Source organism: Actinomycetes bacterium (genome assembly GCA_036000965.1).
GTDB lineage: Bacteria > Actinomycetota > CALGFH01 > CALGFH01 > CALGFH01 > DASYUT01.
The window spans coordinates 1-42,560 of sequence record DASYUT010000196.1; the positions used below are offsets into that span (position 1 = coordinate 1).

39 protein-coding genes and 1 pseudogene are annotated in these 42,560 nt (G+C 73.8%); 10 read left to right on the forward strand and 30 right to left on the reverse strand.

Translation table 11 applies throughout. The annotated features are described in order from the left end of the window. The 3 genes from VG276_18165 to VG276_18175 all read right to left on the reverse strand — a co-directional run. Positions 1 to 186: hypothetical protein (locus VG276_18165; GenBank protein ID HEV8651258.1), on the reverse strand; the 186-nt coding region annotated here is incomplete at its 3' end. Between the two features lie 44 nt (positions 187 to 230). After that, the gene (gene hemL, locus VG276_18170; protein HEV8651259.1) at positions 231 to 1,547 is read right to left on the reverse strand and encodes a glutamate-1-semialdehyde 2,1-aminomutase; all 1,317 of its coding nucleotides are present in this window, start codon (positions 1,545 to 1,547) and stop codon (positions 231 to 233) included. After that, entirely contained in the window at positions 1,544 to 1,753 is a 210-nt protein-coding gene (locus VG276_18175; GenBank protein HEV8651260.1) for a hypothetical protein, read from the reverse strand. Before VG276_18175 ends, hemL begins: the two co-directional genes overlap by 4 nt. Positions 1,754 to 1,982: 229 nt before the next feature. On the opposite strand from VG276_18175, the gene VG276_18180 reads away from it, so the two are divergent. Further along, complete coding sequence (locus VG276_18180) at positions 1,983 to 3,587, forward strand: phospholipase D family protein (GenBank protein ID HEV8651261.1); 1,605 nt, start codon at positions 1,983 to 1,985, stop codon at positions 3,585 to 3,587. Positions 3,588 to 3,763: 176 nt separating this feature from the next. Here the strand turns inward: VG276_18180 and VG276_18185 are convergent, their stop codons facing one another. The 4 genes from VG276_18185 to hemB form a co-directional block, all read right to left on the reverse strand. Further along, positions 3,764 to 4,786: an alpha/beta hydrolase-fold protein gene (locus tag VG276_18185; protein HEV8651262.1), complete on the reverse strand. Its 1,023-nt coding sequence runs from the start codon at positions 4,784 to 4,786 to the stop codon at positions 3,764 to 3,766. A 515-nt stretch (positions 4,787 to 5,301) separates the two neighbouring features. Then, positions 5,302 to 6,624: a DUF4153 domain-containing protein gene (locus tag VG276_18190; protein ID HEV8651263.1), complete on the reverse strand. Its 1,323-nt coding sequence runs from the start codon at positions 6,622 to 6,624 to the stop codon at positions 5,302 to 5,304. Between the two features lie 204 nt (positions 6,625 to 6,828). Then, entirely contained in the window at positions 6,829 to 7,947 is a 1,119-nt protein-coding gene (locus tag VG276_18195; protein HEV8651264.1) for an acetamidase/formamidase family protein, read from the reverse strand. Positions 7,948 to 7,975: 28 nt separating this feature from the next. Next, positions 7,976 to 8,959, reverse strand: coding sequence for a porphobilinogen synthase (gene hemB, locus VG276_18200; protein ID HEV8651265.1), 984 nt, complete (start codon positions 8,957 to 8,959; stop codon positions 7,976 to 7,978). 129 nt (positions 8,960 to 9,088) lie between these two features. Between hemB and VG276_18205 the strand changes: the two are divergent. Further along, positions 9,089 to 9,256 (forward strand): annotated as a pseudogene (locus VG276_18205) (SigE family RNA polymerase sigma factor). Between the two features lie 101 nt (positions 9,257 to 9,357). On the opposite strand, the gene cobA reads toward VG276_18205, so the two are convergent. From cobA to VG276_18240, 7 genes are all read right to left on the reverse strand, one after another. Beyond that, positions 9,358 to 10,860: a uroporphyrinogen-III C-methyltransferase gene (cobA, locus tag VG276_18210; GenBank protein HEV8651266.1), complete on the reverse strand. Its 1,503-nt coding sequence runs from the start codon at positions 10,858 to 10,860 to the stop codon at positions 9,358 to 9,360. Between the two features lie 233 nt (positions 10,861 to 11,093). Beyond that, positions 11,094 to 12,134: a hydroxymethylbilane synthase gene (gene hemC / locus VG276_18215; protein ID HEV8651267.1), complete on the reverse strand. Its 1,041-nt coding sequence runs from the start codon at positions 12,132 to 12,134 to the stop codon at positions 11,094 to 11,096. Continuing rightward, positions 12,127 to 13,413, reverse strand: coding sequence for a glutamyl-tRNA reductase (locus tag VG276_18220; protein ID HEV8651268.1), 1,287 nt, complete (start codon positions 13,411 to 13,413; stop codon positions 12,127 to 12,129). The genes hemC and VG276_18220 overlap by 8 nt, the downstream gene beginning before the upstream one ends. Then, complete coding sequence (locus VG276_18225) at positions 13,389 to 14,015, reverse strand: bifunctional precorrin-2 dehydrogenase/sirohydrochlorin ferrochelatase (GenBank protein HEV8651269.1); 627 nt, start codon at positions 14,013 to 14,015, stop codon at positions 13,389 to 13,391. Before VG276_18225 ends, VG276_18220 begins: the two co-directional genes overlap by 25 nt. Before the next feature lie 10 nt (positions 14,016 to 14,025). Next, positions 14,026 to 14,730 (reverse strand): redox-sensing transcriptional repressor Rex, encoded by a 705-nt coding sequence (locus VG276_18230; GenBank protein HEV8651270.1) that lies wholly within the window; start codon positions 14,728 to 14,730, stop codon positions 14,026 to 14,028. An 88-nt stretch (positions 14,731 to 14,818) separates the two neighbouring features. Further along, positions 14,819 to 15,067 (reverse strand): glutaredoxin family protein, encoded by a 249-nt coding sequence (locus tag VG276_18235; GenBank protein ID HEV8651271.1) that lies wholly within the window; start codon positions 15,065 to 15,067, stop codon positions 14,819 to 14,821. Then, positions 15,064 to 15,774: a hypothetical protein gene (locus VG276_18240; protein ID HEV8651272.1), complete on the reverse strand. Its 711-nt coding sequence runs from the start codon at positions 15,772 to 15,774 to the stop codon at positions 15,064 to 15,066. The genes VG276_18235 and VG276_18240 overlap by 4 nt, the downstream gene beginning before the upstream one ends. 165 nt (positions 15,775 to 15,939) lie before the next feature. Here VG276_18240 and VG276_18245 point away from each other — a divergent pair, with 165 nt between their 5' ends. Then, complete coding sequence (locus VG276_18245) at positions 15,940 to 16,758, forward strand: sugar phosphate isomerase/epimerase family protein (GenBank protein ID HEV8651273.1); 819 nt, start codon at positions 15,940 to 15,942, stop codon at positions 16,756 to 16,758. A 271-nt stretch (positions 16,759 to 17,029) separates the two neighbouring features. Next, positions 17,030 to 18,427 (forward strand): hypothetical protein, encoded by a 1,398-nt coding sequence (locus VG276_18250; protein HEV8651274.1) that lies wholly within the window; start codon positions 17,030 to 17,032, stop codon positions 18,425 to 18,427. 128 nt (positions 18,428 to 18,555) lie between these two features. On the opposite strand, the gene VG276_18255 is transcribed toward VG276_18250, so the two are convergent. The 7 genes from VG276_18255 to VG276_18285 form a co-directional block, all read right to left on the reverse strand. Beyond that, complete coding sequence (locus VG276_18255) at positions 18,556 to 19,704, reverse strand: lysophospholipid acyltransferase family protein (GenBank protein HEV8651275.1); 1,149 nt, start codon at positions 19,702 to 19,704, stop codon at positions 18,556 to 18,558. Beyond that, entirely contained in the window at positions 19,701 to 20,747 is a 1,047-nt protein-coding gene (locus VG276_18260; GenBank protein HEV8651276.1) for an NAD-dependent epimerase/dehydratase family protein, read from the reverse strand. The genes VG276_18255 and VG276_18260 overlap by 4 nt, the downstream gene beginning before the upstream one ends. Beyond that, positions 20,747 to 21,562 carry an SAM-dependent chlorinase/fluorinase gene (locus tag VG276_18265; protein HEV8651277.1) on the reverse strand — a complete coding sequence of 272 codons (816 nt, stop codon included), beginning with the start codon at positions 21,560 to 21,562 and terminating at the stop codon, positions 20,747 to 20,749. The genes VG276_18260 and VG276_18265 overlap by 1 nt, the downstream gene beginning before the upstream one ends. A 112-nt stretch (positions 21,563 to 21,674) precedes the next feature. Further along, the gene (locus VG276_18270) at positions 21,675 to 22,568 is read right to left on the reverse strand and encodes a Clp1/GlmU family protein (GenBank protein HEV8651278.1); all 894 of its coding nucleotides are present in this window, start codon (positions 22,566 to 22,568) and stop codon (positions 21,675 to 21,677) included. A 94-nt stretch (positions 22,569 to 22,662) separates the two neighbouring features. Beyond that, complete coding sequence (locus tag VG276_18275) at positions 22,663 to 23,436, reverse strand: phosphatase (GenBank protein ID HEV8651279.1); 774 nt, start codon at positions 23,434 to 23,436, stop codon at positions 22,663 to 22,665. Positions 23,437 to 23,512: 76 nt separating this feature from the next. Next, positions 23,513 to 24,667 (reverse strand): acetoin utilization protein AcuC, encoded by a 1,155-nt coding sequence (locus VG276_18280; GenBank protein HEV8651280.1) that lies wholly within the window; start codon positions 24,665 to 24,667, stop codon positions 23,513 to 23,515. A gap of 280 nt (positions 24,668 to 24,947) precedes the next feature. Then, the gene (locus VG276_18285; protein ID HEV8651281.1) at positions 24,948 to 25,433 is read right to left on the reverse strand and encodes a PRC-barrel domain-containing protein; all 486 of its coding nucleotides are present in this window, start codon (positions 25,431 to 25,433) and stop codon (positions 24,948 to 24,950) included. 357 nt (positions 25,434 to 25,790) lie between these two features. On the opposite strand from VG276_18285, the gene VG276_18290 reads away from it, so the two are divergent. The 4 genes from VG276_18290 to VG276_18305 all read left to right on the forward strand — a co-directional run bounded on the left by VG276_18290 (position 25,791) and on the right by VG276_18305 (position 29,584). Next, entirely contained in the window at positions 25,791 to 26,942 is a 1,152-nt protein-coding gene (locus VG276_18290) for an ABC transporter ATP-binding protein (protein ID HEV8651282.1), read from the forward strand. Next, on the forward strand, positions 26,939 to 27,829 hold the full coding sequence (locus VG276_18295; protein ID HEV8651283.1) for an ABC transporter permease subunit: 891 nt from the start codon (positions 26,939 to 26,941) through the stop codon (positions 27,827 to 27,829). Before VG276_18290 ends, VG276_18295 begins: the two co-directional genes overlap by 4 nt. Further along, entirely contained in the window at positions 27,826 to 28,758 is a 933-nt protein-coding gene (locus tag VG276_18300) for an ABC transporter ATP-binding protein (GenBank protein HEV8651284.1), read from the forward strand. Before VG276_18295 ends, VG276_18300 begins: the two co-directional genes overlap by 4 nt. Positions 28,759 to 28,855: 97 nt before the next feature. Then, the gene (locus VG276_18305; protein HEV8651285.1) at positions 28,856 to 29,584 is read left to right on the forward strand and encodes an ABC transporter permease; all 729 of its coding nucleotides are present in this window, start codon (positions 28,856 to 28,858) and stop codon (positions 29,582 to 29,584) included. Here the strand turns inward: VG276_18305 and VG276_18310 are convergent. After that, on the reverse strand, positions 29,465 to 30,904 hold the full coding sequence (locus VG276_18310) for an MFS transporter (GenBank protein ID HEV8651286.1): 1,440 nt from the start codon (positions 30,902 to 30,904) through the stop codon (positions 29,465 to 29,467). The genes VG276_18305 and VG276_18310 overlap by 120 nt on opposite strands. Before the next feature lie 156 nt (positions 30,905 to 31,060). Between VG276_18310 and VG276_18315 the strand changes: the two genes are divergently transcribed. Beyond that, complete coding sequence (locus VG276_18315; GenBank protein ID HEV8651287.1) at positions 31,061 to 31,933, forward strand: PAC2 family protein; 873 nt, start codon at positions 31,061 to 31,063, stop codon at positions 31,931 to 31,933. 92 nt (positions 31,934 to 32,025) lie between these two features. Here VG276_18315 and VG276_18320 read toward each other — a convergent pair whose 3' ends face one another. The 8 genes from VG276_18320 to VG276_18355 all read right to left on the reverse strand — a co-directional run bounded on the left by VG276_18320 (position 32,026) and on the right by VG276_18355 (position 41,557). Further along, on the reverse strand, positions 32,026 to 32,421 hold the full coding sequence (locus tag VG276_18320; GenBank protein ID HEV8651288.1) for a response regulator: 396 nt from the start codon (positions 32,419 to 32,421) through the stop codon (positions 32,026 to 32,028). Positions 32,422 to 32,872: 451 nt separating this feature from the next. Next, on the reverse strand, positions 32,873 to 34,237 hold the full coding sequence (locus VG276_18325; protein HEV8651289.1) for a hypothetical protein: 1,365 nt from the start codon (positions 34,235 to 34,237) through the stop codon (positions 32,873 to 32,875). A 310-nt stretch (positions 34,238 to 34,547) separates the two neighbouring features. Then, positions 34,548 to 35,978, reverse strand: a complete 1,431-nt coding sequence (locus tag VG276_18330) for a HAMP domain-containing sensor histidine kinase (GenBank protein ID HEV8651290.1) — start codon at positions 35,976 to 35,978, stop codon at positions 34,548 to 34,550. An 8-nt stretch (positions 35,979 to 35,986) separates the two neighbouring features. Next, the gene (locus VG276_18335) at positions 35,987 to 36,667 is read right to left on the reverse strand and encodes a response regulator transcription factor (GenBank protein HEV8651291.1); all 681 of its coding nucleotides are present in this window, start codon (positions 36,665 to 36,667) and stop codon (positions 35,987 to 35,989) included. Between the two features lie 263 nt (positions 36,668 to 36,930). Continuing rightward, complete coding sequence (locus tag VG276_18340; protein ID HEV8651292.1) at positions 36,931 to 38,115, reverse strand: ABC transporter permease; 1,185 nt, start codon at positions 38,113 to 38,115, stop codon at positions 36,931 to 36,933. Further along, on the reverse strand, positions 38,112 to 38,909 hold the full coding sequence (locus VG276_18345) for an ABC transporter ATP-binding protein (GenBank protein HEV8651293.1): 798 nt from the start codon (positions 38,907 to 38,909) through the stop codon (positions 38,112 to 38,114). Before VG276_18345 ends, VG276_18340 begins: the two co-directional genes overlap by 4 nt. Beyond that, positions 38,909 to 40,306: an efflux RND transporter periplasmic adaptor subunit gene (locus VG276_18350; GenBank protein ID HEV8651294.1), complete on the reverse strand. Its 1,398-nt coding sequence runs from the start codon at positions 40,304 to 40,306 to the stop codon at positions 38,909 to 38,911. Before VG276_18350 ends, VG276_18345 begins: the two co-directional genes overlap by 1 nt. Before the next feature lie 339 nt (positions 40,307 to 40,645). Beyond that, a complete protein-coding gene (locus VG276_18355; protein ID HEV8651295.1) occupies positions 40,646 to 41,557 on the reverse strand; it encodes a proline dehydrogenase family protein in 912 nt (303 codons plus the stop codon). A gap of 269 nt (positions 41,558 to 41,826) precedes the next feature. Between VG276_18355 and VG276_18360 the strand changes: the two genes are divergently transcribed. Next, on the forward strand, positions 41,827 to 42,560 hold a 734-nt coding region (locus VG276_18360; protein ID HEV8651296.1), incomplete at its 3' end, for a L,D-transpeptidase family protein.

The window sequence follows — 42,560 nt, forward strand, 5'->3', positions numbered from 1 at the left end:
CCACCACCAACCCCAACCCGGCCCAGCCACCCCACCACCAGCAGCAGCCCCAACCCGGCCCAGCCCCAGGCCGGGCGCGGCCCCGGCAAGACCGAGCAGGAACCAAGGCCGCCAAGCACCACCGACCACCGCGTGCGGGACGACGATGGCCAGCTCGCCTGGCTCCGCCTCCGGGTCACGGAGCACCCACGGACCACCTCAGGGGTGAGGTCAGACCGTGTCCGGTCCGGTCAGGCCGGGGCCCGGGCCGCGACCATGGCCGCCTCCCGGGCGGCGGACAGCACGTGGTCGACGTCGGCCTGGGTATGGGCGATGGACACGAACCATGCCTCGTAGGCGCTCGGCGGGAGGTACACACCTCGGTCGAGCATGGCATGGAAGAAGCGGGCGTATGCGCCGGTGTCCTGGTTCCGGGCGGCTGCGTAGTCGAGCACCTCGTCCTTGGTCATGAACACGCTGAACAGGTTCCCGGCCCGCTGGACGCGGCCTGGGAGCCCGGCGTCGTCGAAGGCTGCCTGCACGCCGTCCGCGAGCATGTCCGCCACCTCGTCGAGGCGCTTGTATGCCCTGGCGTCCAGCAGCGACAGCGTCGCCAGGCCGGCCGCGGTGGCCAGCGGGTTTCCAGACAGGGTGCCGGCCTGGTACACCGGCCCCTCGGGCGCGACCTGGCCCATGAGCGTGGCCGGGCCGCCGTAGGCGGCCGCCGGCAGCCCGCCGCCGACGACCTTCCCGAAGGTGAGGAGGTCCGGTTCCAGCCCGTACATGCCGGTGGCGCCGGCGGGGTGGATCCGGAACCCGGTCATGACCTCGTCGACCACGAGCAGCGCGCCCGCCCGCCGGGTCTCGTGGCGCAGGGCGGCCAGGAAGCCGGCCGTGGGCGGGACGACTCCCATGTTCGCCGCCACCGGCTCGACCATGACCGCGGCGATCTCCGCGCCCGCGGTCGCGAAGGCCGCAGCGAGCGCGTTCTCGTCGTTGTAGGGCAGGACCATCGTGTCCGCGGTCTGGGCGCTCGTCACCCCCGGGGAGTCGGGCAGGCCCAGGGTGGCGACGCCAGAGCCTGCCGCGGCCAGCAGGCCGTCGGCATGGCCGTGGTAGCAGCCGGCGAACTTCACGATCCTTGCCCGGCCGGTGGCGGCCCGGGCCAGCCGGGCGGCACTCATCGTCGCCTCCGTGCCCGAGTTGACCATGCGCAGCTTCTCGACCGCGGGGACCCGGCGCGCGACCTCCTCGGCCAGCTCGACCTCGGCCTCGGTGGGCGCGCCGAACGACGTGCCCCGGGCGGCCGCGGCCTGGACCGCCTCCACCACGCGGGGGTGGGCGTGCCCGGCGATCAGCGGGCCCCACGAGAGGACCAGGTCGACGTACCGGTTGCCGTCCACGTCCCACAGCCAGGCACCCTGCCCGCGGGCGAAGAAGCGCGGCGTGCCGCCGACCGCCCCGAACCCGCGCACCGGCGAGTTGACCCCACCGGGAATCCGCGCCCGTGCCCGCTCGAACAGCGCCGTGCTGCGCGGCACGCCGCGCTGGCGGCTCCCGCCGGTCATCGCCGAGCCTCGTGGAGCTCGGCGAGGCGGCCGGTGTCCTCGGCGGTCAGGTCGGGCAGGTCGGAGGCTGTCGCGTACTCCACCAGTCGCTCCTCGTCATCGATGTCGGCAAGGACCGTGGCCACGGCCGGGTGGCCCAGCACGAACCGGCAGGCGGCTTGGCCGCTGGTCTGACCCCGGTCCTGGGTGAGGAAGCGGTACCGCAAGCTCCACGCTCCTTGGCTGGACGTCCCTGGCCGCACGTCCCTGGCCGCACGTCCCTGGCTGGACGTCCCTGGGCCGGAGGGCGCCCCTGGCCGGACCTCCCCCGGCCGGAACCTCCACGCCGGCCAGTCTACGACCGGCCCGGCCGGTGCGCCGGCCGTCCCCTGGCTTGGGGGCAGGCCGCGATGTGCGCCAGACTCTGGGGATGCAACGAGCGAAGGAGGTCGGGCGCTGAAGCTGGACGACTGGTTCCTACGTGCCGACGAACGCGGCAACCGGGCCACCGAGATCGACCGCCGGCGTGGCGACGGGCGGGCCTGGACCGAGGGCAACCGCGCCGAGGCGCTGGTGCACGGGGCCACCTACCTCCGGTGCCTGCTGGCCGAGTTGCGCTCGCTTCGGCCTGGCGATCTCGTCTTCCTGACCGACTGGTGCGGGGACGCCGACGAGCGCCTGGACGGCCCGGGCACCGAGGTCGGGACCGTGCTCGCCGGCCTGGCCGAGCGGGGCGTGCAGGTGCGTGGCCTGCTGTGGCGCTCCCACCCGCGCTGGACCCACTTCACCGAGGAGTCGAACCTGCACCTCGGGGAGGTCGTGAACCAGGCAGGGGGCGAGATCCTGCTCGACGCGCGGGTCAGGGGCCCGGGCAGCCAGCACCAGAAGCTGGTGGTGGTCCGCCACCCCGGCCGCGAGGACGAGGACGTCGCCTTCCTGGGCGGGATCGACCTGTGCCACGGCCGGCGGGACGACGAACGCCACCTCGGCGACCCCCAGCCGGTCGACATGGACCCGCGCTACGGCCCCCGGCCGCCCTGGCACGACGCGCAGCTCGAGGTCCGCGGCCCGGCAGTGGGCGACCTGGACCTCACCTTCCGGGAGCGCTGGGGGGACCCCACCCCGCTCGACCACCGCAACCCCTGGCGAGCCCTGCTGACCAGGCGGATCGGCGAGCCCAGGCACCCCGACCCCCTGCCGCCGATGCCGCCCGACCCGGGGCCGGCCGGCCCGCACGCGGTCCAGGTGCTGCGTACCTACCCGGCCAAGCGGCCTGCCCTGCCGTTCGCGCCGAGGGGAGAGCGGAGCATCGCCCGCGCCTACGCCAAGGCGTTCTGGCGGGCCAGGAGCCTGATCTACCTCGAGGACCAGTACCTGTGGTCGGTGCAGGTGGCCCGCCTGATCGCCGACGCGCTGCGCCGCTCGTCAGAGCTCCGGTTCGTGGCCGTGGTCCCACGCTACCCCGACCGGGACGGTCGGCTCTCCGGGCCCCCGAACCGGATCGGCCAGCAGACCGCGATGGACGTGGTCCGGTCCGCCGGAGGCGACCGGGTAGCCGTCTACGACCTCGAGAACGAGAACGGCACCCCCATCTACGTGCACGCCAAGGTGTGCGTGATCGACGACGTGTGGGCGGCCGTCGGCTCGGACAACCTCAACCGGCGCTCGTGGACCCATGACGCCGAGCTGGCCGCTGCCGTGCTCGACGGCACCCTGCACCCCGGGGACCCGACCGACCCCGCTGGGCTGGGCGACGGCGCCCGGGTGTTCGCCCGGGAGCTGCGCCTGCGCCTGTGGCGCGAGCATCTCGGCCGGGCGCCAGGTGATGATGCCGACCTGCTGGACCCGGAGCGCGGGTTCCGTGCCTGGCAGGACGCTGCCGAGGCGCTCACCGTCTGGAAGCGGGACGGCCGGCGGGGCCCCCGTCCGCCTGGTCGAGCCACTGTGCACGACCCGGGCCGGGTCAAGCCCTGGGCCGCCTGGTGGGCACGCCCCGTCTACGCCACCATCGTCGACCCGGACGGCCGCCCCCGCCACCTCCTCCGCAGCGGCCGCTTCTGATCGCGGCCCAAGGACCTGATGGGGCGAAGCGACTTGCCCGCTCTCCGAGGCTCTGCAGGAGGCTCTGCAGGTTGTGCCGTACGCCTGCGGCGACGATCGACGGCTTCCCCGTACGGGTGCCCTGTTGATGGGGTCTGTTGGCCTACCAGCTCAGGTGTCGGGCATGGTCCGCTGGCCTACCGGCCCAGGTGTCGGGCGAGGAAGGCGATCGCCGTCGGGTAGCGGTACTCGATGGCCATGTGGGTGGCGTCGAACAGCTCGAAGACATGCTCCACGCCCAGGGCGTCCAGCTCGGCGGCGAACGCGGCCGCGCCGAGGTCGAGGTAGTACTCGTCCCGCTTGCCGGCGTCGATCCAGATGCCGCGCATCGAGCGCAGCGCGTCCCTGTGCTTGGGGGCCATCCGGACCGGGTCGAGATCGAGCCACCGCTGCCAGACCTCGTCGCGCAGCCGCCCCGTGGCGGTGTCGAAGGGCAGGGTCACCGTGCCGTCCGGCTCGGCCGAGTAGCAGGCCGCCATGCACCAGGCGTTGAGCAGCTCCTCGTCGTGTTCGACGCTGAACGCCGGCCGGGAGCGGAAGTCGGCCCAGAAGAGCTCGTAGGAGCCGTCGTACCGGTCGCGGAGGGTCCTGGCCACGACCCGGAAGTCGGGCAGGTAGCAGCTTTCGAACAGGGCGTCGCCGGCGTGGCTGGCCAGGGCGCCGAACACGTCGGGACGGAGCATCGGCACGACCATGGCGCCATAGCCGCCGCTCGACTTGCCGGCCAGGCCGCGGTGGTCCCGGCTCGCGAGCGTCAGGTAGCGCTCGTCGACGAACCCCACCACCTCGTCGCAGAGGTAGTCGAGGTAGCGGCCGGTGCCAGGCGAGTTCAGGTACTGGCTGCCGCCCAGCGAGGTCCAGGCGTCCACCAGCACGACGATGCAGGATGGCGTGCCACCGCCCGCGAACAGCTCGTCGACCCGCTCGGGAACGTTGGGCCGGAACGGCGAGCGGTTCCACCACATGTCGACCTGGCCGGTGAGCCCTTGGATGACGTAGACGGTCGGGTAGCGGCGGTCCGGGTCGTCGCCGTACCCGGGCGGCAGGTAGACCCAGACAGGCCGCTCGTACGGGTCGCCGAGCGGGTTGCCCCGAAGGACCCGGCTCGAGATCGTGTGCTGCTCGAACCGCCCTCGAGCGTCCACGTTCCATGGGCGCATGCTCGACCCTTCCTTCCGTGGTTGCTTGGTCCTGCCTCATCTGGACTTGGTCCTGCCTCATTTCATCACGCCGGTGACGAGTGTGATCCCGCTCGCCCGCTCGAGCACTTCCGCTTCTGGCCGAGGCCCAGGCGCGTGGCTACGAACGGGCCCAGCTGTGGACCCATGCCGACAACGCACGCGCCCACCGGCTCTACGAGGGCCGGGGCTTCCGGCGCTCGGGCCGCGAGAAGGACGACGGCCTCGGCGAGCGGATCGTCCACTACCAGCGGCCCCTGCCGTCCTGAGCGCGCCAGGCCCGGGCCGGTTACGGGCAGAAGGCGGCGAGGCGCTGCCTGGCCCGCGCGTGGCCGAGGTTCCAGGCTGGCCAGCCGGTCCAGCGCGGGGCGGGGCGCTCCTGGCAGAGTCGCGCGGTCACGGCGGCGCGCGCGGCCGGGTCCAGGGACGGCACCCGGTCGACCAGCGTGGGGACCGCGTCGTCGGACAGGCCGGCGAGATAGGCTTGGTCGAGGCGCTCAGCTGTGTCGAAGCGTCCAGCCGGGTCGAGCGAGCCTGCCTCCGCCGCAGGGGCACGGGCGAGGTTGTGGCCGTACCACCACGGCCTCCGGATTGACCACGTTGAGGGCGAGCAGCAGGGCCAGCCCGACTGCGGCGGCGGCGCCCAGGAACCAGGCCCGGCGGCTGCCGAGGCCGGCCAGGGAGCAGCCCAGCAGCAGGAACACCACGCCGACCCAGTAGCTGAACAGCTCGCTGTACAGGCGCAGCATCGTCAGGCCGAAGGTGCGCTCGTAGAGGTCGAGGCGGCGGATGGCGACGACCACGACGACCAGGGTGAGCGCGACCGCGACCTCGGCCAGGACGGCGAACGCCCGCCGCCGCCCAGGGTGCTCGAGGTCGGTGAGCGCGCGGAGCGCGAGCAGGACGCCCAGGGTGATGACGGCCACGGCCAGGAGCTGGAAGAAACCAGACCGGGCGTACTCGGCGTAGGTCAGCCCGGCGGTGGCAAGGACGTGGCGCCCGCCCTTGGAGAGCGCCACCACCTGGGCGGCCGCGAACACGGCGAACAGTACGGCCAGGCCGGCAAGCACGATCATCGCCTCGATGCTGCCGAGCATCCGGCGGCCCGGCCCGAGGGGGCCGACCGGCACGACCGAGGTGACCCGGAGCAGGGAGGCAGCCCCCCAGGCCCCGACGGCGAGCGCGGCGGCGTGGCCGGCCAGGCTGGCCAGGTCCACGTCGACCCGGAAGAAGCTCGCGAAGACCGCGTCGGCCGAGGCGAGCAGGAAGCCGAGCAGGAGCAGCAGCGGGACCGCGAGCAGCACGCCGCCGACCACGCGCAGCACCGCCTCGGCGCGCCCGGCCTCGCCGAGGTGCCGGCGGGCGGCCCGCCTGGCCGGCGCGGCCGCGAACGCCAGCGCGGCCATCGCGTGGAGCACGGCGTGCACCGCCCGCATGACCACCCGCGGGACGGTCAAGTCGAGCACGTCCCCGCCCCGGGCCAGCGACGCCCCGAGCGCGAGCAGGCCCAGGGCGGCCAGCAGGTCCAGCGGCAGTAGCCAGGCACTGGTGCGTATGGCCAGGAAGGCGCCGAACACGGGCGCGACCGCCGCAACCAGCCTGGCCTGCCAGGTCGCGAGCCGGCCGCAGGCCAGGAGGGCCACCGCGGCCACGAGCACCAGCAGCGCCCCGGCAAGCCCCAGCGCCCCTGACCGCAGCGCGAGGTCGGTGGCCACGGCGGTCGCGGCCACCCCGGCGACGACCCAGCCGTCGGCCGGGTCGAGCACGGTCGGGACGGTCCCGGGGACGGCCAGCGTCTCCTCGCCCGCCGCCTGGCTCATGGCTTCCCTCCTGGTAGGACGACGACCATCCGGCAGCCGTGCGGCTCGCGCCGCTCGGGGCGGATCTGGCCGTCGTGCAAGTCGAGGATAGGCGGCTCAGGTTGAGAAACCGCATCCAGGATGCGGAGATTCAGCGGAGACCATTCCGGCCCACCGATCGGCCCGGCCATGGCACCGGCGCTCTTGGGGGGCCGTTGGGGGGACCTAGCTCTTGAAGATGTCCAGGGGGAGGAACGCCGAGACCACGAAGTTCGGCACGTCGACCAGCTCGCTGACCTTGAGGTCGACGGCGACGCTGCAGATCGCGTAGGCCTGCTGCGGCGTCCAGCCGCCGTGGTGGCCGAGGTGGTCGATCATGTTCAGCAGGGCGTTCCTGGCCGCCAGGGTCAGGTCCTCGGGCCGGTTCTCCCCGTCCTTGGTGACCGACAGCCCGGTGGTGGCGAAGAACCGGCGGGGCGCCGCGAACTCGGGCGCGACGTGGTAGTCGTCCCTGGCGAACTGGAGATCCCGGATGTTCCTGGCCGCGGCCATGCCCTGGTGGACCGTGAAGCGGACGTGCAGGGTGGAGCGCATCTCGATGGCGGTGCCGCAGGTCTCGCAGTCGCCTTGCGCGAAGTGGGCGTCGCCGGCCGAGAACAGGCCGCCGGGCTCGTACACCGGGATGTACAGGTGGGCGCCCTTGCCAAGCTGCTTGATGTCGACGTTCCCGGCGGTCTCGCGGGGTGGGATGGTGCGCAGCGCCTCGCGGGCGATCGCCTCGTCGGCGGGCACGGCGTCGGTGGGGTCGGGTGGCAGCACGAACCCGCCCTGGTCCAGGGCGGCCTGCTCCCTGGCCGCGCAGGCCGCCATCAGCTCGCGGCTCGGCGCCAGCCCGATGGTGCCCATGAACGAATGACCGGGGATGCGGACGCCGGGCAGGTCCCCGGACTCCGCCCACCCGCCAGCGATCGACCAGCGCACCATGAACGGGTCGGGGAACACGTCCCGAAGGAACCCGAAGCCGGGCACCTGCACGGTGTAGCCGTAGCTGTCCGGCTCGACGTCGAGGATCTCGACCTCGAGGACGTCGCCCGGTTCGGCGCCGTGCACGAACACCGGCCCGGTGAGCGGGTGGACGACGTTGAGGTTGGGCGCGGCGACCGTCTCGAGGGTGGCGTCGGGGCCCATCTGCCCGTCGAAGGCGTCCCGCGTGTCGAGGACGACCTCGTCGCCCGGGTCGCAGTGGACGATCGGGGCGACGCCCGGGTGCCAGCGGTTGTGCCCGGTGCCCGGCTCCTCGCCCAATGCCTTGGAGTAGTCGACGCGGACCTCGTGCGTGGCCAAGGTGACCTCCTGGGTCGCTGGGCGCGTGCTACAGCAGCGGGGCGGCCTCGCGGGCGAAGTAGGTCACGATCAGGTCGGCGCCCGCGCGCCGGATGCCGGTCAGCACCTCGAGCATGGTGCGCTCGCCGTCGAGCCAGCCCCGTTCGGCGGCTGCCTTCACCATCGCGTACTCCCCGGACACGTGGTAGGCGGCCGTAGGCAGCCCGAACGCCTGCTTGACCCGCCAGACGACGTCCAGGTAGGCCAGGGCGGGCTTGACCATGAGGAGGTCGGCGCCCTCGGCGATGTCGAGCCCGACCTCCCGGATGGCCTCGTCGCCGTTGCCGGGGTCCATCTGGTAGGCGGTGCGGTCGCCGAACTTGGGCGCGCCCTCGGCCGCCTCCCGGAACGGGCCGTACAGGGCCGACGCGTACTTGGCGGCGTAGGCGAGGATGGCGGTATCGGTGAAGCCGGCCTCGTCGAGGGCGGCGCGGACGACGCCGACCTGCCCGTCCATCATGCCGCTGGGCGCGACCACGTCCGCGCCGGCCCGGGCCTGCGCCACGGCGATCCGCCCGTACCGTTCGAGGGTGGCGTCGTTGTCGACCGGACCATCCTCCTCCAGCAGCCCGCAGTGGCCGTGGCTGGTGTACTCGCACAGACACAGGTCGGCGATCAGGGCCACCTCGTCGCCGAGGTCGGCCTGGAGCGCCTGGAGCGCCCGTTGCACGATCCCGTCGGGCGCCCAGGCCTGCGAGCCCTCGGCGTCCTTGGACGCCGGAACGCCGAACAGCAGCAGCGCCGGGATGCCGAGCGCGGCCAGCTCGGCGGCCTCCTTGCGCAGGCTCTCCAGGGTGTGCTGCCAGTGGCCGGGCATCGACGAGATCGCGACCGGCTCGCCGATGCCCTCCTTGACGAACAGGGGCGCCACCAGGTCCCGGCGCGTGACGCTCGTCTCCCGGACGAGGTCGCGCAGCACCCGGGTGCGGCGCAGACGGCGAGGACGGCTGGTCGGGAAGGGCGGTGGCTGCATCCTCACTCCTCGGTGCCCGGCGGGTGGATCTGGGGCGCCCGAACCGTACACCGCACCGTCCCCAGACGCGACCACCGTCGGCGGCAGGATCGGGTGCAACCTGGCGTAGGCAGCTCGCGTGTAGGCGTCATGAGGGGCGACAACCGGGAGTTCGCCGACTTCTTCGGCGACGAGTACTGGCCGCTGCGGCGGCTCGGCTTCCTGCTGACCGGAAGCTGGCACGAGGCCGACGAACTGGCCCAGGAGGCCACCGCGCGGACCTTCGCGGCCTGGCCGCGGCTGCGGCGGCGCGACCAGGCCGCCGCCTACGCGCGCAGGATTCTGGTCAACCGGCACCGGTCGCTGCTGCGGCGCGCGCTGGTCGAGGCCCGCCACGCCGTGACCCACCGCGAGGAGCGCTACGGCTGGGGCCGCGGGGCGGCCACGGCCTGCTCGATGGCGGCGACCAGGCCGGGGATGGTGTGCTCGCGGGCCTCGGCGGCGACCTGCATGCGGGCCGCCCGGGCCGCCCCGGCGGTGACCGGCCCGATGACCGCGACCCGCACGCCGTCCGGAGGCGGACCCCCGTAGGCGCGGACGAACCCGGTCACGGTCGAGGCCGCGGTGAACGCGACCCAGTCCACCTCGCCGCCGTCCAGCCGCTTGCGGGCGGCGGGGTCCATCTCCTCGAGGGGGACGGTGCGGTAGGCGACGACGTCGTCGGGGTCGCCGCCCTTGGCCGCGACGGCCCGGGAGAGCTCGGGGTTGGCGAGGTCCGCCCGCGGCAGCAGCACCCGGCCGGGCAGGTCCGGGAACGCCTCGCCGAGCGCCGCGGTGGTGGCCACGTCCGGCACGAGGTCGGCGGCGATCCCCCACGCGCGTAGCTGGGCCTCGGTGGCCGGCCCCACCGCGGCCACCCGGGCCCGCCCGAGCGCTCGGGCGTCCAGGCCAGCTGCCTCGACACGGTCGCGCAGTGCGGCCACGCCGTTGGCGCTGGTCAGCACGACCCAGTCGTAGGCGCCGGCGGCGAGCAGCCCGACCGCCCGGTCCAGCTCGGCGGTGGTCTCTGGCGGCCGCACCTCGATGGTCGGCGCCTCGAGCGGCTCGGCGCCGCGCTCGCGGAGCAGCGCGGAGAAGGAGCTGGCCTGCTCGCGGGTCCGGGGCACGAGCACGGTCTGGCCGAACAGCGGCCGGTTCTCGTACCAGGCCAGGCGGTCGCCCATGGCCACGACCTCGCCGATCACGATCACGGCGGGAGCGCGGACGCCGGCCCGGACGGCCTCCTCGGCGATGGTGGCGAGCGTGGCCCGCACGACCCGCTGGGCCGGGGTCGTGCCCTGCTCCACCACGGCGGCCGGTGTGTCCGGGTGGCGTCCGGCCTCGGTCAGCCGGTCCGCGATGGCGGCCAGGCGCCCCATCCCCATGAGCACGCAGACCGTGCCGACCCGGGCCAGGGCCGCCCAGCGGGTGCTGGCGGGCTCTCCGTTCGGGTCCTCATGCCCGGTGACCACGGCGAACGTGCTCGACAGGTCGCGGTGGGTTACTGGGATGCCGGCGTAGGCGGGGACTGCCACGGCCGAGGAGACCCCGGGGACGACCTCGAAGGGCACTCCGGCCTCGGCGCACGCCTCGGCTTCCTCGCCCCCGCGCCCCAGCACGAACGGGTCGCCGCCCTTGAGCCGGACCACCCGCCCGCCCGCCCTGGCCCGGTCGACGAGCAAGGCGTTGATCTGAGCCTGCGCCAGAGGGTGGCGGTCGGGCAGCTTGCCGGCGTCGACTCGCTCGCACCCGCTGGGCGCCGCCTCGACCAGCCCGGGCGGGATCAGGCGGTCGTAGACGAGCACGTCGGCCTGGCCGACCAGCTCGAGGGCGCGCACGGTGACCAGCCCGGGATCGCCCGGGCCGGCACCGACGATGTGCACGATCCCGGTCCTGGCGGCCGGGCGGCCGGGCGGCCGGGCGGCCGCCTCCGGGTGCGATCGTCCCCCCGGGTCCTGACGCCCCTGCGGGTGCGGGCGCCCCGCCGGATCCGGGCGCCCCGCCGGCTTCGGGTGCCCGCCGGGGTCCTGACGCCCCGCCAGATCCAGGCGCTCCTCCGGGTCGGGGCGCCCCGCCCGGTCTGGGCGCCCCTCGGGGTCCGGGCGCCAGGCCTGGTTCACCGGCGGCTCGCCTCCACCAGGGCGCGGACCTCCGGTCCGCAGGCCGCCAGCAGGCGGTCGGCCAGGGCCTGGCCGAGGCCTTCGGGGTCGTCGGGCGGCCCGAGCAGGCGCTCGCGGACGAGGCCCTTGCCGTCAGCGGCGGCCAGGAAGCCCTGGATCTCGAGGCGCCCCCCGCTGTCCGGTTCCGGGGCGCGCAGCAGCGCCCCGGCCGGGAGCGTGCAGGAGCCGCCGAGCCGGGCCAGGAAGGCGCGCTCCCCCCGCAGCGCCACCCGCGAGGGCCGGTGGGTGAGGACGCCGAGCAGGCCGAGCACCCTGGTGTCGTCCTCGCGCGCCTCGACGGCAAGGCAGCCCTGGCCGGGCGCCGGGGTGAAGACCTCGGGGTCGAGCGGCGCGGCGGCCTCCTCGGCCAGGCCGAGCCGGCGGAGCCCGGCGGCGGCCAGCACGGCCGCGTCCAGCTCGCCCGAGCGCACCCGGCGGACCCGGGAGTCGACGTTGCCGCGGACTCCGACGACCTCCAGGTCCGGACGCAGCCAGGAGAGCAGTGCGAGCCGGCGTGGGCTGCCGGTGCCCACCCGGGCGCCGCGCGGCAGGCGGTCCAGGTCGCCGGCTGCCGGCCCGCGCTCGGGCTGCCGGGTCACCGGCACGTCCCGCGGGCCCTCGCGCTCGGGCTGCCGGGTCACCAGCACGTCCCGCGGGTCCTCGCGCTCGGGCACCGCGGCCAGCACGAGCCCGGGCACCTGGGCCGCGGGAAGGTCCTTGGCCGAGTGCACGGCCAGGTCGGCCCGGCCGTCGAGCACCGCCTCCTGCACCGCGGCGGTGAACACCCCCTTGCCCCCGAGCGCGGTGGTGGGCACGTCCCGGCGCCGGTCGCCCTCGGTCACGACCGGGACGATGACAACCTGGAGCCCTGGCCAGGCCGTCGCGAGCCCGTCGGCGACCAGCCTGCTCTGGGCCAGGGCCAGGGCGCTCCCCCTGGTCGCGATGCGGATCGAAGGCTCGTCGGGCGCGGGCTTGACAGGCGCTGGCTTGTCAGGCATCGAGGTCGTCCAGGGCGTACAGCTCTCGCAGCATGCGGGCGTAGAGGTCGCCGTCCGGGCCGGCGGCGAGCGCCTTGCCGCGCACCACCGGCTCGTGCAGCAGCTTGTTGACCAGGCCCTTGGTAACCGCCTCGACCGCCGCCCGCTCACGCTCGGAGAGGCCGGAGAGGCGGGAGGCGGCCCGGTTCAGCTCCCGCCGGCGGACCTCCTCGGCCCGGGTCCGCAGGGCGCGGATGGTCGGGCCGAGCCGCGCCTCCCGCTGCCAGCTCATGAACGCCTGGGACTCGGCCGCGATCAGCTCGCGGACGCGCTCGATCTCGTCGCGCCGGCCGGCGTCCTCGGTCTCGAGCACGGCCCGGAGCCCGTCCAGGTCGGCCAGGACCACCCCGGGCAGGGCACGCACGTCGGGATCGACGTCCCTCGGCACCCCGAGGTCGAGCACGACCAGCGTCGAGGGCACGCCGCTGGCACGACGGCGGGCCGTGGCCGCAGCCACCACGCCCGCGGTGACAGTGGGTGCGACCGCCGCGGTCGAGGCGACGACGAGGTCGGCCGCGACCAGCTCGTCCTCGATCCGGTCCAGGGGCACCGAACGACCGCCGAGCTCGCGGGCGAGGGCGGCGCCGTTGGCGGCGGTGCGGTTGGCCACGACGAGCTCGCCGGCACCGCACGCGCGTACCGTGCGGCCGGCCAGGCGGCCCATCCGGCCCGCGCCCACCACCAGCACCCGGCGGCCGGCCAAGCTGCCGAGCTGCCCCTCGGCGACCCGCATGCCCACGGTCAGGGTGGAGGTGAGCCCGGCGCCGATCCGCGTCTCGGCCCTGGCCCGGCGGCCGACCTTGATCGCCTGGCGGAACAGGGTCGACAGGACCGGCCCGACGGCCCGCTCGGCGGTCGCGCCCTGGAAGGCCTCGCGCACCTGCCCGAGGACCTGGGTCTCGCCGACCACCATCGAGTCGACCCCGGACGCGACCGCGAACAGGTGCTGGACCGCGCGCTCCTCGTAGTAGGCGTAGAGGTGGTGGGCGAAGTCCTGCGGGTCGAGGTGGTGGAACTCGGCCAGGGAGTGGCGCACGTCGGCCGCGCCGCCGTGGAAGCGGCTGATCGCGGTGTAGACCTCGACCCGGTTGCAGGTCGACAGGACCACGGCCTCGTGGACGTGATCCTGGGCGAGCAGGTGGGCGAGTGCCTTGGGCCTGCGTTCTTGGTCGACCGCGAGCCGCTCGAGCTGGTCGAGCGGGGCGCTCTTGAAGTTCAGGCCGACGACGAAGACCGGCATGCCCGGATCCTCTCGCGTACGATGGCAGGCTGGCCGCGGCGGACGGCCTCGAGCACGTCGGGTGCGAGCAGGCCGTCCCAGGCCGCCTGGTCGGCGGCCCTGGGAAGGCTACCGCGATTGGCGGCGAACAGCTCGACCAGCTCGGCCCATTCCGGCCCGAGGACCCCCTCGAGCCGGCGCCGGAGCGCCCCGGCCAGCCCCGGCGTCCGCCCGGAGGTGGCGACCGCGACCGTGAGGTCGCCCCGGCGGAGCACAGCGGGCACGGTGAACCCGCCGCCGTCCGGGCTGTCGGCCCGGTTCACCAGCACGCCGCTGGACCGGCCTTCCTCGGCTACCCTGGCGTTCACGGCCGGGTCGCTGGTGGCGGCCACGGCCAGCACGGCGCCGGCGAGGTCCCCCGGCCGCCAGGCTCGCGCCTCGACCACGATCTCGCCCCGCCCGGCCAGGTCGGCCAGGCCCGGCGTCACCTCGGGGCTGACCAGCCGCACGGTCGCGCCGGCGGCGAGCAGCCCGCGTACCTTCCGTTCGGCCACCGGGCCGCCGCCGGCCACCACGGTCGGGCGACCGGCAAGGTCGACGAGGATCGGGTACCTGGCCGTCATGACCTGCAGGTCAGCTTCTGGTCACTGGGGGGGCCGTCCCGGGGTCCGCCAGCGGCCTGGCCGCGGTCTGGCGGACCAGGTCCACGGCTGCCCGGCGCTGCTCGTGGAAGGACAGGATCTGCAGCTCGGTGGAGAGGTCGACCTTGCGCAGCGACACGCCCGGGGGGACCTGCACGTGGGCGGGGGCGAAGTTCAGGATCGAGGCCACGCCGGCGGCGACCAGCCGGTCGCACACCTCCTGGGCGGAGGAGGCCGTGGTGGAGACCACCCCGATGGCGACCTGTTCCTCCTTGACGATGCGGTCGAGGTCGTCGATGTGCTCGACGGTGACGTCGCCGACCCGCTCGCCGACCTTGGCCGGGTCGGCGTCGAGGAGGGCGACGATGCGGAACCCGCGCTCCCTGAAGCCGTGGTAGTTGGCCAGGGCGTGGCCCAGGTTGCCGACCCCGACGATGGCCACCGCCCAGTCCTGCTCGAGCCCCAGCTCGCGCCGGACCTGGTAGATGAGGTACTCCACGTCGTAGCCGACGCCCCGGGTGCCGTACGACCCGAGGTAGGAGAGGTCCTTGCGCACCTTGGCGGAGTTGACCCCGGCGGCCTCCGCGAGCTGCTCGGAGGAGACCGTATGCGTTCCCCGCTCGGCCATGTCGACCAGGCAGCGCAGGTAGATGGGGAGTCGGGCTACGGTGGCTTCCGGGATGCTGCGGTCTCGCACGATGCTCAGGTCTCCCCTGCGGTCCAACGGCTGGCGGGGCAGGCGTCCCGCGTCTGTCCTTCGAGTCTAGGCCCTTGTGACAGGCTTCTCAAACGGTACTCCGGGCTTGCAGGCAGGCGCGGAGCAGGTCGACCGGAACTTCGTACTCGAAGATCTCCTCCCCGTCGACTGCGACGACGGGCACCCGGACCCCGTAGCGGCGGGCCAGCCCCGCGTCGCGGTCGACGTCGACCAGCTCGAGCGCGAACCGGATCGTGGCCTGCTCGGCCCGGAGCACCTCCTCGGCTGCCTCGCACAGGTGGCAGCCGACCCGGGTGTACAGGGTGACCGCGGTCACGGCCCCGCCCTCACCGGGCCTGCCCGCGCCGGGCCCGGGCGCGCCGGCGCGGAGGCGCGCCGGAACCCCACGTACATGACCGTGGCCCCCAGGGCGAGGCCGGTCGCCAGCCTGTTGCTCCGGTCCAGGAAGGCGAACACCCCGCCGCTTGCGGCAAGCAGCACGCCGAGCGCGATGAGCAGGTTGCCCTCGAACCGGGCCCGGAGATGGCGCTGGTGGCGCAGCCCGTACCCGCTGGCCACGGCGCCGCCCACCACCACGGCGGTGCCGACCACGTTGCCGAGCACGGCCAGGGCACGCACGCCGACGGGCAGGAACCGCCTGCCCTCGGGCACAACCTGGCCGGCCAGGTCGGCCGCGCCGACCTTGGCCATGGCCACCAGCGCCACGCTGGCCAGGCTGAACACCACCAGGCCGGCGAGGTAGGCGCGGCGGGTGAGCGGGCGCCTGGCCAGCAGGAGCACCGTGCCGAGGCCAAGCCAGGGCACGTTCAGGACCGCGCCGAACAGGTAGTAGAGCTTGAACCCGGCCGGCGTCCACTGGCTGGCCGTCCCGACCGTCAGCGCCAGCGAGGCGACCGCGAACATCGACAGCGAGGCACCCCAGGCGAGCTGGTAGGGTCTGCGCCGGCGGCGGTACTGGCCCAGCACCGCGACCGCGAACGCGGCCGACGCGGCCGTGGCGATGGACGGGAGTAGCCAGTGCACGGGGAAAGTCTAGTCCCGAAGCCTGCTGTTCACCTGCGCGGCACCGCGGGTCGGCCGGTGTCGCCGGGCAGTTGTTACCATCGTGGTGGGACGCCGACGTCCCTGCCCGTCCTGGGCGCCCGGCCAGGCCCCCAGGACCGACTCTTCCTCGACCGAGGAGCGCTCGTGCCCCAGCACCCTCCCGTGCTCGCCGCCACCGGACCGTTCTACATGCACTCGCTCGAGGAGACCTTCGAGACGATCGCCGAGGCCGGGTTCGACGGCGCCGAGCTGATGATCACCCAGGACCGCCTGAGCCAGGACCCGCACCGCATGGCGGCCGTCGCGGCCCGGTACGACCTGCCCGTCCGCGCTGTCCACGGGCCCTTCCTGCTCGCCACCTGGCTGGTCTTCGGCACCGACCCCAAGGGCAAGATCGAGCGCTGCGTCGCGTTCGCTGAGGCGGCCCAGGTGTCGACGATCGTGATCCACCCGCCCTACCGCTGGCAGCTCCGGTACACGGACTGGCTGGTCGAGCGCATCGTCGAGGTGCGCGAGGCGACCGGGGTCACGATCGCGGTGGAGAACATGTTCCCGGTCTGGGTGAACGGCCGGCCCTTGCCGTTCCAGAGCGGCATCGAGCTGGCCGAGCTCGGGCGCTACCCCTGGGTGACCCTGGACACGAGCCACCTGGCCGTGGCCGGCATCGACCTCCTGGAGGCCCAGGCCGAGCTCGGCGACCGGGTCGTGCACGTGCACGCCTCCAACAACGCCGGGCGCGGGCGCGACACCCACGCCCCGCTCGACCAGGGTGTCCTGCCCGTGCCCGAGTTCCTGGAGCGGCTCGGGCAGACCGGCTTCGGCGGCGCGGTCACCCTCGAGCTCGACGTGCGGCCGTGGACCGAGGACCGGGCCGGCCTGATCGCCGTGCTCCGCGACAACGTCGAGACCGCCCGCAAGCACCTGGCCGCCGGAGCCGAGCGGGCCGAGGCCAGCGACCCCTGATCCTCTCTAGCGACCCTGATCCTCTAGGGTGGTTGCAGGTGGGCCGGGCGGGGGACGCCCGTTGCTGCACGCGGGGGTTCGAAACCTGTGGCTCGGAAGGGGTAGGATCGCCCGCTGTCCGGTCCATGCCGTCCGGACCCATGGGCGGACGGGCCGGATCACGGAACGGCCAGGGAGCGAGCAACATGCGCACAGGCACCGCCGTCTTGGTCGCGGTACTGCTGGTGGTGATCGTCGCCGCCGCTGGCGTCCAGCTCTTGGTGCTGCAACGATGACGCCAAACCGGGCACCGGCCCCGCCGACCGGCGAGATCGAGGTCGGGACGATCACCTGCGGCTGCCGCAACGGCAACCTGACCGAGGCCATCGCGGTCCAGCGCAGGCTCGTCGAGCAGGCCATGGCCCGCGACCCGGAGGCGATCGCCGAGCTGTACGACCGCTACGTCGACGACGTGTACGGCTACCTGGTCGCCTGGACGCGCGACCCAGAGGTCGCGGAGGAGCTGACCGAGCGGGTCTTCCGCGACGTGATGACCTGGCTGCCGGTGGTTGCCCGGGGCGAGGGCGAGCTGGGCGCGTGGCTGATCGCGATGGCGCGCGACGCGGTCGCGCACGGGCGTGCCGCCCGGCCCCACGGCGACGACGAGAGCGTGGTCGGCGACGTCGCCCTGCTCGACGACCCGGAGCGGGAGGTCGTCATCCTCCGCCTCCTGCTCGGTCACTCCCTGGTCCACACCGCCCACCTGACCGGCTACCGGCCCCGGGTGACCAAGGCGCTCCAGCTGCTGGCCTGCTCCACGCTGTGGGAGCGCAGCCAGGAGTCGCCCGCGCTCCGGACGGCCAGGGGCGAAGCGTCGTCCGAGAACGGCGCGTCAACGCCCGAGCCGTACTTCCTGGACCCGGCCCAGAGCGACCGGCGGCGGGCCGACGAGTTCGAGCGCCGTCTGAACCGGTGGAGCGCCGACCTCACCGACGACGACCAGAACATGGCCAACGCGCTGGCTGTCGCCTCCTCCCTGCGCGAGGCCGCGGCGACCGTGGTGGTTCCTCCCGACCCGAGCTTCGTGTACCGCGTGCGCGAGGAGTTGGTCGCCGACGCGGTCGTCACGGAGACCGAAGGCCCGGCCGAGCTGCCCATGCGGCGCGCCTCCCGCTTGCGGCGCTCGTCCCGGGCCAAGGGCGCCCGGCTGTCCGGGCTCGTCGCGCTCCTGTCCCACCGGGTCGTGCTCATGACGCTGGTCGGGGTGGTCATGGCCGCCGGCGCCGGCTTCGTGATCGTCAACGCCCTGGCCGGCTCGTCCTCGAAGTGCGGCACCGCCGGGTGCCTGGGCACGACCACGACCGGCGCCGGGGGGCCGGCCGTGGTCGCCGGCACCTCCCCGCCCGAGACCACCGCGGGTGAGCCGACCACGACCGGGCCGGGCGGCACCACGACCAGCGCCACCACGCCAGGCCGGCTCCCGCCCCAGACCAGCAGCAGGGGTGGGGTGATCGCGCCGCCGACCACGGGCACCCCGGGCACCACCGTGAGGCCGCCGATCACCACCCGGCCGCGCCCGCCGACCACGCCGCGCCCGCCGACCACGCCGCCGCCGACCACGCCGCCGCCCACGACCGCGCCGCCCACGACCGCGCCGCCCACGACGACGACCGCGCCGCTGCTCCCGTAGCTCGACTCGTGGCCGGGCGCCACCGCGCTCAGGGGTCCCCGCGTGACTACCGGGCCAGGTCGAGTACCACTCAGCTGGGGATACCGACCCTGGAACGTCCAGGTAGTCGCGCGGGGACCCCTTACCCCTTACAGGAACACGCCGCCGCGGGTGACCAGGTTCTTGTGGACCGTCTGCTGGATGGTGTCGCGGACCTGGTCGGTCAGGTCGAACACGGCCATCGGGTCCAGCACCGCGTCGGGCCCGTAGCCGCTCGTCTCGATCGGCGGGCAGAACTCGATCAGCCACTTGGAGGGGAGCGGCACCAGCCCGAGCGGGCCGAGCAGCGGGAAGGTCGGGGTGACCGGCACGTACGGCACGCCGAGGAGGCGGGCCAGCCGGCGCAGGTTGGCCAGCATGGGGTAGATCTCCTCGCTGCCGATCACCGCCACCGGCACGATCGGCGTGCCCGTGCGCAGCGCCACCTCGACGAAGCCGCCGCGTCCGAAGCGCTGTAGGCGGTACCGGTCGCGGAACGGCTTGCCCAGCCCCTTGTAGCCCTCCGGCCAGACGCCGACCAGCTCCCCGGCCGCGAGCAGGCGCTCGGCGTCCTCGGCGCAGGCCAGGGTGTTTCCGGACTTGCGCGCCAGCGGGGCCACCACCGGCAGGGTGAAGGCGAGGTCGGCCGCGAGCATCCGCAGCGGCCGGTGGGCCGGGTGCTCGTCGAGCAGGGCGAGGGCCACCATCAGCGAGTCGAGCGGGAGCGTGCCGGCGTGGTTGGCCACCACCAGGGCGGGTCCCGTGTCCGGCACGTGCTCGAGCCCGCGCACCTGCACGCGAAACCAGTGGCGGTAGAGCGGGCGGAGCAGCGGGGCGAGCACGTGCTTGACCAGGTCCGGGTCGTACCCGAACTCGTCGATCGGGTAGTCGCCGGTCAGCCGGCGCCGGAGGAACCCGAGCGCGTCCTCGGCCCGGTCCAGGAGCGGGGCCAGCGCCTCGGCGACCGCCTGGCCGTCGCCGGTCGCCTGGCCGTCGCCGGTCGCCTGGCCGTCGCCGCCGTCGGTTGCGCCACGGCCCTCGGCCGTCAGGTCCACCCCAACCGCCCCGCCGGGCCCGGCACCCCCCCGGGCGGCCGCCCCGCCGGGCCCGGTGCCTGCCCGGGCGGCCGCCTCGCGGAGCTGGCGCTCGTGGCGGGCGCACAGGCCGGTCGGACCGGCCGGGTTGCGGCAGGGCTGGCCCTTGGCGGTCAGCGCGCGGCAGCGGGCCCGCCCACCGCTCCCATCCGCGTGCGCGGTCACGTCCGCGCCCCGCTCGAGAGCCAGGCGGCCGCCTTGCGCAGGGCCGCGAGTGCGTCCTGCTCGAGCCGGGTCACCTGCGCCTCGGTGACCAGGCGCCGCAGGCGCCCGGCGGCGAAGTCCTCGAACGCGGCCAGCGAAGACCAGGCCGGCTTGAAGCCCAGCTCCTCGTGGGCCGCGGTGGTGTCGGCCACCCGGCCGTACTGCAGGAAGCGGGCCTGCTCGGGCGAGAAGTCGACCGTGCGTCTGAGCAGCTCGGCCACGCTCGACACGAGTGGCTCGGGGATGGGCAGGGCGGGCCTGCCGGCGATCCGGATGGCCTGGCTGAGCAGGACCACGCCGTCACCGGCCACGTTGAACGTGCCGCGGGCGACCGGCCCGAGGACCGCGCGGGCCAGGGCGGCCTGGGCATCCTCCTCGTGGAGGAACTGCAGCCGGGGGTCGAACCCGAACACGACCGGGCAGACCGGCAGCGCGAAGTAGCGGGTGAGCGGGTTGTCCACCGTGGGCCCGACCTGGTTGGCGAGCCGCAGCACGGTGACGGCCACGTCGGGGCGGCGCCGGTCGAACGAGCGGACGTAGTCCTCCACCTCGATGGAGTCCTTGCCGAAGCCGTGGCGCGGTGTGCCCGGGTCCATGGACTCCCGCCACACGGCCGGGTCGCCGGGCGCCGCCCCGTACACCGCCGTGGACGACTTCAGGACCAGCCGCCGCAGGTCGGGGGCGTGGTAGGCGGCGGCCAGGAGCTGCATGGTGCCGAGCACGTTGCGCTCCTTCATGGTCGCCCGCCCCCCGGCGGCCAGCGGCTCGGCCGTCACCCCGAGGTGGACGCAGGTGTCGACCCCGGTCGACTGCAGGACCCGGACCAGGGCCGGGCTGCGCAGGTCGACCCGGAGGAACTCCGCCTTGGGGCCGAACGGCTCGGCCGGCCGGGCGTCGTCGACCGCGACGACGCTGGCCACGGCCGGGTCGGCGGCCAGGGCAGCCACCAGCCGGCGACCGGTCGACCGGGCCGCCCCGGTGACGAGGACGCGACGCCCGGTCATCACCCGGCGACCCGGCCGACCACGACTGGGTCGCCGGTACGCGCCTTCAGGCGCTCCGAGGCCCTGCCCTGGTTGACGGCGATGGTGAGCAGACGGAACGAGTCCTCGTGGAGGACCAGGCGGCCGGCCGGTACCGAGCCGAAGGTCTCCCCGAACGGCATCCGGTGGGTCTGCCCGCCGATGCGGACCTCGACCCGGTCGCCGATCACCACCCCGACGCTCTCCAGCTCCTCCCGCTTGACGTTGAGGGCGATGTTGCCGAAGTGGTCCACGATCACCACCTCGCCGTGGATATGGTCGTCGTCCACCCTCGACCGCGAGGGCGCGAGCTGCCGCAGCGTGCCCGGGTCGACCTCGGCACCCAGCTCGGCCGGGTCGAGCCCGGCCGCGAGGTGGGCGGCGGCGGGGGCGAACACGTCGCGGCCGTGGAAGGTCTTGGACACCCTCGGGAGCTGGTAGGCCGTGTTGGTCAGGGCGTGCACCCGCTTCACGCCCCCGAGCGCCTCGGCGGCCCAGACGAGCAGCCCGTTGTCCGGGCCGACGAGCACCGACCCGCCCGCCTCGATCACCACCGAGCCCCGCCTGGTGCCCACCGTGGGGTCTACCACGGCCAGGTGGACGGCGGTGGGCATGAAGGGCACCGACTGCGCGAGCACGGTCGCCCCCTGGCGGACGTCCTGGGGCGACACGGCGTGGCTGATGTCGATCACCCGGGCCGAGGGCGCGATGCCGGCCAAGACCCCCCGGCACACGCCCACGAAGTTGTCGTCCAGCCCGTAGTCGGACAGGAAGGTGATCCAGTCGTAGCCCGCCATCTCCGTGCCGTCCTCCGGCGCTCGTCCCGGCCATGCCCGCCCGGCGGGGCGGCCCACGACCCCAACGCTACCCCAGGATAGAGAAACGGCTCCGGTGAAAGGCTCGGATCCTTCACTCGGTGCCGAAGAGATGGCGGAGGTCGACCCGGGTGGTCGAGGACCAGTCGGGGGTGATCCGGGTCGAGCCGAGTCGGAGGGCGCGGGCGCCCTCCGAGACTGCAGAGATCATGCGCAGCCCGCCGTCCTCGGCCAGCTCGAGGTAGCCGATGCCGACACAGGAGCCCCTGCCGTCCTCCATGCCCACCAGAAGCCCGGCCAGGCTGCCGAGGTCGGCCTCTGGGGGCAGGCTCGGCATGAACACGGCCGGCTTGACCCGCCAGCGGTGCAGCGAGCCGGAGAAGTAGGCGGCGAAGCGGGCCCGGCGGGTCTCGGCCCGGTCGTAGGCGGAGGTGGGGTGGACGTCGGGGTGGACCGCGTGGGCCTCCACCCTGGCCGGGGTGAAGCGGCGGGCGATGCCGAGCAGGGGCGCCAGCTCCTCGCCCCGCTCGAAGCCGATCACGTAGTCGGGCCGGGTCACCTCGAGCTTGTGGTACTTGAGGATCTGGCCGTAGACGCCGCTGATCAGGCTCGACGTGTCGACCACGACCAGCTCGGCCCCGGCCGCCCTGGCCACGTTCATCAGCTTGGCCGTGCCGGCGATCAGCGGGAGCAGGTGGAACTGGGCCGACACCCAGCCCACGAAGTAGAGCCCGTCGGCCCGGGCCAGCTCGTCGTCGGTCAGGTGCTTGGCCTCGAGCACGTGCTTCAGCCCGATCGTGGTCGGGGGCCCGACCGTGGTCCGGCCGACGTCGGTGTCAAGGTAGGCGGCTGGGATGCCGCGCTCGACGGCGCCGGCCAGCAGGGCCCGGGCGAAGGTGGTCTTGCCCGAGTCCATCGACCCGAGCAGGATCACCGTGCCCGGGTCGTCGAGCACCTGCTCGACCAGGCGCGAGTGCTTGTCCGTCATCGGCGCCCCATCCGTCGACGCACCGTTCCGGGTGCGCCCGCCCGCGCCTGGCGCCCCTCCGGCACCCCACCCGTTCCGGGTGCGCCCGCCCGCATCATGGACGCCCGAGCCCGGCAGTCAGGTGGTCGGCCACTGGATCGTAGTGGTGGGGCAGGACGTTGTCGTCCATGCCGATCACCACCGCGGCCCGCCCCTCGGCCTTGGCCATGGGCAGGGCCGGGTCGTTGATGTCGGCCACCGACACGACGTCGATCCCGCGCTCGGCGGCCGCCCCGGCGAACCCGTGGTCGCCGACGACCAGGTCCACCGAGGCGGCCTGGTCGAGCACCAGCTCCATCGGATGGGCCAGGTGGGTGTGGTAGAGGTTCGCCCCCGAGGCGAGCATGGCCACGTTCTGGACGTACCTCACCTGGCGGCGATGGCCGGCGAGCACGAAGGCGATGCCGTCCCCGGGCCGGGACACCTTGGCCCCCGCCTCGACCAGCGCACTCGCCACCTGCTGGTACATGCCGAGCGGGCCGGTGGGGTGCCCCGTGGCCAACAGCACGTGCTCGCTGTCCCTGGCCGCCTTGGCCAGCCGCTCGGCGGCCCTGTCGAGCTCAGCCAGGAGCAGGTCCGGGTCGATGAGGGTGCGGCCGGCGCCCGGCTCGCCCTCGGTGTGGGTCCAGCCGAACTGGGCGGCGACCTGGGCCAGCACCTCGGCCTGGCTGTACCGGCTCATCCCGGACAGGCCGAAGCAGTGGTCGGGGTCGCCAGCCGCGACCAGCCCGGCCTTGCGCAGGGTGTCCCAGACGGGGGTCTGCACCGATCCGGCGATGTGGGTTGCCACCAGGTGCTCGCGGAGGTCGTCACGGGTCGTTCGGGGCATGCCAGCTCCATCGTCAGCTTCCTGGGGCAACCCTCATGGTAGCGGAGGCGCCCCCGCGACCTCGGCCCGGCCGCTGTCAGACGGTCAGGCCGTGCAGGGGGAACAGGTTGCGGCGGGCGGCCTCGATCGCGTCGGCGACCTGCCGCTCGACCCGGGCCCGGTGCCCGCTGGCCAGGGCGACCACGTCGTCGGCGGTCTCGGGGGGGAGGTCCACGCCGAATCGCTCCGACGCCTCTGCCAGGTAGGCGTCCGGGAGCTTCCCGGGGAGCTCGGCGCCGACCATCTCGGCCAGGTAGCCGCACCACGCCCGGGGCACGACCGCGGCCCACTGGTAACCACCGCCGCCGGTGGCGAGCCAGCACCCGCCAGCAACCGTGTGGGCGAGGTCGTGGAGGCGGCCGGCGAGCTGCCGGTAGGCCCGCACGGTGAGTCCGAGGTGGGCGAGCGGGTCGGTGTAGTGGGTGTCGCAGCCGAGCTGGGTGACCAGCACCTCGGGCTCGAACGCGCGCACCAGGACCGGCACCACGGCGTCGAAGGCGGCCAGGTAGAGGTCGTCGGTGGTGTAGGGCGGGAGCGGGAGGTTGGCGATCGACCCACGGGCGGGACCGTCCCCGACCTCGTGCGCGAAGCCGGTGCCCGGGAACAGGTACCGCCCGGACTCGTGCACCGAGACGGTGAGGACCCTGGGGTCGCCGGCGAAGATCGCCTCGACGCCGTCGCCGTGGTGGACGTCGACGTCGACGTAGGCGACGCGGCCAACTCCCTGCTCGAGCATCCAGGCGATGGCCACCGCCGGGTCGTTGTAGACGCAGAAGCCCGACGCCCGGTCCCGCATCGCGTGGTGCAGGCCGCCGGCGGGCGAGAACGCGTGCCGGGCGCTGCCGCCCAGCACGGCCCGGGCCGCCGCCACGGTCGCCCCGCAGACCAGGGCCGAGGCCTCGTGCATGCCCGCGAACGGCGGCGTGTCCCCCGGCCCGAGCCCGTGGCCCGGGTCCGCGTGGCCGTCGCTGCCGCACGCCTTGACCGCGGCCAGGTAGTCGAGGTCGTGGACCCGGGCCAGGTCGGCGCCTGAGACCTGGTCCGGACCGGCCAGGCTGGCCCGGTCGAGCAGCCCCGAGGTCCGGGCCAGGGCCATGGTGAGCTGGACGCGCTCGGGCCGGAGCGGGTGCTCGGGCCCGAAGTCGTAGGCGGCGAGCCCTTCGTCCCAGACGACGGTCACCGGACCGGGCATGGCGCTCCCCGGTCGGGTCGGGCTCGGCTCTGCATGTCGCGCTCGCTTGTGTGGCTCGGGACGGTGTTCCGAGCGCCAGCCTACCCGCGCTCGGCCACGGCGAACACGCGACCCGGGGTTCGAGCCCGCATACCCCTAGAAGGCGATGTTCCCCTAGAAGGCGATGGCGAGCAGTGACCGGACGCTACGCAACCAGGTACCTCCAAGGCAGGGAACACCGACTCTTGGAACCTCGGAGCGCGCCCGCCGACCCTTTGGCCGCACAGGACCGCTTGGCCGCTCAGGACCGCAGCGGGCCCGTGGAGCGGCGGCCAGGACCACGGAGGCACCGGGCCGACCTGCTCAGCCACCAGTGGACCGGTGGCTCGGCCAAGACCACGCCGCTGTGCTCGAGCAGGCTCACCACACCGTCGGCGTCCCAGCGGTCGTCCGGCTCCTCGAGCAACGGCCCGACCGGCGCGAGCCCGTAATGGCGGTAGAGGTCGGCTTCCTCGTGCGACTCCAGGCAGGCGTCAGGCCCGACGCGAGGCGCGCCCCGGACGGTGGCCCGGTCGAACGGCACCCGCACGGTGCGGCCCTCCTCCTCGGCGTCCACCACCGGGACCAGGCGCAGGTCGTGGCCAATGTCGGCGAGGTTGACGAGCGCCCAGCCCGGTTCCTCGGTCCGGGCGTCGTAGCGGACCTCCCTGACCGTGCCCACCTTCACGCCGCCTCGGTCGAGCACTGCTCGGCCGACCCAGGCCCAGACAACGTCGAATCCTGGCATGTCCCCCCCAAAGGTGCTTGCAGCCGTGGCCCCGCACGGGATCTCACGGTTCCGTGGCGCCGGATCCTACTAAAGCAATCTTTGTCGCCACCAATTCGGTTGAGTGTATTGCCCGAATCAAGGCGATCTTTTTTGAAATGACTCGACTGCCCATTGGCGCTTTCTGTTGTCCCTCAACCGGACAGCAATTGCTCGGCCCTGCAATTCCGCATCCCCTGCTCCGCTGGGTGCCCCGGGGAGCCCCTCCACGGTCCGGATACCAGTTCGAGCACGCCGAGCTGGGAGCCCTTGACCACCCCGCGTGCGACTGCAAGGGTGTCGAGGGTCCGTCCGCTTCCTCGAAAGGTCCGTCCAGCCGTGCCCGTCGCCCAGGCCCAAGGCCTCAGCAAGCGCTTCGGCGCGGTCCAGGCCCTCCGGGACGTGGACGTCGTGGTCGAGCAGGGCTGCACCGGGCTGGTGGGCTCCAACGGCGCCGGCAAGTCGACCCTGATCAAGCTGCTCCTCGGTCTCATCGCGCCCGACAGCGGGCAGGCGGTCGTGCTCGGCCACGACGTGGCCACCGACCCGCTCGCCGTCAGGGCCAGCGTCGGCTACGTCCCCGAGGGCCCCTGCCTGCCCGGCGACGTGACCGCCGCCGACTTCGTCGCCTTCATGGCCCAGCTCGGCGGCCTGCCGTCGCGCCAGGCCCGGGAGCGGGCCAGCGAGATCTGCTACCAGGTCGGGCTGGAGGAGGAGCGCTACCGGGCCATCGGCGGGTTCTCGACCGGCATGCAGCAGCGGGTGAAGCTGGCCGCCGCCCTCGTCCACGACCCCAGGCTGCTGCTGCTCGACGAGCCAACCGACGGCATGGACCCGCAGGGACGCGAGGACATGCTCGACCTCATCCTGCGGGTCCGGGCCGAGCTCGGGGTCGACGCGCTCGTCTCCACCCACCTGCTCGGCGACGTCGAGCGGGTGTGCGACCGGGTGGTCATGGTCCATGGCGGCCGAGTCCTCCTCCAGGGCTCGATCGCCGAGGCGGCCGGGACCAGCTCGCCGGGGTACAGCGTGCAGCTCGGCGACGGCGGGCGCGAGGTCCAGGCAGCCCTGGTCGCCGCCGGCCTCGAGGTCCGGCCCGTCGGCGACGCGCTGCACGTGCGCGGCCCGGACAGGGCCCGTTCCCCCGAGGCGCGCGAGGCCAGGTCGCCCGAGGCGCGCGAGGCCCGTCTGCCTGAGACCCGCGAGGCCAGGTCGCCCGAGGCTGAGGCGCGCGAGGTCAGGTCGCTCGAAGCGCGCGAGGTCGCTGACGTGATCCGCGACGTCGCCGTCGACCATGCCTGGCCCCTGCGCCGCCTTGCCCCTCGCGCGCCGAGCCTGGAAGAGACCTTCCTGCGCCTGCAGGCGGCCGCGTCGGCACCGGCCGGCCCAGAGGCGGGCTCGGACGGGCCACCCGGGGACCGCCGGCCGCTGCCGGTGCGGCCCTGGGGGACCGAGGTCCCCGAGCACTCGGGCCGGGGGGTGCGCCGATGACCGAGATGCGGGTGGGTGCGATCTACGACCGCGGCTACCGCCACTACGACGGCCCCCGGGAGGGGCGCTCGCGGCGGATGCGGGCCATCGTGACCGCGGGCGTCCGCCGCTGCCTCGGCCTCAAGCGCAACTGGAAGACCAAGGTGGTGCCGTTCGCCCTGCTGGTCGGCGCATTCGGCCCGGTGTTCGCCTTCATCGGCATCCGCCTGCTGGTCGGCGAGTCGGTCGGCCAGTTCCTCGGCTACGGCCGCTACCTTGGCATCGTCGCGCTGGTGCTGCTGCTGTTCGCGGCCACCGCCGGCCCCGAGCTGCTCTGCCCCGACCGCCGCCAGCACGTGCTCGCGCTGGTGTTCACCCGCCCGGTCACCCGGGCCGACTACCTGGCCGCCAAGCTCGCCGCCCTGCTGCTGGTGATCGGGCTCGCCGCCCTGGTGCCGCTGCTCGTCCTGTTCGTCGGCAACACCCTGACAGCCCCCAGGGCCGCCACCTACCTCCGCGAGCACGGCGGCGACCTCGGCCGCATCCTGTTCGCCGGGGGCGTGCTGACGGTGTTCTACTCGGCGGTCTCCCTGGCCGTGGCCAGCCTCACCGAGCGCCGCAGCCTGGCAACGGCCGGCCTGCTCGGCACGTTCCTGGCTTCCACGGTGGTCGCCAACATCATCTTCTTCACCGCCACGAGCTTCTCCGGGCGCCGCTGGCTCACCTTCCTCGCCCTCCAAGGACTGCCCGGCCGCTTCGTCGAGTGGGTGTTCGGCACGGCGGCGCCGCCTGGATCCATGGCCGCCGAGGCCGGCTTCACCGGCCCCGCCTACCTGGCCGCCCTGGCCGTGCTGACCACCCTCAGCCTCGCGCTGCTGGCCTGGCGCATCTCCCGGTTGCAGCCATGAGCCAAGCCTGGACCGGGCCGGTGGTCGAGCTGCGCCATGTCTCCAAGTGGTACGGGGACGTGGTCGCCGTGGCCGACCTGTCGTTCGCGCTCGGCTCGGGCGTGACCGGGCTGCTCGGCCCCAACGGGGCCGGCAAGACGACCACCCTGAAGGCGATCACCGGCCTGCTGCACCCCTCCCAGGGTGAGGTGCTCCTGTTCGGCCGGCCCATCTCAGGCGACCCGATGCTGTACCGGGCCATCGGGGTGGTACCGGACGGCGACCGCCTCTATCCCCGCCTGACCGTACGCTCCTACGTGCGCCTGCACGCCGAGCTGCACGGGCTCTCCAGGCCCGGGCCGGCCGCCGACCGGGCCCTCGCCGAGGTGGGCATGGAGGCGCTGGCCGACCGTCGGCTGAAGGGCCTGTCCAAGGGTGAGCGGCAGCGCACCAAGGTGGCCGGCGCCATCGTCCACCAGCCCTCCCTGCTCGTCCTGGACGAGCCGATGACCGGCATGGACCCGGGCCAGCGGGCGCGCTTCATCGAGCTGATCCGGCTGATCGCGGACGCCGGGGTGACCGTGCTGGTGTCCAGCCACATCCTGGGCGAGGTGGAGCGGCTCGCCTCGCAGATCCTCGTCCTGGTGGGGGGCAGGCTGGCCGCCTCGGGGGACTTCCACGCCATCCGCGACCTCATGGACGACCAGCCCCGGACCGTGGTCGTGCGGGCCGGGAACGCCCGGGCGCTCGCGCCCGGGCTGATCGCCATGCCGACCACGGTGGCGGTCGAGGTGGATGGCGACGCCATCCAGGCCCGCACCCGGTCGGTCGAGGCGTTCGCCACCGAGCTGCCCCGGCTGGCCAAGGCCCAGGGGATCACCCTGCGCGAGATCCTGACCACCGACGAGTCGCTCGAGCAGGTCTTCCGCTACCTGGTGGGGCGCCGGTGACCAGGGCGGGCGCATCTTGCAGGCCGCGCGCGCGGGAGGTGCGCCAGGCCACCAGGGCGGGCGCATCTTGCAGGCCGCGCGCGCGGGAGGTGCGCCGGTGAAGGGCGCTCCGGTGGTGTTCCGGTTCAGCGTCGGCCAGCTCCTGGCCGGGCGGCGCCTGCTGGTGATCAGCCTGCTCACCGCCTTCCCGCTCGTCGTCCCGGCCCTGCTCGCAGCGGGCTCGGGCCGGGACCCGGACGGCTTCACCCTGGACCTGTTCCGCGCCCTGGTGCTGCCCGTGCTCCTGCCGGTGGTCGCCCTGACCTTCTCCACCAGCACCCTGGGCGCCGAGGTGCGCGACGGCACCGTGGTCAACCTGGTGCTCAAGCCCATCCCCCGGCCGGGCATCCTGGTTGCCAAGTACCTGGCCGCGGTGCTCGCCACCCTGCTGGTCCTGCTGCCCGCCGTGGCAGCCGCCCACCTGCTCACCGCCCGCGGCCTAGGCTCGACCCCCCTGCTCTCCGGGATGCTGGCGGCCACCACGGTCGCGACGCTGACCTACTGCGCCCTCGGGGTGCTGCTGTCCCTGCTGTTCGGGCGGGCCCTGCTCGTGGGGCTCGCGTACGCCCTGCTGTGGGAGGGGGCGCTGGTGAGCGTGGCCCCTTCGGCGTCGTCGCTGTCGGTGCGCGGCTACGCCGAGGGCGTGCTCGCGTCGATCGTGGCGCGCTCAGGCCTCGACTTCTCGGCCAGGCTCGGCCCGCTCAGCGCGACGCTGCTGGCCGTCGTGGTCACCCTCCTGGCCCTCACGCTGGCCGTCCGCCGACTGGAGCGCATGGATTTCCGCTGACTCGAGCGCAGCCTGTGGGCTGTCCGATGCCGTGGCCACCACGGCGGGCTCGCCGGCCGCGGCCTGGGGACCAGCGGCCGGGTCGTCCAGGGACCGCAGCCAGTCCGGGCGCAGCGCCCACGTGGCCACGACGATCGCGAGGAGGGCCAGGCCGGTGGCGGCGGTGACCGGCGGCAGCCCGACACGGTCCCCGAGCCATCCCTGCACCACCAGGCCGAGCGCGTGGCCGCCCCCGACGGCCAGCATGAACAGGCTTGCGATACGGGCCCGCAGCTCCCGTGGGGCACGCGCCTGGCAGACGGTACCCGTTCCCGAGAGCACCCCGAGGTAGACGAAGCCGAGCAGGCCGATGGCCACGGTGGCGAGCGCGAAGCTGGGGGCGAGCCCGTACAGGACGGCGGCCGGGCCGACCGCGAGCAGGTTGCCGACCAGCAGCCGGCGCCGGCCCAGCCTGGACGCGAGCGGGCCGGCGGCCAGGGCGGAGAGCACCGCGCCGACCCCCTGCGCGGTGACCAGGGTCGAGGTGCCGGTGGCGCCGGCGTCGAACACCTTGATCGCGACCGCCGGGACCAGCCCGATGAACGGCGATACCAGGAACGTGGTCGCCAGGAGCAGGAGCAGGGCGGTGCGGATGCCGGTGTCGGCGCGGGCGGCCCGCACCCCGTCGACGACGGTCGCCCACAGGCGCGGCCGGACCCCCTCGGCCCGGCGGACGGGCGGGACGCGGATCAGGGCGAGCGAGACCAGCACGGCGCCGAAGCTGACCGTGTTCAGGCCGAACGCCCAGCCCAGACCGCCGGCCGTGATCACCAGGCCAGCCAGGGCGGGGCCGATCACCCGGCCCAGGTTGTACTGGGCCGTGCCCAGGCTTGTGGCCCCGAGCAGGTCCTCCGAAGGCACGAGGTCGGGCGTCATGGCCGCCGCGGCAGGCATGTACACGGCAAAGGCGCACCCGGCGAGCAGCACGATCACGGCGACCGCCGGCACCGACAGCCGGCCGGTGACCGCCAGCAGTGTCAAGGTCCCGGCCAGGCAGACCTGGAACAGCACGACGGCGGCCAGGTAGCGGCGCCGGTCGAAGCGGTCGGCGAGGGCGCCGCCGATCGGGCCGAGCACCACGGTGGGCACATAGGTGAGCGCGGCGACCACTCCGGTCCAGGTCGCCTGGCCGGTGGCCTGGGTCACGTAGACCCCGATCGCCACCGTCTCCATCCAGGTGCCGACGTTGGAGACGAACGAGCCGGCCCAGATCGTCGCCCAGGCCCGGTGCTGGAAGGGCCGGAACGGCGACGCTCGGGAGGAACCGGTGGTGCTGGTCACCGAGCAAGGCTACCGGCCCCGGGTCGTTCCGGGCAGGAACGGCCCGGCGGGGGCCAAAGGTCCATGGGGAACAAGGGCGCAGGGGAAACATGGACGCAAGGGAAGAAGCGGACGAACCAGTCCACGCCCGGGACCTGAAGCGGCTACCCTGCCTCCATGCTGTCGCTTGTCAAGCTGAACGAGCGCCCGTCCCTGCGCGAGCCCTTCCTGGTCGTCCACCTCAGCGGGTGGACCGACGCCGGCATGGCCGGCCAGGCCGGCGCGGCGTTCCTGCGGGCGCGCTGGAACGCTCGGCGGCTCGCCGAGTTCGACCCGGACGAGCTGATCGACTACCGGGCAAGGCGCCCGATCATCCGCCTCGCCGGCGGCACGATCGAGCACATCAGCTGGTCACCGATCGAGTTGTCCCAGGGCACCACCAGCGGGGACCGGGACGCGCTGCTACTGACCGGGCCCGAGCCCGACTTCCGCTGGAACGCGTTCGCCGACCAGGTGGTCGAGGTCTGCCGCGAGCTCGGCGTCGGCGAGGTGTTCGGGCTGGGCGCGTTCCCCGCCCCGAGCCTGCACACCGACCCGGTCGCCGTCCTCGGCACCTCGGCCGACCCCGAGCTGGCCGGGCGGCTCGAGACCGTCCCCGCGATCATCGAGCTGGCCGCAGGGATCCAGAGCGTGCTCGAGGAACGCCTGCACCGGGCCGGCATCCCCGCCACCGGCCTGTGGGCCAGGGTCCCGCCGTACCTGGCCGGCGGGACGCACCCGCCGGCCACGGTCGCCCTCGTGCAGAGCCTGGCCCGCCTCACCGGGGTCGAGATCGACACCACGGAGCTCCAGGCGGCCAGCAAGGAGCACCTGGAGCAGGTCGAGCAGGCCATCCGGGAACGGCCCCAGATCGGCGAGTTCATCGAGCAGATCCGTGCGCTGGTCGAGCAGGGCGGCGACGACCGGATCCCCTCCGGTGACGAGATCGCGGCCGAGCTCGAGCGCTTCCTGTCCCAGCAGCCGCCGGACGAGGGCGGCCCGCGCGGCTGACCGCAGGGCCACGCCGTCAGTCGTCCGCATGCTGGCCGCCCTCGCCGGCCGGATGGGGGCCGAGCCGGCCGGGCCGCCGCGCGGCGGCCCGGTCACCAGATCGGCGACACGCCGGCCCGCGCCTGCCGAAGGCGGGCCTTGATCTTGGCGACCAGCTGGGCGGGGTCGAAGGGCTTGATGACGCAGTCGTCCGCGCCCACGGTCTGGGCGAGCACCCGGTCGGCCTCGAGCGACTTGGCGGTGAGCATGATGACGGGGATGTGGGCGCTGCGCGGGTCCGCCCGCAGCCTGGCGCATACCTCGTAGCCGTCCCTCCTGGGCATCATGGCGTCGAGCAGAATGAGGTCTGGGAGCACCTCAAGGGCCTTGTCGAGCGCGTCCTCCCCGTCATGGGCGACCACGACCTCGAAGCCCTCCAGGCGTAAGTTGATCTCGACGAAGCGGACAATGTCCTCCTCGTCATCGGCGATGAGTACTACGTCGCCCACGTCAGAACCCTCCTTCGGCGCGGAGTGCCGGGGCCCTCCTGGGTGCGTCATCGGCACCGGGTCCGCGACGCCCAAGCGCTCCAGTGCGCCGCGGCGATGTCACAGCAGGGGGAATCAAGGCACACGCACCGACGCCACGAGCGCCTCGCAAGCCTACGCGGATCTGCTTGGTTCATGATCGTAGGCGGTCGGCGTCGCTCGACGAGCCGCACTCGACCGGTGGCGCCGACCGGTTGCCGGTGGCGCCCGCCCTGCGAGCACGCCGCCAGTCCTCCAGCACAGCAACGAGCCCCGGTCCGGGCCCAGGCACGAGCCTGCTGCTCCTCCTCTCGAGTACCTAGGCGCCCGGCGGACCCGAATGGATACGGGCAGTCAGGCAATTCGTCCCCTGGGCGCACATGCGGCGCCCCCACCGGGGCAGTGGGGGCGCCAGGGCCGGCCGTGCGTGCGGTCAGGCGGGGGACATGGCGACCTGCTGGTCGAGGGTGGACGGGGCGGTGTAGCCGGGGGCGGCCTTCTTGGCCCGCACCAGCACGGTGGTGCCCCAGGACCGGTAGGAACCCTTGATCGCCGGGGTGGAGCCGTTGACCAGGGTGACCAGGCGGGCCTTGTAGCTCGGGCTCTGGAAGAAGACCCGGCTCATGTCGACCGAGATCCGCACGGCGTTGGCGAGGTAGAACAGGTCGATGGTGGGGGTCATCACGATCCAGTCGCAGGCGGTGAACCGCACCGAGGGCTGCACCCTGGCGCTGCTGGGGAACGGGCTGGCGTAGCGGATCATGGTGATGCGCCCAAGCCTGTAGCGGTCCCCGGTAGGGTCGCTGCGGCGGACCTCCCAGCGGGTCCCGGTGAAGCTGTAGCCGGTGACGTTGGTGACCGCGCCCTGGCTGCCGTCCTGCGGGGGGGTGTGGAAGTACAACGTCGGCTTGCGCACGATCACCGACCCGCCGGTCACCGTGACCTGCCCGCCCGAGACCACGTTGAACACCGCCCCATCCTCGAGCCTGGGCCGCGAGGTCCACGAGCTCAGCCGGGTGGCGTAGTCGCTGTCGGGGAACGACACCCCGTAGGTGACCTCCCCGCCGTTGAGCTGATGGTTGACCGCCTGGGAGTTGGCGTAGTCGAAGTCGATGAAGTTGTCGCGGCCGTGGTAGCGGTCCACCACCAGGGAGTCGGTCATCTGGTCGCCGTCGAACCGGAACGCCCGGTGGACCTCGTTGACCTCCACGGCCACATGGTTCTGCCAGGTCGTGCCCCCGGTGGGGACCGGGTCCCGGGACGACTCGCGGAACCGGAAGGCACCCGAGTGCTCCTGCAGGCCTCTGAGGCCGCCGGCCGGGCCGGCGGGGTCGACCCCGTTGACGGTGAAGTCGGTGAAGGTGAGCGCGCCGGCGCGGTGGATGTCGAACAGGTAGTCCGCGCCCTCGTGCTGGATGACGGTGGCGCCGGGGCCGTCGCCGCGGATGGTGAACCCGTGCAGGTACTCAAGCAGGTGGGTGTGGGTGTTGCGGTAGATCCCCTTGGGGATGTACAGCGCGGGCAGCCCCAGGTAGCGGCGCGCCCCGCCGGTGCCCACCGGGTAGCTCCACGACGCCAGGCTGCGGCAGTGGGCGATCGCGGCGCTGATCGCCTGGGTCCAGTCCCAGGTGTTGGGGTTGGCCGGGTCGGCCTTGACGGCCAGGTCCTCGAACTGCCACAGGTTGACCGGCTCGTGGCCGGGCACCTCGGAGCGGACGGGACGGACCTGCGCCGGGCCCAGCATCACCCCGCACGCCAGCGCGGTCGCCAGCCCTCCCGCCACCAGCGCCTTGGCCAACCGGCCCCTGCCCCGTCCTGCCGCCATCACAGCCCCCAAAACAACGGCTCCTGCTGGGTCGTGCGGCGGGCAGACCCGCACAGGGCGGAGCACCTGCGCTGTCTGTAGCAGTAGTGAACCGGCCACTCGGGTGGCGGGGTATTGGCAGTCCTCCCCACCCCCTCCGCATCACTACGTAGGAGTCCAGGCTAAGTAGCCGCCAGCCCACGGACTAGTTACCCCGCACCCGCAGCCCCACTGGCCAGCAACAACACGCCGACGGGGAGGTCAGGACAGGTGGCTGCGGCGGGCCCGGCGAGGCGCTGAGCGCTCATGCCGGCGGGCGGCCACAAGGGCGGCCCGCCGGTCGGTCGGAGGTCAGCGGACGGACGGCCAGCGGCAGCCGGAGCTCGAAGGTCGTCTCCCCCGGCTTCGACGCGACGGTGAGGTCACCGCCCAGGCCGCGCGCGGCCGACGCGGCGATGGCCAGGCCCAGGCCGGTCCCCGAGCAACTCCTGGCGGTGGCGCTGCGGTAGAACCGCTCGAACACGTGCGGCAGGTCCTCCGGAGCGATGCCGGACCCGTCGTCACGCACCTGCACGACCGCTTCGCCCCGCCTGACGTGGAGGGAGGCCAGGACGTGAGGGCCGCCGTGGACGACCGCGTTGTCGAGCAGGTTGCCGAGCGCACGGTCGATCAGGCCGTCCCGGACGGCGACCGTCACCGGGGCGCCGGGCACGGCCGCACGGATCTCGCGCCCAGGGGCGACCCGGCGGGTGCGGACGACCTCCTGGGTCAGGGCGGCCCCGAGGTCGACCAGGCCGCGCTCCTGGTCGACGACCTGGGTGTCACCGCGGGCCAGATGGAGGAGCCCGTCCACCAGGCGGCTCATGCGCTCGGCGTCGGCCCGCAGCTCGCCGACGGCGGCCGTCTGCTCCTCGACAGGCATGCCCGGGTTGCGGGCCATGATGTCCACGTTGCCGCGCAGGCTGGTCAGTGGCGTGCGGAGCTCGTGGGAGGCGTCGGCCATGAAGCGCCGTTGCGCCTCGAGCGCGCTGGCCAGCTCCGCCTGGGCGACCTCGAGGCGGGCGAGCATGCGGTTCAGGGTTCGGGCGAGGTCGCCGACCTCGTCGTGGGCGCCGGCGGCGACCCGCTTGGACGGGTCGCCGCTGTCGGCCACCGCCCGGGCCGCCGCGCTGATCACGGTGACCGGCTGCATGGCGGCCCGGCCGGCCACCCAGGCGAGCAGCGCGGCCAGGGCGAGGGCGACCAGGCCGGAGACGATCAGCAGGCGCTGGACCCGGCCCACGGTGGCCCTGGTGTTGTCGACCAGGCCGAGGGTGACCGCGCCGATGCGGCCGAACCCGATGACGTTGACCGGCGCGGTGAGCGTCCGCAGCGGCACGCCTTCCAGGCGCACGCTGGCGTACCTGGCGCCGGCCTCGCCCCGGGCCACCGGGGCCACGACCCCCGCGGGGGCGATCGCCTCGGGGAGGGTCGAGCCCGGCACGGGGCGGCCGTCGGTGTCCAGGACCTGGAACAGCGTGCCCGGGATGCGCACCTCGAAGGGCAGGCCGGGGTAGTTCTCGAGGAGCTTGCCCGCGGCTGGTCCGGTGGCGTAGCCGACCTGGTCGGCCAGGCGCTGGTCGAGGGCCTGGCGCATGCTGTGGGACAGGATCGTGGTGACGCTCGGGACCAGCACGGCCAGCACGGCCAGCACGACCCCGACCGCGGCCAGGGTGATCCGCATGCGCAGGGTCAAGCGCGCCCCTAGTCCTCCCGCAGCGCGTACCCGGCGCCACGAACGGTGTGGACCAGCCGGCTCTCGCCGGCCGCCTCCAGCTTACGCCGCAGGTAGAGGACGTAGACGTCGACGACGTTGGTGTCGGTGTCGAAGTCGTAGCCCCACACCCGGGCCAGCAGCTCGTCACGGGCGAGCACCTGGCGCGGTCGCCGCATGAAGGTCTCGAGCAGCTCGAACTCGCGCGGGGTGAGGTCGATCCGGCGGCCGGCGCGCGAGACCTCGTAGGAGTACCGGTCCAGGGTGAGGTCGGCGAAGCGGAGGAGTTGGCTCTCGCTCTCGGTGTGGCGGCGGCGCAGCAGGGCGCGGACGCGGGCCAGCAGCTCCTCGAAGGCGAACGGCTTGATCAGGTAGTCGTCGGCGCCGGCTTCCAGCCCGGTGACCCGGTCGCCGACCGTGTCGTAGGCGGTCAGGATGAGGATCGGGGTGTCGTCGCCAGCGTTGCGCAGGCGCCGGCAGACCTCGAGCCCGTCGAGCACCGGCATGCGGACGTCGAGCACGATGCAGTCGACCGGCCGGGCCCGGAGCATGTCCAGGGCGCGCTCGCCGTCGCCTGCCACGGTCACCCGGAATCCCTCGTAACCGAGCCCGCGTTGCAGCATCGAACGGATATGGTCGTCATCGTCGACGATCAGCAACGAGCTCGACATGGCGGCCCCGAGGTGTCGGTCAGCTGGGCCGACCGGGGCGGCGGCAAGAGCGACGGTCACTCCGCCGCCACCACGGTCTACGCTCGCTCGAGAGCTGGCTCGCGGCCCGGCGGGGTCAGGGTGGGAGATCGACCCCGTGCGGATGGCCGCCAGATCGGGTGAACGCGCTAGCGGATACGTTCTAACCCCCGGAGGTAGGACGAGCCTGTGCGTGCGATTAGAAACCTATAAGAACCTTGAGAGCCGTCCGTACGCAGGTATGTTCATTCGTACCGGAGCGCGGCGATCGGCTGCATCCGGGCGGCTTTGCGGGCCGGGTACACACCGAAGAAGATCCCGACCGCGACGCTGACGCCGAAGGCGAGGGCAACCGACCACCAGGTGATGTCCGCCGGCACCGGCGAGAGCCTGGCCACCAGCACCGCCCCGGCGATGCCGAGCAGGATCCCGACGATGCCCCCGCTGACGGTGAGCGCCACCGCCTCGAGCAGGAACTGCCTGAGCACGTCGCGGGTGCGGGCGCCCACCGCCTTGCGCAGGCCGATCTCACGCGTCCGCTCGGACACGCTCACCAGCATGATGTTCATCACCCCCACCCCGCCGACCACCAGGGAGATGCCGGCGATCGAGGCGAGCACCAGGGTGAGCACCGACAGGATGCGCCCGACCACGCCGAGGATCTCCTCCTGGGTGAGGACCTGGAAGTCCTGCTCGGGGTGGGCGGCGCGCACCACCTGCCTGATGGTGCGCTGCTCCTCCTCGATTTCCCCGGTGCTCGCCGCCTTCACGGCGATGCCGTCGATCCGGTCGACGCCGAACAGGCGCTGGGCGGCGGTGACCGGGATGAACACCTCCTGGTTGCGGTCGACCCCGAGCGTGCTGCCGACGCGGCTGAGCACGCCGACGACGCGGAAGCGGACGCCGCCGATGGCGACCGTCTTGCCCAGCGGGTCGCGGTCGGGGAAGAGCGCGTCGGCCGGGTCGGCCCCGAGCACGGCCACACGGCGCCGCACCTCCACGTCCGACGCTGACAGGAACGTCCCCCGCGAGACCGTGCGGTCGAACACCAGCGGGATGTTCTCGTTGGTGCCGTTGACGTTGACGCTGTACCGGCGCACACCCACCCGGGCGATCTCGCCCGAGGCGACCGTGACCGCCACCCGCCGCGGGTCGCCGATGGCGTCGCCGATCCGGCGGGCGTCGTCGAGCTGGAGGCGGGAGACCGACGGCGTCGACCCGAACGACAGGTTGCCCGGGGCCACGAACAGGATGTTGGAGCCGAGGGACTCGATCCCGGAGGTGACCTCTGTGCGGGCGCCGCTGCCGATCGCGACCAGCAGCACGACGCTCATGACGCCGATCACCACGCCGAGCATGGTCAGGCTCGAGCGCAGCTTGTTGGCGCGCAGCGCCTCCCACGCGGTCCGCATCGCCTCGCCCAGCCTCACCCCGACGCCTCCCGCTGGTCCCGCGCACCCGGGCCCGCCTCCCGTGGCTGCGAACGGCCGAGGGTGCCCAGGGGGCCGTAGCGGCCGGTGGCGGCCGAGCGGGCCACCTCGTCCTCCGGCGCGAGGCGGCCGTCGCGCACGACCACGATGCGGCCGAAGCGCTCGGCGACCCCCGGGTCGTGGGTCACGACCACGACCGCCACCCCGCGCTCGGCGTGCAGGCGGGCGAGCAGGCCGAGAACCTCCTCGCCCGAGCGCGAGTCGAGGTTGCCGGTGGGCTCGTCGGCCAGCAGCATCGCCGGCTCGGTCACCAGCGCCCGCGCGATCGCGACCCGCTGCTGCTCGCCGCCTGACAGCTGCGACGGCCGGTGGCCGAGGCGGTGGCCGAGCCCGACCGACTCGAGCGCCTGGACCGCGAGGCGGCGGCGCTCGGCCCGGCCCACGCCCCGGTACACCAGCGGCAGCCCCACGTTGCCGACCGCCGGGGTCCTGGGCAGGAGCTGGAAGCTCTGGAACACGAAGCCGACCACCTGGTTGCGGACCCGGGCCAGCTCGTCGTCGGACATGGCCGTGACGTCCCGGCCCTGGAAGGCAAGGCTCCCGGAGGTCGGCCGGTCCAGCCCGCCGACCAGGCCGAGCAGGGTGGACTTGCCCGAACCGCTCGGGCCCATGATGGCCAGGGAGTCGCCCGGCTCCACGACCAGGTCCACCCCGTCGAGGGCGCGCACCTCCACCCCGTCGAGTCGGTAGACCTTGGTCACGCCGCTGGCGGTGACCACCGGCGGGGCGTCCATCAGCTCCCCGGCCAGTCCTGGCCGTCCCGCAGGCGCTCGGCGCCCCGGGAGACGACCCGCTCACCGTCCCGCAGCCCGGCGGCGATGGCAACCCGGTCCTCGCCGTCGGCCGCCACCCGGACCTGGCGCAGGCGCACCTTGCCGCCCTCGATCACGAACACGGCCTGGCCGCGCTCCCGGCCGACCAGAGCCGACCCGGGCACCGAGAGCGCGCCGCGGGCCCGGCGGACCTCGATCTGGGCGGTGGCCGTCATGCCCACCCGCGGGGTCGGCCGGCGCTCGTCCTCGGCGGCTTCGACGACCTCACCGAGCGTGAGGTCGACCTGGTAGGTCACCCCGCCGGCGGCGGACCGGCCCGACGGCGAGGGGGCGACCGCCACCCGGCGCACCCGGGCGGCGAACCTGGCGCCCGGGAACGCGTCGAGCTCGACCACGGCGGGCTGGCCGGCCCTGACCAGGGCCACGTCGGTCTCGTCGACCGAGGTGGCCACGGTCAGGCTGGCCACGTCGTAGACGGTGGCGACGGTCTGGCCGGCGGCGACCTCGGCGCCGGTCCGCAGCACGGGGCCGGTCTGAGCGCTTGCGGCCCCCCCGGTGAGGCCCTGCAGCGCCTGCTCGGCTCCTGCGGGCAGCGACGGCAGGGTCGGCACGCCCCCGCTCCCCCCGCCCGTGCCCGAGCGGCCGAGCTGCACCGTGCCGGACAGGGGGGCGCGGAGGGTGAGCCGGTCCCGTTGGCTCTCGGCCACCTCCACGGCGATGGCGGCCTGGGCCCGCTGCGCCGCGGTGGCCGCGTCGACGGAGCGGCGCACGGCGTCCACCTGCTGGTTGGCCACGTCGGCAGCCTGGCGCGCGGCACGGTCGGCACGCTGCTGGGCCTTGGCGATCCGCTCCTGGGCCTGGTCGAGCTGGTCGGCGAGCCGGCCCCGCTGGGGCTCGGGGAGGATGGGCAGGATGCCGCGCAGCGCGTTGAGCACCGCCTGGCTCGTGCTCGCGACCTGCGACTGGACGTCGTTGACGAGGGAGATGGCCGAGCCGGTGGACAGGGTCGGCACCACCGAGCCGAGCGAGGAGGCGGCGGCGAGGGCGGAGCGGGCCTGGCGGATCTGCGCGTCGACCAGGCTGGACGAGAGCTGGGCGACCACCTGGCCCTGGTGGACGCGGGCGCCGTCGGCCACGAGCAGGCGGTCGATCTGGCCGGCGGCGGGTGCGGCCAGGTCGGCCTGGGCGGCGGCCTCGAGCGACCCGGGCGCGTTGATGCGCTCGACAACGTCCGCGGTGCGCACGGCGTCGGCGGCGAAGCGCCGGTCCGGGCCGGAGCTGCACGCCCCCAGGGCGAGGGCGGCGGCCAGCAGGACGGACCCCAGCACCGGGAGCCCGCCCCGAGTCCTGAGCTGCATCCGGCACCCTCTCCCCTGCCCGAGCCGACCAGCGGGTAGGCGCCCTCACAAGGCGCCACGCCTCCTCGAACGAGAGCATAGAGGCGCCCTCCGACTTGCGCCCCCCATCCTCCCCACCCGGGCAGCGCTCGGGCAGCGGCTGGCGCTTCAGCTTCACCTGTCCCGCGGAGCAAGCGTCCCGGCAGACCTCATCGACAGCCTCGGCGATGTCCTCCCTACCCCGGGCAGCGGCTGGCGCTTCAGCGGGTGGGACGAAGTGGTAGCAGCTGGCGCCTGAGCAGGTTGGAGAGGAAGCGGTAGCGGCTGGCGCTTCAGCGGGTGGAGAGGAAGAAGTAGCAGCTACCGCTTGAGCAGGTTGGAGAGGAAGAAGTAGAGGTTGGCGGGCCGCTCGGCCAGCCGGCGCATGAAGTAGGGGTACCACTGGTCCCCGTAGGGGACGTAGACGCGCAGGCGGTAGCCCTCGGCCAGCACCTGCTCCTGGAGGTCCCGGCGGACCCCGTAGAGCATCTGGAACTCGAAGGTGTCCCGGTCCCGCTCGTACCTGGCGACCAGGGTCTTGGTCAGGCGGACGAGAACCGGGTCGTGGGTGGCCACCATCGGGTAGGGGTTGTCCTGGACGAGGGCGTCGAGCAGGCGGGCGTAGGCGCCGTCCACGCTCGCCTTCTCCGGGTAGGCGGCCTCGGGCGACTCCTGGTAGGCGCCCTTGACCAGCCGGACGGGCACGCCCCAGCGGTTCAGCCGCGCGAGGTCGTCGCGGGTGCGGTACAGGTATGCCTGCACGCACACGCCGATCTGGTCGTAGGACTCGGCGAGCTGGCGCACGGTGTCCAAGGTCCGTTCGACGTAGTCGTGCGCCTCCATGTCGACGCCGACCATGGCGCCGACCTCCTTGCCCCTGGCCGCCACCCTGGACGCCTCCTCGAGCGCGAGCTCGGGCCGGATGTCCAGCCCCATCGCGGTCAGCTTGACCGAGATGTTGGCGTCGAGCCCCTGCTCCTGGATGCGGTCGAGGGCGGCCAGGTAGGCGGCGGTCGACTCGCGCGCCTGCGCCTCCGACTCGGTGTTCTCGCCCAGGTAGTCGAGGGCGACGGACGCGCCCTTGGCGTTCAGCTCGCGGATCACCCGGTCCGCGTCGTCGATCGTGTTGCCGGCGATGAACCGTCCGGCCACGCGCCGGGCGACCGGGTTGCTGGTCATCTGGCGCTTGAGGGCCGGTGACCCGGCGGCCTTCAGCAACGTTGCCTTGAGCACGCCTCCACCTCGCTTTCGGGCAGGTCCTCACCGTCGAGGCCCAGCGCCAGTATCCCACGCCGGGACGGCTCCACTCCGCCCCAAGACCCGGACGATCCAGACATCAGTGTACCAAGAGGAATGATCTGGACTGTTGCGATGTTGCAACCTCCACGGCAGTGCTTCGCGATCTCGCCCGGTCGTAATAGTCGGACAACGTCAGCTTCGCGCCTGGCCCCTGGCCCGGCGCCCTTCCGGTTCAGCCGCACGACCCGAATGGAGCCCGAGCCATGCGTCACTCCCTCTCCCTCCGCCCGGCAGGGCCCACCTCCCGCATCCGCCAGCGCGTCCTCGCGGCCGGTGCCAGCCTGCTCGTAGCCGCCGGCGTGACCCTCGGCATGGTCCTCGAGGCGGGCGTGGCGCACGCCGCCCCGGGGAGCGCCGTCACCGCGGCCGCGACCCCCCGGACCCTGCGGATCGGCATGACGGGCCCGGACGTGCTCGCCCTGCAGCGGCGGCTGATCGGGCTCCACTACGTCCCGGGCGCCCTGAACGGCGTCTTCGGCAGCTCGACCTTCCACGCCGTGGTCGCGTTCCAGAAGGTCCAAGGCATCGGCCGCGACGGCCAGGTCGGCCCGGTCACCAGGGCCAAGCTCGCCAGCCCGGTCGCCCCCAGGCTGACGCAGCGCAGAAGCGGCATGTACCTGGAGGTCAACCTCACCAAGCAGGTGCTCGTCATCGGCTACAACAGCGCGGTCTTCCGCATCCTCGACGTCTCCACCGGGAACGGCCAGCCCTACACCGTCAACGGCGTCACCCGCATCGCCAGGACCCCGGTCGGCAGCTTCCGCATCCAGCGCAAGATCGACGCCTGGCGCACGAGCACGCTGGGGCGGCTGTACCGCCCGGCCTACTTCTACGGCGGCTACGCCATCCACGGCTCGTACTCGGTGCCGTCCTACCCGGCAAGCCACGGCTGCGTGCGGGTGACCATCGCCAACATGGACCGCATGTACCCGACCCT

Excerpts from the sequence above, each read along its gene's own strand:
- hemB (HEV8651265.1), bottom strand. The coding sequence starts at position 8,959 with ATGCAGCCACCGCCCTTCCCGACCAGCCGTCCTCGCCGTCTGCGCCGC.
- hemL (HEV8651259.1), bottom strand. The coding sequence starts at position 1,547 with ATGACCGGCGGGAGCCGCCAGCGCGGCGTGCCGCGCAGCACGGCGCTG.
- VG276_18295 (HEV8651283.1), top strand. The coding sequence starts at position 26,939 with ATGACCGAGATGCGGGTGGGTGCGATCTACGACCGCGGCTACCGCCAC.
- VG276_18225 (HEV8651269.1), bottom strand. The coding sequence starts at position 14,015 with ATGACGGCCAGGTACCCGATCCTCGTCGACCTTGCCGGTCGCCCGACC.
- VG276_18280 (HEV8651280.1), bottom strand. The coding sequence starts at position 24,667 with ATGCCCGGTCCGGTGACCGTCGTCTGGGACGAAGGGCTCGCCGCCTAC.
- VG276_18185 (HEV8651262.1), bottom strand. The coding sequence starts at position 4,786 with ATGCGCCCATGGAACGTGGACGCTCGAGGGCGGTTCGAGCAGCACACG.
- VG276_18300 (HEV8651284.1), top strand. The coding sequence starts at position 27,826 with ATGAGCCAAGCCTGGACCGGGCCGGTGGTCGAGCTGCGCCATGTCTCC.
- VG276_18220 (HEV8651268.1), bottom strand. The coding sequence starts at position 13,413 with ATGCCGGTCTTCGTCGTCGGCCTGAACTTCAAGAGCGCCCCGCTCGAC.
- VG276_18275 (HEV8651279.1), bottom strand. The coding sequence starts at position 23,436 with ATGCCCCGAACGACCCGTGACGACCTCCGCGAGCACCTGGTGGCAACC.
- VG276_18315 (HEV8651287.1), top strand. The coding sequence starts at position 31,061 with ATGCTGTCGCTTGTCAAGCTGAACGAGCGCCCGTCCCTGCGCGAGCCC.
- VG276_18260 (HEV8651276.1), bottom strand. The coding sequence starts at position 20,747 with ATGACCGGGCGTCGCGTCCTCGTCACCGGGGCGGCCCGGTCGACCGGT.
- VG276_18350 (HEV8651294.1), bottom strand. The coding sequence starts at position 40,306 with ATGCAGCTCAGGACTCGGGGCGGGCTCCCGGTGCTGGGGTCCGTCCTG.
- VG276_18190 (HEV8651263.1), bottom strand. The coding sequence starts at position 6,624 with ATGAGCCAGGCGGCGGGCGAGGAGACGCTGGCCGTCCCCGGGACCGTC.
- hemC (HEV8651267.1), bottom strand. The coding sequence starts at position 12,134 with ATGCCTGACAAGCCAGCGCCTGTCAAGCCCGCGCCCGACGAGCCTTCG.
- VG276_18250 (HEV8651274.1), top strand. The coding sequence starts at position 17,030 with ATGACGCCAAACCGGGCACCGGCCCCGCCGACCGGCGAGATCGAGGTC.
- VG276_18265 (HEV8651277.1), bottom strand. The coding sequence starts at position 21,562 with ATGGCGGGCTACGACTGGATCACCTTCCTGTCCGACTACGGGCTGGAC.
- VG276_18335 (HEV8651291.1), bottom strand. The coding sequence starts at position 36,667 with ATGTCGAGCTCGTTGCTGATCGTCGACGATGACGACCATATCCGTTCG.
- VG276_18270 (HEV8651278.1), bottom strand. The coding sequence starts at position 22,568 with ATGACGGACAAGCACTCGCGCCTGGTCGAGCAGGTGCTCGACGACCCG.
- VG276_18285 (HEV8651281.1), bottom strand. The coding sequence starts at position 25,433 with ATGCCAGGATTCGACGTTGTCTGGGCCTGGGTCGGCCGAGCAGTGCTC.
- VG276_18345 (HEV8651293.1), bottom strand. The coding sequence starts at position 38,909 with ATGGACGCCCCGCCGGTGGTCACCGCCAGCGGCGTGACCAAGGTCTAC.